General features: G+C 49.7%; 58 protein-coding genes (2 of these 58 running past the window's edge). 38 read left to right on the top strand and 20 right to left on the bottom strand.

Annotated elements, in window-relative coordinates; all coding sequences use genetic code 11:
* Together AB9H23_RS05555 and hemA are read left to right on the top strand one after the other, a co-directional pair.
* Positions 1-31: the 3' portion of a bifunctional precorrin-2 dehydrogenase/sirohydrochlorin ferrochelatase gene (locus AB9H23_RS05555; protein ID WP_370004459.1), read on the top strand. The gene continues 581 nt to the left of window position 1, outside the view; only the last 31 of its 612 coding nucleotides appear in the window; the start codon falls outside the window, past its left edge; its stop codon occupies positions 29-31.
* The gene (gene hemA, locus AB9H23_RS05550; protein WP_370004458.1) at positions 28-1,224 is read left to right on the top strand and encodes a glutamyl-tRNA reductase; all 1,197 of its coding nucleotides are present in this window, start codon (positions 28-30) and stop codon (positions 1,222-1,224) included. The genes AB9H23_RS05555 and hemA overlap by 4 nt, the downstream gene beginning before the upstream one ends.
* A 167-nt stretch (positions 1,225-1,391) precedes the next feature.
* Here the strand turns inward: hemA and AB9H23_RS05545 are convergent, their stop codons facing one another.
* From AB9H23_RS05545 to eif1A, 8 genes are all read right to left on the bottom strand, one after another.
* A complete protein-coding gene (locus AB9H23_RS05545) occupies positions 1,392-2,507 on the bottom strand; it encodes an AAA family ATPase (protein WP_370004457.1) in 1,116 nt (371 codons plus the stop codon).
* A gap of 263 nt (positions 2,508-2,770) precedes the next feature.
* A complete protein-coding gene (locus tag AB9H23_RS05540; protein ID WP_370004456.1) occupies positions 2,771-3,598 on the bottom strand; it encodes a deoxyribonuclease IV in 828 nt (275 codons plus the stop codon).
* 41 nt (positions 3,599-3,639) lie between these two features.
* Entirely contained in the window at positions 3,640-4,653 is a 1,014-nt protein-coding gene (locus AB9H23_RS05535) for a phosphorylating glyceraldehyde-3-phosphate dehydrogenase (protein ID WP_370004455.1), read from the bottom strand.
* A 252-nt stretch (positions 4,654-4,905) separates the two neighbouring features.
* The gene (locus tag AB9H23_RS05530) at positions 4,906-5,967 is read right to left on the bottom strand and encodes a DNA topoisomerase IV subunit A (protein WP_300476961.1); all 1,062 of its coding nucleotides are present in this window, start codon (positions 5,965-5,967) and stop codon (positions 4,906-4,908) included.
* Complete coding sequence (top6B, locus tag AB9H23_RS05525; RefSeq protein WP_370004454.1) at positions 5,960-7,534, bottom strand: DNA topoisomerase VI subunit B; 1,575 nt, start codon at positions 7,532-7,534, stop codon at positions 5,960-5,962. Before top6B ends, AB9H23_RS05530 begins: the two co-directional genes overlap by 8 nt.
* 189 nt (positions 7,535-7,723) lie before the next feature.
* On the bottom strand, positions 7,724-8,290 hold the full coding sequence (locus AB9H23_RS05520) for a KH domain-containing protein (protein WP_370004453.1): 567 nt from the start codon (positions 8,288-8,290) through the stop codon (positions 7,724-7,726).
* 191 nt (positions 8,291-8,481) lie between these two features.
* Entirely contained in the window at positions 8,482-9,333 is an 852-nt protein-coding gene (locus AB9H23_RS05515) for a serine protein kinase RIO (protein ID WP_370004452.1), read from the bottom strand.
* A gap of 24 nt (positions 9,334-9,357) precedes the next feature.
* A complete protein-coding gene (gene eif1A, locus AB9H23_RS05510) occupies positions 9,358-9,657 on the bottom strand; it encodes a translation initiation factor eIF-1A (protein ID WP_013296185.1) in 300 nt (99 codons plus the stop codon).
* Positions 9,658-9,797: 140 nt separating this feature from the next.
* On the opposite strand from eif1A, the gene glp reads away from it, so the two are divergent.
* A complete protein-coding gene (gene glp / locus AB9H23_RS05505; protein ID WP_370004451.1) occupies positions 9,798-11,024 on the top strand; it encodes a gephyrin-like molybdotransferase Glp in 1,227 nt (408 codons plus the stop codon).
* Positions 11,025-11,109: 85 nt separating this feature from the next.
* Here glp and cobK read toward each other — a convergent pair whose 3' ends face one another.
* From cobK to AB9H23_RS05490, 3 genes are all read right to left on the bottom strand, one after another.
* On the bottom strand, positions 11,110-11,895 hold the full coding sequence (cobK, locus tag AB9H23_RS05500; RefSeq protein ID WP_370004450.1) for a precorrin-6A reductase: 786 nt from the start codon (positions 11,893-11,895) through the stop codon (positions 11,110-11,112).
* Between the two features lie 3 nt (positions 11,896-11,898).
* Entirely contained in the window at positions 11,899-14,397 is a 2,499-nt protein-coding gene (locus AB9H23_RS05495) for a calcium-transporting P-type ATPase, PMR1-type (RefSeq protein ID WP_370004449.1), read from the bottom strand.
* Positions 14,398-14,603: 206 nt separating this feature from the next.
* Positions 14,604-14,990: a UPF0146 family protein gene (locus AB9H23_RS05490; RefSeq protein WP_370004448.1), complete on the bottom strand. Its 387-nt coding sequence runs from the start codon at positions 14,988-14,990 to the stop codon at positions 14,604-14,606.
* A gap of 18 nt (positions 14,991-15,008) precedes the next feature.
* Between AB9H23_RS05490 and rimI the strand changes: the two genes are divergently transcribed.
* The 8 genes from rimI to AB9H23_RS05450 all read left to right on the top strand — a co-directional run bounded on the left by rimI (position 15,009) and on the right by AB9H23_RS05450 (position 24,248).
* Entirely contained in the window at positions 15,009-15,476 is a 468-nt protein-coding gene (rimI, locus tag AB9H23_RS05485) for a ribosomal protein S18-alanine N-acetyltransferase (protein ID WP_370004446.1), read from the top strand.
* 39 nt (positions 15,477-15,515) lie between these two features.
* Complete coding sequence (gene carA, locus AB9H23_RS05480; protein WP_370004445.1) at positions 15,516-16,598, top strand: glutamine-hydrolyzing carbamoyl-phosphate synthase small subunit; 1,083 nt, start codon at positions 15,516-15,518, stop codon at positions 16,596-16,598.
* Positions 16,599-16,621: 23 nt separating this feature from the next.
* Positions 16,622-19,801 carry a carbamoyl-phosphate synthase large subunit gene (carB, locus tag AB9H23_RS05475; RefSeq protein WP_370004444.1) on the top strand — a complete coding sequence of 1,060 codons (3,180 nt, stop codon included), beginning with the start codon at positions 16,622-16,624 and terminating at the stop codon, positions 19,799-19,801.
* Positions 19,802-19,868: 67 nt separating this feature from the next.
* Positions 19,869-21,197 (top strand): PKD domain-containing protein, encoded by a 1,329-nt coding sequence (locus AB9H23_RS05470; protein WP_370004443.1) that lies wholly within the window; start codon positions 19,869-19,871, stop codon positions 21,195-21,197.
* Positions 21,198-21,320: 123 nt separating this feature from the next.
* Positions 21,321-22,469 (top strand): amidohydrolase family protein, encoded by a 1,149-nt coding sequence (locus AB9H23_RS05465; protein ID WP_370004442.1) that lies wholly within the window; start codon positions 21,321-21,323, stop codon positions 22,467-22,469.
* 4 nt (positions 22,470-22,473) lie between these two features.
* The gene (locus AB9H23_RS05460) at positions 22,474-22,905 is read left to right on the top strand and encodes a universal stress protein (protein WP_013296175.1); all 432 of its coding nucleotides are present in this window, start codon (positions 22,474-22,476) and stop codon (positions 22,903-22,905) included.
* Positions 22,906-22,945: 40 nt separating this feature from the next.
* Positions 22,946-23,791: a CBS domain-containing protein gene (locus AB9H23_RS05455; protein WP_321210988.1), complete on the top strand. Its 846-nt coding sequence runs from the start codon at positions 22,946-22,948 to the stop codon at positions 23,789-23,791.
* Complete coding sequence (locus tag AB9H23_RS05450; RefSeq protein WP_370004441.1) at positions 23,784-24,248, top strand: hypothetical protein; 465 nt, start codon at positions 23,784-23,786, stop codon at positions 24,246-24,248. The genes AB9H23_RS05455 and AB9H23_RS05450 overlap by 8 nt, the downstream gene beginning before the upstream one ends.
* A 73-nt stretch (positions 24,249-24,321) precedes the next feature.
* Here AB9H23_RS05450 and larE read toward each other — a convergent pair whose 3' ends face one another.
* The 6 genes from larE to ercA form a co-directional block, all read right to left on the bottom strand.
* Positions 24,322-25,434: an ATP-dependent sacrificial sulfur transferase LarE gene (gene larE, locus AB9H23_RS05445; RefSeq protein WP_370004440.1), complete on the bottom strand. Its 1,113-nt coding sequence runs from the start codon at positions 25,432-25,434 to the stop codon at positions 24,322-24,324.
* Positions 25,397-26,080, bottom strand: coding sequence for a TfuA-related McrA-glycine thioamidation protein (locus AB9H23_RS05440; protein WP_370004439.1), 684 nt, complete (start codon positions 26,078-26,080; stop codon positions 25,397-25,399). The genes larE and AB9H23_RS05440 overlap by 38 nt, the downstream gene beginning before the upstream one ends.
* A 60-nt stretch (positions 26,081-26,140) precedes the next feature.
* Positions 26,141-27,328: a YcaO-related McrA-glycine thioamidation protein gene (locus AB9H23_RS05435; RefSeq protein WP_370004438.1), complete on the bottom strand. Its 1,188-nt coding sequence runs from the start codon at positions 27,326-27,328 to the stop codon at positions 26,141-26,143.
* A 9-nt stretch (positions 27,329-27,337) separates the two neighbouring features.
* Positions 27,338-27,913 carry a site-2 protease family protein gene (locus tag AB9H23_RS05430; RefSeq protein WP_370004437.1) on the bottom strand — a complete coding sequence of 192 codons (576 nt, stop codon included), beginning with the start codon at positions 27,911-27,913 and terminating at the stop codon, positions 27,338-27,340.
* 135 nt (positions 27,914-28,048) lie between these two features.
* Entirely contained in the window at positions 28,049-29,206 is a 1,158-nt protein-coding gene (locus AB9H23_RS05425; RefSeq protein WP_370004436.1) for a sensor histidine kinase, read from the bottom strand.
* A complete protein-coding gene (ercA, locus tag AB9H23_RS05420) occupies positions 29,169-30,311 on the bottom strand; it encodes an alcohol dehydrogenase-like regulatory protein ErcA (protein WP_370004435.1) in 1,143 nt (380 codons plus the stop codon). Before ercA ends, AB9H23_RS05425 begins: the two co-directional genes overlap by 38 nt.
* Positions 30,312-30,423: 112 nt before the next feature.
* On the opposite strand from ercA, the gene AB9H23_RS05415 reads away from it, so the two are divergent.
* From AB9H23_RS05415 to AB9H23_RS05380, 8 genes are all read left to right on the top strand, one after another.
* Positions 30,424-30,906 (top strand): HIT family protein, encoded by a 483-nt coding sequence (locus AB9H23_RS05415; RefSeq protein WP_370004434.1) that lies wholly within the window; start codon positions 30,424-30,426, stop codon positions 30,904-30,906.
* Positions 30,893-31,876, top strand: a complete 984-nt coding sequence (locus tag AB9H23_RS05410) for a M24 family metallopeptidase (protein WP_370004433.1) — start codon at positions 30,893-30,895, stop codon at positions 31,874-31,876. The genes AB9H23_RS05415 and AB9H23_RS05410 overlap by 14 nt, the downstream gene beginning before the upstream one ends.
* Positions 31,877-31,980: 104 nt before the next feature.
* Positions 31,981-32,922 carry a type II secretion system F family protein gene (locus AB9H23_RS05405; protein ID WP_370004432.1) on the top strand — a complete coding sequence of 314 codons (942 nt, stop codon included), beginning with the start codon at positions 31,981-31,983 and terminating at the stop codon, positions 32,920-32,922.
* Positions 32,923-32,934: 12 nt separating this feature from the next.
* On the top strand, positions 32,935-33,129 hold the full coding sequence (locus tag AB9H23_RS05400) for a class III signal peptide-containing protein (protein ID WP_160323037.1): 195 nt from the start codon (positions 32,935-32,937) through the stop codon (positions 33,127-33,129).
* A gap of 14 nt (positions 33,130-33,143) precedes the next feature.
* Entirely contained in the window at positions 33,144-34,556 is a 1,413-nt protein-coding gene (locus AB9H23_RS05395; RefSeq protein ID WP_370004431.1) for a lactaldehyde dehydrogenase, read from the top strand.
* A 434-nt stretch (positions 34,557-34,990) separates the two neighbouring features.
* A complete protein-coding gene (locus tag AB9H23_RS05390) occupies positions 34,991-36,145 on the top strand; it encodes a chitobiase/beta-hexosaminidase C-terminal domain-containing protein (protein WP_370005956.1) in 1,155 nt (384 codons plus the stop codon).
* 91 nt (positions 36,146-36,236) lie between these two features.
* Positions 36,237-36,701: a radical SAM protein gene (locus AB9H23_RS05385; RefSeq protein ID WP_370004430.1), complete on the top strand. Its 465-nt coding sequence runs from the start codon at positions 36,237-36,239 to the stop codon at positions 36,699-36,701.
* A 108-nt stretch (positions 36,702-36,809) separates the two neighbouring features.
* The gene (locus AB9H23_RS05380) at positions 36,810-37,157 is read left to right on the top strand and encodes a hypothetical protein (RefSeq protein ID WP_370004429.1); all 348 of its coding nucleotides are present in this window, start codon (positions 36,810-36,812) and stop codon (positions 37,155-37,157) included.
* Here the strand turns inward: AB9H23_RS05380 and AB9H23_RS05375 are convergent.
* A complete protein-coding gene (locus tag AB9H23_RS05375) occupies positions 37,114-37,836 on the bottom strand; it encodes a tRNA-binding protein (RefSeq protein WP_370004428.1) in 723 nt (240 codons plus the stop codon). The two genes, AB9H23_RS05380 and AB9H23_RS05375, sit on opposite strands and share 44 nt — an antisense overlap.
* A gap of 168 nt (positions 37,837-38,004) precedes the next feature.
* On the opposite strand from AB9H23_RS05375, the gene AB9H23_RS05370 reads away from it, so the two are divergent.
* Genes AB9H23_RS05370 through AB9H23_RS05355 form a run of 4 tightly spaced genes read left to right on the top strand, consistent with a single transcriptional unit; the run spans position 38,005 to position 40,304 of the window.
* Positions 38,005-38,334: a PRC-barrel domain-containing protein gene (locus AB9H23_RS05370; protein ID WP_147671630.1), complete on the top strand. Its 330-nt coding sequence runs from the start codon at positions 38,005-38,007 to the stop codon at positions 38,332-38,334.
* Between the two features lie 18 nt (positions 38,335-38,352).
* A complete protein-coding gene (locus AB9H23_RS05365) occupies positions 38,353-39,117 on the top strand; it encodes an aspartate dehydrogenase (protein ID WP_370004427.1) in 765 nt (254 codons plus the stop codon).
* A gap of 7 nt (positions 39,118-39,124) precedes the next feature.
* Positions 39,125-39,877 (top strand): tRNA(His) guanylyltransferase Thg1 family protein, encoded by a 753-nt coding sequence (locus AB9H23_RS05360; protein ID WP_370004426.1) that lies wholly within the window; start codon positions 39,125-39,127, stop codon positions 39,875-39,877.
* Between the two features lie 4 nt (positions 39,878-39,881).
* On the top strand, positions 39,882-40,304 hold the full coding sequence (locus AB9H23_RS05355; protein WP_370004425.1) for a Mov34/MPN/PAD-1 family protein: 423 nt from the start codon (positions 39,882-39,884) through the stop codon (positions 40,302-40,304).
* Positions 40,305-40,452: 148 nt separating this feature from the next.
* Here AB9H23_RS05355 and serA read toward each other — a convergent pair whose 3' ends face one another.
* Entirely contained in the window at positions 40,453-42,021 is a 1,569-nt protein-coding gene (gene serA / locus AB9H23_RS05350; RefSeq protein ID WP_370005954.1) for a phosphoglycerate dehydrogenase, read from the bottom strand.
* Between the two features lie 46 nt (positions 42,022-42,067).
* On the opposite strand from serA, the gene AB9H23_RS05345 reads away from it, so the two are divergent.
* Both AB9H23_RS05345 and AB9H23_RS05340 read left to right on the top strand, forming a co-directional pair.
* Complete coding sequence (locus AB9H23_RS05345) at positions 42,068-42,868, top strand: hypothetical protein (RefSeq protein ID WP_370004424.1); 801 nt, start codon at positions 42,068-42,070, stop codon at positions 42,866-42,868.
* A gap of 163 nt (positions 42,869-43,031) precedes the next feature.
* Positions 43,032-43,499, top strand: a complete 468-nt coding sequence (locus AB9H23_RS05340; RefSeq protein ID WP_370004423.1) for a hypothetical protein — start codon at positions 43,032-43,034, stop codon at positions 43,497-43,499.
* A 20-nt stretch (positions 43,500-43,519) separates the two neighbouring features.
* Here the strand turns inward: AB9H23_RS05340 and AB9H23_RS05335 are convergent, their stop codons facing one another.
* Positions 43,520-44,455 carry a transcriptional regulator gene (locus AB9H23_RS05335; protein ID WP_370004422.1) on the bottom strand — a complete coding sequence of 312 codons (936 nt, stop codon included), beginning with the start codon at positions 44,453-44,455 and terminating at the stop codon, positions 43,520-43,522.
* A 20-nt stretch (positions 44,456-44,475) separates the two neighbouring features.
* Here AB9H23_RS05335 and AB9H23_RS05330 point away from each other — a divergent pair, with 20 nt between their 5' ends.
* From AB9H23_RS05330 to AB9H23_RS05270, 13 genes are all read left to right on the top strand, one after another.
* Positions 44,476-45,765 (top strand): DUF1743 domain-containing protein, encoded by a 1,290-nt coding sequence (locus AB9H23_RS05330; protein ID WP_370004421.1) that lies wholly within the window; start codon positions 44,476-44,478, stop codon positions 45,763-45,765.
* Between the two features lie 142 nt (positions 45,766-45,907).
* Complete coding sequence (locus AB9H23_RS05325; protein WP_370004419.1) at positions 45,908-47,203, top strand: MmgE/PrpD family protein; 1,296 nt, start codon at positions 45,908-45,910, stop codon at positions 47,201-47,203.
* Between the two features lie 106 nt (positions 47,204-47,309).
* Complete coding sequence (locus tag AB9H23_RS05320) at positions 47,310-48,209, top strand: peptidase (protein WP_370004418.1); 900 nt, start codon at positions 47,310-47,312, stop codon at positions 48,207-48,209.
* A 1-nt stretch (position 48,210) separates the two neighbouring features.
* Positions 48,211-49,053, top strand: a complete 843-nt coding sequence (locus AB9H23_RS05315) for a fumarate hydratase (protein ID WP_370004416.1) — start codon at positions 48,211-48,213, stop codon at positions 49,051-49,053.
* A gap of 17 nt (positions 49,054-49,070) precedes the next feature.
* On the top strand, positions 49,071-49,913 hold the full coding sequence (locus AB9H23_RS05310; protein WP_370004415.1) for a citryl-CoA lyase: 843 nt from the start codon (positions 49,071-49,073) through the stop codon (positions 49,911-49,913).
* A 222-nt stretch (positions 49,914-50,135) separates the two neighbouring features.
* Entirely contained in the window at positions 50,136-50,450 is a 315-nt protein-coding gene (gene ahaH / locus AB9H23_RS05305; RefSeq protein WP_237780012.1) for an ATP synthase archaeal subunit H, read from the top strand.
* Between the two features lie 10 nt (positions 50,451-50,460).
* Complete coding sequence (locus AB9H23_RS05300) at positions 50,461-52,428, top strand: V-type ATP synthase subunit I (protein WP_370004414.1); 1,968 nt, start codon at positions 50,461-50,463, stop codon at positions 52,426-52,428.
* A 5-nt stretch (positions 52,429-52,433) separates the two neighbouring features.
* Positions 52,434-52,922: an ATP synthase subunit K gene (locus tag AB9H23_RS05295; protein ID WP_013296144.1), complete on the top strand. Its 489-nt coding sequence runs from the start codon at positions 52,434-52,436 to the stop codon at positions 52,920-52,922.
* Between the two features lie 4 nt (positions 52,923-52,926).
* Positions 52,927-53,547, top strand: a complete 621-nt coding sequence (locus tag AB9H23_RS05290) for a V-type proton ATPase subunit E (protein ID WP_321210959.1) — start codon at positions 52,927-52,929, stop codon at positions 53,545-53,547.
* Positions 53,548-53,562: 15 nt separating this feature from the next.
* A complete protein-coding gene (locus tag AB9H23_RS05285; RefSeq protein ID WP_147671647.1) occupies positions 53,563-54,720 on the top strand; it encodes a V-type ATP synthase subunit C in 1,158 nt (385 codons plus the stop codon).
* On the top strand, positions 54,717-55,037 hold the full coding sequence (locus AB9H23_RS05280; RefSeq protein ID WP_147671648.1) for a V-type ATP synthase subunit F: 321 nt from the start codon (positions 54,717-54,719) through the stop codon (positions 55,035-55,037). Before AB9H23_RS05285 ends, AB9H23_RS05280 begins: the two co-directional genes overlap by 4 nt.
* Positions 55,034-56,788, top strand: a complete 1,755-nt coding sequence (locus tag AB9H23_RS05275) for an ATP synthase subunit A (RefSeq protein ID WP_321210958.1) — start codon at positions 55,034-55,036, stop codon at positions 56,786-56,788. The genes AB9H23_RS05280 and AB9H23_RS05275 overlap by 4 nt, the downstream gene beginning before the upstream one ends.
* Positions 56,789-56,790: 2 nt before the next feature.
* A protein-coding gene (locus tag AB9H23_RS05270; protein WP_147671650.1) for an ATP synthase subunit B crosses the window boundary here: on the top strand, positions 56,791-57,671 show its 5' portion. It continues 511 nt past the right edge of the window; the window shows 881 of its 1,392 coding nt (coding positions 1-881); the start codon lies at positions 56,791-56,793; its stop codon lies beyond the right edge, outside the window.

The following is a 57,671-nucleotide window of genomic DNA, read 5'->3' as shown; positions in this document are numbered from 1 at the left end:
CATAATCATGGATAGGGGGGGCTTCAGGTGATTCTTAACATAAGACTCGACCACAAGACCTCTGATGTGAAGACAATGGAGACGGCATCAGGCAGAATAGAGGAGATTGTGGGTGAACTTGAGGCCCTTGAAGCCGTGACCGAGAAGGTGCCCCTCATGACCTGCAACAGGGTCGAGTACTACCTTCATGTCACAGGGGTCCCACCTGAATTTGATTTTAATGGATTTACAGTTGAAAAAGATGAGGATGCCCTTCTACACCTTCTGAGACTGGCTTCAGGTCTTGAATCAATGATAATCGGGGAGGACCAGATACTTGGACAGATAAAGGCTGCAAGGTTACAGGCCCTACGTGAGGGTACCTGCGGGCCCCTTCTTGATATGGTGTTCACCAAGGCGGTCCATGTGGGACAGACCGTGAGGCGGAAGACGAAGATAAACAGGGGTTCTGTCTCAATAGGATCAGCGGCTGTTGATCTTGCAGAGTCAATACACGGGGACCTCAAATGCAAGAAGGTCCTTGTTATAGGGGCAGGTAAAATGGGGACACTGGTTGCCCGCGCCCTCGCCGAAAAACACCTCAAGGCAATAATGGTTGCAAACAGAACATATGAGAGGGCCTACCAGCTTGCATGCGAACTCGGTGGTGATGCAATACACTTCGACAGGCTCAACAGGGCCCTCAGGGATGCAGATGTTGTTATAAGTGCCACAGGCTCACCCCACTATATACTCACCCGTGAGCGTGTCATGGAGGCGGTGCCCCCTGAGAGGAGGTCCAGCATTGTGATGGTGGACATAGCCAACCCAAGGGATATAGAGGAATCCGTGAGGGAACTTGGAGTCAGGCTATTCACAATCGATGACCTCAGGGGCGTGGCCGAGGAGAACCGAAAGAGGAGGGAGGCCGAGGCAAGGGAGGCCGAGGGGATAGTGAGGGCTGAACTTGAACTCCTCCTGAGGGCAATGAAGCACAGGGAGGTGGAGCCACTTCTTGCTGAGATAAGGGGGAGCATGGAGTCCCTCCGGCAGAGGGAGGCAGGTAAGGCAATTAAGAAAATTGAAAACAGCAAGGACCCTGAGAGGGTTGTTGAGGGCCTCACAAGGTCAATAGTTGATAAGATATTCCATGATATTGCACTGAAAATCAGGGATGCTGCAGAGAGGGATGATAAAGAGTTCTTGAGGATGTGTTCTGAGCTCTTTGATTGTGAGGAATCTTAGGTTTTTTTGGATTTTCTGATCTCTTCATGTAGAGAATTTGGTTTTTGTACTCATGGAGTCCTTTAACCAGGAAAAGACTGTAGAGAATTGGGTTTTGTGCTCATGGAGTTCTTTAACCACTAAAAAAATTAAAGTTTAAACGGATTTTATAAAATTAAAAAATTGATCTAGGCGAACATGTGCCTGGGTTCGCCCTTCAGTTCACGCTCCTTAAGAGCATATTCTATGTGTTCACGCTCCACCTTTGGACTTTCATCTGCCAGTGCCCTGTGGAGGGCTGTTTTAAGCACCCTCTCCTTTATGTCCCTTCCTGACATTCCCTTTGTCAGTTTAACAAGTTTGTCCAGGGAGAAATCCACATCCAGGGGCATGGTCTCAATGTATTTCTCAAGCATCATCCGCCTCTCATCATCCCCAGGTAACCTGAACTCTATTTCCTCCTCAAAACGGCTTCTTATTGCATTATCAAGAAGTTCAGGGTTATTGGTGGCGCCTATGGTTACAACACCCCAGTTCTGATTTATACCATCCATCTCTGTCAGGAGTGCGTTAACCACCTCTGAGACGTCCCCACGGAGGGACTGGAATCTCCGGTCGAGGCCAATTGCGTCCATCTCATCTATGAATATAACTGATGGGGCAGTTTTTGATGCCAGTTCATAGAGTTCATGTATCTGCCTTGCACCGTCACCCACATGCTCACCTATGAGGCTTGTGGCCTTTATAAGGTAGAGGGGTACCCTGAGTTCATTTGCAAGGGACTTTGCAAGCATTGTCTTACCTGTACCCGGGCTTCCATGGAAGAGGACGTTCCTGGGCGCCCAGTCCCTGAATCTGTCCGGGTCCTCAAGGTACCTCATGATTATCCTGCACTTTATCTTGGCGTCCTCCTGACCGATAACATCGTCCATGGTGATATCACTTTTCACCTCATGGAACTCCTCCCTCTCGTTCTCCAGCAGTATAATGGAGGTGTTCCTGGTTATCTTTGAACCGTCAGGGTGGGCCCTTATTATTTTGAATGCATAGTCAGGGAGCAGTTTCTGGTCAAATAGATAGGAACCCTCAGTTGCACTGAAACCCTCCCACTGGTCCCTTGCATAGATCTCAAAGAGTTCCTTGTTAACGGCGTCTATCCTTGGGGACTCCATCAGGTTGCATACGAAGGGGTATCCAACCGGCTGGAGAACAACAAGTTTTGCCTCCCTTTCAGGATCAGAGGCCTTCACAGGGAACTTTTTATCTGTTAGCTGGGGGTCATAGACTATGTTATTGAATTTCACCACATCACCTGTTCTTCAGAAACAAGTTCTGATACTGTGATATACTCAAGAAATAAACTCATCATAGGTAAATTGTGCATCGGGGTGTATAAAGTTTTAGGTACACTCCGAGGGATCTGTATTTTCAGTACACTCAATGCAGTTAATTCAAGAAACATCGGAGCATCCGTGTAGATTTTTTGGTCAACTTCATGCAGCCCATATAAAAAACTGGATTTGTAGATTTTGAGACATTCCCCACACCTTATTTCTCTGGACCAGCGTCACCTGCTGAGGTACCCCTCAAGTAGGGTCTTTATCCTCCTTGCATCCTCATCCTTTCTGGGTGTCTCGGAGATTATGGTGGCATCCCATCCACCATCAACCAGCACCTCAAGGAGGGGCTCAACAGGAGGGCCAAAGCCTTCGGATAGGGTATGGTGCTTTCTCTCTCCTGCATCTGTGTACTCTATCCCTGTGAAGTGGCAGTGGAGGTGCTCCACTCCTAATCTTCCCTCAATCTCCTCAAGTATCCTCCTGTAATCACCGGCGCCCCCTATGCACCCACCACCCCTTGCATGTATGTGTGCAAAGTCCACTGTGGGCATGACGTTATCAAATTCCTCTGAGAATCTTATAATCTCCTCTAGACTTCCCACCTGTGACCTCTTACCGGTGGTCTCAGGTGCAAGGGTGAAGTCCCTGATACCGGCACTTTCAAGTCTTGAGATGAGTTCCCCAAGGGACTTCCTGCAGAGCTCAAACGCCCTTCTCCTCCCCAGGTCACCGTAAAAGCCGGGGTGGAATACAATACGGTAGGCACCCATCCACTCCCCTGCAACCGCACAGTCAAAGAGCCGGTCAATTGATTTCTCTATGGTCTCCTCCTTGGTTGATGAAAGGTTTATATAGTAGGGGCCGTGCATTGAGACAAGTATATCATTCTTCCTGGAATTTTCACCAATCTTAAGGGCGTTTTCCTTCTTCAACCTGAGGCCATAGGTTGCCTGGTACTCATAGGCGTCAAGTCCCATGGCCCTGATCTTTCTGAAAACACTGACTGTACTGCCACGGTAACCCACGGGGTTCCCTGCAGGACCAACCCTTATCAAAAAAACACCCGGTTAAAGGGTTAAATAGAAAAAATTGGTTTTTAGAGTATGCCCATGGCCCTGTTGGTCTTCATTATGGACTTCATGTTGTCCTCTTCAAGTTCAAGGAGGGCCCTTATTGCATCCACACTCTCTGGGACGGCATCGGATTCCTGGTGGACCGCCTGCATGTAGAAGAGTTCCCCTTCAACCACGTTTATGGACTCCTCCCAGACGGGTATCTCGAAGAGGTCATTCCGTGACCTTCCAAGTTCCTTGGCGTACTCCATTATCTCTGCGGTTGATGCAAGGCCCTCTGAGGCCTTCACAAGCATTACCCTGGTTGTCTCGTCTAGCTTCGCCTTTATCTCATCGGCGTCCACAGGGTTCTCCAGTTCCACCATTATGTTGTGCTGGTGCATCAGTGTTGTGGGGACAAGGAGTGCAACGGTGTGGATATTAACGCCCTTCATGACGGTTTTGAGGTCAGGTCCGTGGTGTGATGGGACCGTTGGGGGGTTAGGTACAATGGCGTTTATTGGACCCTTTTTCACCTGTACAGGGTCGCCACCCCTTCTTACCATCACTGCCCTCACCTTCTTTATTCCACAGAGGTCATCTATTGGTTTCAGGGTCCTGCAGAGGCCGGTGGTGTTGCAGGAAACAACCCTTGTGTAGTCGGCCCCCAGTGACTCCGCGTAGTTTGTGAAGGAGTTGAATGAGAGTCCAATGGCGTCGTGCTTTTCACCACCCTGGAATATGGCCTTTATCCCCTTTTCACGGTACAGTTCAAGGTTCTTGGCACCGATGCCCTCGGGTGTTGCATCAACCACGATGTCTGCTTCCTCCAGCATGTCCTCCACGGTACCGCTAACAGGGATTCCAGCATCATCAAAGAGCTTTTCGCGTTCAGGGATGCTTACATAGAGGTCATAGCCCTTTTCAATTGCAACCCTCGCCTCAAAATCAGGTTTTGTTTTGCTGACACCAACGACCTTCATGTCGTCCTGGGCAGCCACAGCGTCGGCGACTCTCTTTCCTATTGTCCCATACCCGTTAATGGCTACAGATATCATTAAAGAAACCTCCTATCCCCTGAAAACTTCTGTTCCCAGAGGAACCTCTTAAGTTTAAAGGTGTAATCTGATATTATTTCTCATTGATTATTTTATATAGTTATCTCTGTGGGGTGAGGGGGACTTTAGGTTTATAGTTATCTCTGAATGAGTTACTCTGGGTGGATAACCATTAAAAACCAGTTGAGTTTAAGACATGAGGAATTCTCTTATTCTAAAAAATAAATAAAAACAAAAGTTATGGAGACAGTTTTACTGGTTCTCCACGGCTTCAAGTTTCTCTGGAAGATACGTGTCAACCACGTACTCAAGACCATATTTCGAGAAGGACTGCTGTTCTGCCTTCTTACCGATCTTCAGCATCTTCTTTATTTCGGTCTTCCAGAACTCATCCCTGTACCTTGGATCGTTCAGGAGTTCCTTGAGCCTCACCACATCGATGTCCTTGAGGGGATCTGTGGGGAGGTCATAGTTTATTATGTCACTTGCCGTAACCCCCAGGAACTTTGCATCCGGGGTTGCAAGCTGGTGGTTCACATGGGCGAGCTTCGCACTCCCTGAGATTATGACCATGGCGATGTGGAATCCCCATGGGTCTCCGTCGTTACAGATGTACACTGGAAGGTCCAGTTCCTCGTTGACCCTCTTTATGAACCTCCTGGTTGCCCTTGCGGCCTGACCCTTAAGCCCAACGATGAGGGCGTCGAACTTCTTGTAGGCCTTCTCCTGCACGAGACGGTGGAACATACCCATTGTCTCTACCGCAATGACACGTTCAACATCGTGATCCACGAATTCAACCTCATCTATGGTGGGTGATATGTTGTAACCTGATTTGCCAGATCTGAGGGCGTTTATCTCTATATCACCCTCACGGACCGTCAGGGCACCGTAGACAGATGCGCCGTCCTCCTCTGGCATGAGACCCAGCTCCTCCCTGGTCATTCCCAGGGTAACCTCAAGGTCCTCTCCAACGATGTTGGATTCCTGCTGGTCTGCAAAGTCCACCTCCCATCCCTCTGAGATGTAGTAGAGCTCCCTGAGGGTGGCGGTTTTCTCCCTTGCCACCAGGTCCTTGCAGAAGTTGGCGGTGTATAGCATCTGACCTATCTTCTTTATCTGCTTCACATTACCCATTGAACGTGTACCGTAGCGGTCACCCAGGATGTAGTGCCTCTTCTCTTCATCATAGATTATGTTGGATGTACCCCTTGATGGAACCTTTATCCTGGGGATCTTCCCACGGCTCACATCGTCGAGTATGACGTCTCCAAGACTTTTAAGTTTGTTAATGGCTATTTCCCTTCTATTCATCTAGTGATTCCCCCAGAATTTCAAGTTTTGCCCTTCTTGTAACTGTGTCCAGGAGTTCCCTGTAATCAGGTGCCTCCCTCTCTGCCAGGAGAGCCGCCTGCTTTATGATCACCGGAACGTATGTTTCAAATACCTTGGCCCTCTCAGCCTCCTCCTTGGCGGCCTTCTTCTTCCTGAGGTACTTGTAGAGTTTTCTTGCAGCTATCATGGTGGCCTGCCTGATCTCATGGAGTATTTCAGGTTCAGGTGCCACGCTCTGCTTACCTGTTGAGAGGTAAGGGACGTTGGTTGATACGATATTCACGAATATGGTGAGCGGCGTATTTTCAAGGTCCCTTATGCCGTAGCGCCTCCAGTCAAGGCTCTTAACACCCTCGGTTATTGCGCAGCTGCCTGCGTCAAAGGTAAGGGGGACCCTGTTGGCGAACCTCATTATCTCGGCCTTCCTCTGGTCACCAACCATTCTACCGGAGTTTCCACCGTAGGCTATACCGGCCTCAACCACAAAGGCTATACCACCACGGTAGGTTTTGGGTTTCCTTGTCACGGTGGCGGTGAACTCTGGCTGGAGTATCTCCCTCATACCCTTCTCAATCTGCTCCTCTCCAATGGGTATGAGGCCTGAGGTTGGTGGTGACATGAACTTCATCTTCTTGAATGCCTCAACTATGCTCTCGGCCTCCTCCCACTTCATGTCCTTGGGGCGCTTGTTGAGGTCTATGCCGGTGAGTTCTTCGAGTTCCTTGATCTTCTTGGAGGACATCCTTGAGAGGTTGCTTGTAAGCATGCTCCTGAAGCGTCTCTTGTCGGTGTGCTTTGCCATGAATATGAGGTCATCGGCTGTGACACCCCATGGGTGGGGGAGGACCTCCTTTGGCATTGGTGGGATGACGTCTGATGCCCTGTTGAATACGTAGCGGTTCCCTGTGGGGTCATTGAATATTATCTTTGCATGGGGGTTGGCTATCATTGTCCTCCTTATGTACTCGTAGGCCCCCTGCTCTGAGAGCGAGTAGGAGACGTCCTTGAAGTGGAGCTCTATGCAGACCCCTGTGTCCTCAACCTCCACATCCTCCTTTTCGAGTATGAGGCCCTGGTTTTTCTTAACGTCCATCTTGAGGGTCATCTTGACCCCCTTGAGTTCGCCGTTTTCCCTGGTCCCTGATATGACCTTTATGGGCTTACCTGTGGTCATCTGGGATAATAGCACGCAACCACTGCATCCAAGTCCCTGCTGCCCCCTGGACTGGATGTTCCTGAATTTGGACCCGGCGAACATGGTACAGAATACCTTTGGAATGTACTTTTCAGGTATCCCGGGGCCGTTGTCCTGGTGTCTTAGGATGTAGTGGTCCTTACCAATTCTCTTGAGATCTATTTTGATCTCAGGGAGTATACCTGCCTCCTCTGCGGCGTCAAAACTGTTTGTTATGAGTTCATGAAAAACTATCGTCAGTGACCTTATTTTCCCTGTAAAACCCAGCATCTGCTTGTTTTTCCTGAAGAATTCTGAGGGAGTGAGTTCCTGGAATCCTTCGTCAAAGAGATCCAAAGCTTGCCTAGCCAAAAGTTCGCCTCCTTAAATAATTTTTCACAGGATAATACACATGGGATCCCATGTTCATATACACATATGTGTAACTTATAGCATATAAACTTATACCCCTAGATGTAACTATTACAGAAAGCATAGGTTGGGCGATACATGTGAAATAATTGAAATTCGCCCTCACAAAAAACAGGTTTATGGTGGAGTTTACATGAATTTAACGCCTTCCTGAAACTCCTTCATTTTCATTTCCTGTTTCTTCTTTTCAAGAAATGCGTACACAGACTTGTGCCTGGCGCCATTAAGTATCATTTCAACGGCTTCCCTTGCAACAGAGAGTTTTTCAAATTCACCTATCAATGCAACGGTTTTTCCATAGACCGATATATCCACACCGGTCATATCATGGATTATGCGTCTGGTTATACCACCCCTACCTATTACACGACCTTTCTGCCTTGCTATGGCCTTTTTGGATTTACCGACATAGTCGGTTATCTTGATGATGTCAAGGGCAACATCGTCATCCAGGAGCCGGAGGGCAACCTCCGGGTTGAAGCCACGTCCTATGGCCCTAACTATGTTCCTTGCCTTCCATGGTGACAGGGGGTCGTCGAGTTCATCCTGGGGTATGAGTGTAACTGCACCGGTTTCGCTGTCAATTTCAAGGTCTGTCTGGGTGAGGCGCTCAATCTGTGACTTGACCTCACCATTTTTACCTATCAGAACTCCAACCCTTTCTCGGGGTATTTTGAGATATTCCTCGGTGGGCATCTGATTCACCTCAATGAATAAATAAGGATAAACGTTTATAAAACCTACAATAACTTCCTGTAAAGTATCCAGTGGAGTTTCCATTTCTGCTCTGTTATCTGGGATGGATCCTTCTTTTCAGGTTCCAGGTAATGTTTTAAGGTTTTCTTTTTTAATTCTTTCTGTCAGGTTGTGGTTTTTTCCGCAGTTCTTTAATTCTTTTCCTGGTTGTTGGTTTTTGCAGGGGGCTCAGGTTCTTTTTTAATTTTTTTCCTTATATCATCCTCACTTACACTGACCCCCAGCCTTTTAAAGTCACGGACCACGTTCTTTATATCCCTTTCAAGGAGTTCCATGGCCAGTGGGTGGTCAAGGACCATTGCCTGGGATACATCGATTATAACTGGTTCTCCTGAATGGTTCAGTATGTTGAAGAAGGATAGATCCCCATGCACAAGCCTTGCACCAGTGTAAAGGCGGTGCATGTACTCAACTATCAACTCAAGGACCCTCGCAGGGTCATCAGGTGGAACCTCCCTCATGGTGGGAGCCGGTTCACCGTCATCGCCGATGAACTCCATTATGAGTATGTTGTCCCTTGCAACCACGGGTTCTGGCACACGGACACCCGCTTCAAGGGCCCTTTTCAGATTCCTGAACTCCTTGTTAACCCAGGCCTGGACAAGCTGGCGTCTGTTGGTTGTCCTCACCCTGAATCTCGGGTCGCCCTGTATGTAGTACTGCATCTTCTTGAAGTCAGATGTGGCGACACGGTAGATCTTGACAGCAACAAATTCGTCGTTATCGGTTATACCCTTGAAGACATTCGCCTCCTTACCTGTGCTCACAGCACCATTGAGCACCGCAAGGTAACCTGAGTTGGCAAGCTTGTAGAGTGTTTTGAGGGTAAGCTCATCAAAGACCTCACTTCCCACCCTTCGGTCCTCAACACCCTTCAACCTCTTGACGGCCTCCATCCGTCCAAGATCAGAGTCTACCCTATCCACAGCCCCTGATTTAAGTGCCCTGAGTTCAGGGGCCTGCCCTGTTTCTTCAGGATCCATTAAAATCAACTTCTCTCGGGACAATCAGAGTTTGAGGTAGCCCTTCCTCTCAAGCCAGTTGGACTCTGTACGGGTGTACCTCCACACTATATCGGCCTTCTCCTCGCTCTGGAACTCCCATGGCTTCACAAGTACAACGTCACCCTCACGGATCCATATCCTCTTCTTCATCTTGCCCGGGATCCTGCCGAGCCTTATATGGCCATCGGCACACCTCACCTTGAGCTTCCCGTGCCCCATTATCTGCTCAACAACTCCAGGTATCTCGCCCTTCCTGGGCGTCCTCACACGCCTAACTTCCTGTGTCTGATGTCCTCTACTCAAATACTCTCCTCCTCTTTTTTTCGTTGATTAACTTTGATTCTAATGCGATTACACATTCAGCAATCAAAGAAATAGACAGTATAATTTATTACCGGTGCAGATATAAATAAATTGCTTAGACTGCTTTTCATGGTGATCCAATGGGAGTCGAATTTCTTGATATAATCGATCTGGACGATGCAAGGAGGATAATGGCCGATCTCTTCAGGAAACTTTACAGTGGAGGTTCCGAAACCGTTAATATTGATGATGCACTTGGGAGGGTACTTGCAGAGGATGTTAAAAGCCCCATCGACCTGCCACCATTTGACAGGGCATCCCGGGATGGGTATGCGGTGGTGGCCTCAGATACCTTCGGGGCAAGCGATGAGAAACCGGTGAGGCTCAGGTGTATCGAGACGGTTGAGGCAGGCTCTTTGCCATCAGGGAGAGTTGAAAGCGGTTCATGCACCAGGATAAGTACGGGGGCACCGGTACCTGAGGGTGCCGATGCAGTTGTCATGGTTGAGTACACTGAGGTTAGTGGTGAGGACGTCTACATCCATAGGCCGGCATACCCCTCGCAGCATATCGCGGCGGCTGGATCTGATATTGAGGCGGGGAGTGTACTTGTGGGGGGAGGAAGGGTACTCTCACCCGACAAGATCGCGGCGCTTTCAGCTGCAGGTGTCACCTCGGTGAAGGTTGTATCGAGACCATCGGCACATGTCATATCAACGGGTAATGAACTCACTGAGCCCTCAGGGAGACTTGAACCTGCAAAGATATTTGATTCAAATTCTCTGGGAATATCTGCGGCCCTCAGGGATGCCGGCTGCAGTGTCAGCCGTGGGGGTATAATTAGGGATGATTACGATGAACTCAGAAGTGCCCTCATTGAGGGGCTGGGTAAAGCGGACCTCGTTATAACCTCAGGCGGCACCTCTGCAGGGGCGGGCGATGTCCTGGCGGATGTGCTTGAGGATCTTGGTGAGGTGGTCATTCACGGCATCTCCATGAAGCCGGGTAAGCCCACCATAGTGGGAGTGGTTGACGGTAAGATGGTGGTTGGGCTCCCTGGTTTCCCGGTTGCAGCCCTTCTGGTTTTCAGATCAATCGTAGAACCATTCCTCAGGGAACTTTCGGGAATAAAAGCCCCTGAAGGCTCTGTGAAGACACTTAAACTTGCCGAGAGATTCCACTCATCAAGGGGCAGGGTCCAGTATGCCCTCGTGAGGGTTGATGGCCAGTATGCAAGGCCCATATTCAGGGATTCCGGTGCAATAGCAGCCCTTGCAGGGGCCGATGGATACATTGAGGTGCCAAAGAACGTTGAGATACTCAATGAGGGAGAGGAGGTTGAGGTTGTCCTCTTTGAGAACCGGTGAACTTATTCTTTAAAGATTTAAAAGCAGTTATCAGTTTCTATTCTAAATTTTTTTAGCGCATGTTCTTTAAGATTAAAAGCAGTTATCAGTTTCTTTTTCTATTCAGGATATCTGTGACATATTCCACAAGTTCATTAATGTCATGGAATACCGTCTCGCCTTTCAGGTCAACCCTTGGCCTCTCAACGAGGATGATGGGTATTCCAAGCTCTGATGCAGCGGCAACCTTCTCACGGAGACCCCCTGTCTCACCACTGTCCTTGGTGATAACCGCACCTGCACGGTATTCCTTCATGAGCACCCTGTTCATCTCTGGGGAGAATGTGCCCTGCATTGCGATGATCTGTTCGGGGGGCACCCCGAGCCTGTGGCATGCCTCAATTGATGAGGTCTGTGGCAGGACCCGGACGGCAACCCTCTCTGGACCCAGTGAATCAAGAACCTCAGGTAGTGTTGAGATCCCTGCAAGGTGCATCGCCACCTCACCCTCCCTGAGGAGTGATGAGGCCACCTCCCCAGCCTCCCTGAATGAGTCAACCCTTATGGCGCCCTCAATATCCAGCCGTGGTCTTTCGAACCTCAGGTAGGTTATGCCTGTATCCTGGCATGCCAGGAGCGCATTTTCAGTGGCCCTTGCCGCGAAGGGGTGGGTGGCGTCTATGAGGAGTTCAGCGCCGATTTCATCTATCAGTCCGCTCAACCCGGACCTGTCAAGGGGCCCTCTGACTGTTCTTAATGCCCCTGAACTTTCAGCGAGCTCAGCACCGTATTCGGTGGTTGCTGTGGCTGTTATATCAATTCGAGGATCCCTTGAGAGTTTTTCTATGATTCTCCGGGCATCCCTGGTCCCTGCCATCACAATAACATTCATAGGTCATTCCCGCCCGTCAGCAAGCCTCATGATGGCCTCCGCAATCAGTATGAGGGAAGCCACTGCGATTATGAGGATCCAGTCTGTAACCGTGAGGGGGACGGTCCTGAACACACCCTCCAGGGGTGCAAGGTAGACCACAAGGATCTGCAGCAGGAGAGAGGCTGCAACAGCAACAAGGAGAGTCCTGTTGGAAAACCCGGTCCTTGACTTGCAGTTGAATACGTTGAATATCTGGAACATCACAAAGACCGTGAATGCAACTGTCATCGCCCGCTCAACACCGTTCCCTGAGGAGAGCATGTACATGTAGAGCCCCAGCGTCCCTGCTGCCATGACAGCACCTGCAATTACTATACGCAGCAGGTTCCTCCTTGGCATTATATCCTCCCTCTCCGGTTTTCTGAGCATTATATCGGATTCAGGGGGCTCAACACCAAGGGACTGTGCAGGGGGACCGTCCATTATTATGTTTATCCAGAGTATCTGTATCGGGTTGAATGGCACAGGAAGGTTGATGAGCGAGGCCGATACGATTGTGAGGATGGCCCCGACGTTTGTTGAAAGCTGGAACTTAACGAAGCGCCTTATGTTATCGAAGATGGTCCGCCCCTCCCTCACCGCCTTAACTATCGTTGCGAAGTTATCATCCTGGAGCACCATGTCAGAGGATTCCCTTGCCACGTCCGTCCCGCTGCCCATGGCAACACCTATAGCGGCCTTCTTGAGGGCGGGGGCGTCGTTTACACCATCACCGGTCATGGCAACCACGTGGCCCCGCCTCTGGAGGGCCTCAACTATTCTGACCTTCTGTTCAGGGAAAACACGGGCATAGACCCTCACGTCCTCCGCCATCTCCTCGAATTCATCATCAGAGAGATCATCGAGTTCCCTTCCTGTGAGGGCCAGACCATCATCCATGAGCCCCAGTTCACGTGCTATGGCAACCGCAGTGTCCCTGTGGTCGCCTGTGATCATAACAACCTTTATACCCGCCTTCCTGCATGTCTCTATGGCATCTGCAGCCTCCTTTCGTGGAGGGTCCATCATACCGACGAGGCCAGCGAACACAAGGTCCCTCTCCTCATCCTCGCCATCAGGCAGTTTCCGGTATGCAAGGGCCAGAACACGGAGGGCCCTTGATGTCATATCGTTGAGTCTGGACATCCATTTAGCCAGTTCATCATCATCCATTGCCCTCAGGGAGCCGTTATAATCCACGTAACTGCATCTGCCGAGTATTATCTCAGGGGCCCCCTTGATGAGGAGGTATCGCCCGTCAGCCAGCTGGTTTATGGTGGTCATCCTCTTCCTTTTACTGTCAAGGGGTATCTCCATGAGACGGGGGTATTTCTCCTCAAGCTCCTTCCTGCTGTATCCATTTTCATCCGCAAAGCTCAGCATGGCTGCATCGGTTGGGTCACCTATGACCCTATCATCTGAGATTGTGGCGTTGTTGCAGAGTGCTGATACAAGGAGTGCCATCTCTGGTGAGGTGAGCTCTGATTCCCTCACCGTCATACGGTTATGGGTGAGTGTACCCGTCTTGTCGGTGCAGATAACTGAACATGAACCCAGGGTTTCAACTGCAAGGAGCCTCCTTACAATGGCATTGCTCCGGGCCATCCTCTGCATACCCAGTGCAAGGGTTAGTGTCAGTATGGCGGGAAGGCCCTCAGGTACTGAGGCAACTGCAAGTGAAACAGCGGTCATGAAGGTGTCAACCAGTGGAAGTCCGCGGAGGAACTGTATGGCGAATACCATGGCACATACAACCACCGCTATGAGCCCAAGGCTTTTTCCAAGGGAGGCTATCTTCTCCTGCAGAGGTGTCTTACCCTCATCCTCCTGTATCATCTCGGCTATCCTGCCTATTGAGGTATCCATACCCACCGCTATTACGGCACCCTTACCGCGACCTGATACAACGTCAGAGTCCATGAATGCGATAACATCCCTTTCATCCTCAGGGTCTTCATGTGTCTTCTGGACGGGTATGGATTCTCCTGTGAGGGTGGATTCGTCTATGCGGAGGTCATAGGCTTCTATGAGTCTGATGTCTGCAGGTACATTGTCTCCCTCCTCTATGATTACAATATCTCCTATTGTGAGCTCAGAGGCGGGTATTTTCTGGGTCATACCATCCCTTATAACCGTGGCCTCAGTTGATACCAGGCCCTTGAGTTTCTCCATTGCTTTTTCGGCCCTGTATTCCTGTATGAAGCCAACTGTGGCATTCACAACCACCACGAAGAGTATGACTGCAGAATCGAGCACATCACCCACAAAGTAGGATGCCACAGCCGCAAGTATGAGTAGTATGATGAGTATATCCATGAACTGGGCAAGGAACATTCTGAGGGGACCTGCCTTTTTCTCCTCAACCAGTTCGTTTTTACCATAAGTTTCAAGTCTTCTGGCTGCTTCATCTGAATTTAAACCATTTTCTGACGTTTTAAGTTCCTTCAAGACTTCCTTTACACTCATCGTGGCCCATTTCATTTTTAACACTTTTCAATTTATTTTGGTAATTTTCTTGAGATCTAGGATCATGATATTTTTTGAATTGGATTACCCAGTGACATTCATTATCCAGTTTATAAAGTATATATTATTAATGAAGTGGTGTGATTGTGGTGGGATCACCTATGAATCATATATCATCTCAGGTAAGCCGCTTTTGAGGACATCATAAAAAATCAGATGGTTTATGGACTGTACTCGTAGAAAAAGCTTTTTCTGTAATTTACAAGTTTCATGGGTTTTTCTGTGGCTATATTTTCCCCAGTGAGTGGTTTTATGATCAGCCGGGCACCAGCTGCGTCCGCTACCATCATAAGGGGGTTGTGGAGTTCAGATGGGGGTCTTATGGAGTATATTGTGGCGGCATCCCTGTAGATATCCATATCCGGTGATGTGATGTCATCGTAAATTATGTCCCCACGGGAAGGTTTAATATCTGTTAGAACCAAATCAACTTTTGAATGTTTCATGATATAATCTGAAACATACAGGAATCTACCGGCACCAACCTCAACAACACGGTCGGATGGCTGCGAACTCCTGATTATGTAAAGTGCAAGATCTTTCCACATTGTACCACGGAGATAGAGATGATAGTAAGGGAATTCAGACCACAGGACCTTAAAACGGTTCTGAAGATTGAGAGGGAATCATTTGCTGATCCCTACCCGGCACACCTCCTGAGGGATATATACAACCTTGGAGCAGGTTTCCTCGTGGCCCAGGAGGACGGCAGGGTCGTTGGATTCATAATATTCTGGATCCGATTTGAGGATGAAGGTCATATTATCTCACTTGCAGTTGATAAAGATTACCGCCGTCAGGGTGTTGGGGCTGAACTTGTGAGGACAGCCATAGGTATATTTGAAAAATTTCATATTAAAAATATTAAACTGGAGGTAAGGGCAAAGAATAGAGGGGCCATAAATTTCTACAGGGCCCTTGGCTTCAGTGAGGAGAAGGTTATAGCAAACTACTATGAGGATGGAGAGGACGCTGTGGTTATGAGGATGGATTTCCACTCTGAAGGAGATTCTCCTTATGGTCATGAATATTAATTAATCTAATCAGTCAGAAGTCATGATCACGGTGGTGAAATGTTTAGGGAAGCAAAATTAGCCTTGGAAGATGGTACGATAATAAAAGGAGAGGCATTTGGATTTGAAACAGTGAAGACGGGGGAAGTTGTATTTGCAACCGGGATGACGGGTTATGTTGAATCACTCACAGACCCCTCATACAAGGGCCAGATACTCATGCCAACCTACCCCCTGCAGGGTAACTATGGAATATCTGAGAAATGGTACCAGTCAGATGGTATAAAGGCCGAGGGCCTGATAGTGAGGGAGGAATGCCAGAAACCCTCACATCAGCTATCAGAAAAGACACTCTCAGAGTTCCTGGAGGAATATGAAATCCCTGGCATAGCGGGTGTTGACACGAGGGCTCTCACCATAAAGATAAGGGAGAGGGGTACCATGAAGGGTGCCCTTGCAACAGAGGAGATTGATGATGATGAACTCCTTGAACTGGCAGTGAATCAACCGGACATAACCGAGATTGACCTTGTGGACCAGGTATGTGTTACCGAACCGGTCACCATGAATGAGGACGCAGAGAGGAGGGTTGTTATAGTTGACTGCGGAATCAAGAGAAACAGCATAAAAGCCCTCCTTGAAAGGGATGTTGGTGTTGCTGTTGTGCCATACAGAATGGAGCCAGAGGAAATAATGGAATATGACCCTGACGCGCTCCTAATATCAAGCGGACCTGGTGACCCCACAAGGGTGAAGAAGGCCATAAGCACGGTCAGAACACTATCAGAACAGCTGCCCATATTCGGGATATGTCTTGGACAGCAGATAATCGGCCTTGCATTCGGGGCCAGCATATACAAGATGAAATTCGGGCACAGAGGTATAAACCAGCCGGTGAAGGACCTAAGGACAGGTACAGTCTCAATAACATCCCAGAACCACGGGTTCACCATCGACCCGGACTCAGTAAGGGGGACGGATATTGAGATCACACAGCTAAACCTCAACGACGGGACACCTGAGGCAATAGAGCACAGGGAACTCCCGGTTTTCAGTGTCCAGTACCACCCTGAGGCAGGACCAGGACCACATGATACTGTGAACATCTTTGATCGTCTTGTAAGTGTTATGAAAGAATACTAGGATAAGAGGAAGATGGGGATAAAATGCCGCGGGATGAAAGCATCAACAAGGTACTTATCATAGGATCTGGCCCTATACAGATAGGGCAGGCTGCTGAATTTGATTATTCAGGTTCTCAGGCATGCAAATCACTGAGGGAGGAGGGGATTGAGACAGTACTCGTGAACTCAAACCCTGCCACCATCCAGACCGACATGGAAATGGCTGACAGGGTCTATGTGGAGCCCCTCACACCTGAGATAGTTGCAAAGATAATCGAGAAGGAGAAACCCGACGCGGTACTCCCAACCATGGGGGGACAGACAGGCCTCAACGTTGCAACGGGTCTTGCAGAGATGGGCGCCCTCGAGGGTGTGAGGGTTATAGGATCCTCCATTGAGACCATAAGAAACGTTGAGGACCGTGACCTCTTTGACAGTTTCATGAAGAAACTCAACGAGCCAGTACCCGCAGCAAGAGCGGTAAATTCAGTTGAAGAGGCCCTTGAAGCTGTTGAGGAGATAGGTTATCCTGTTATAGTGAGGCCCGCGTTCACCCTTGGGGGTACAGGTGGCGGGGTGGCCCACAACCGCGATGAACTCATTGAGATAGCCACCAGGGGCCTTGAGATGAGTTTCATCAACCAGGTCCTCATAGACCAGTCTGTACTTGGCTGGAAGGAATTCGAGTATGAGGTCATGAGGGACCGCAACGACACCTGCATAATCGTCTGTAACATGGAGAACATCGACCCCATGGGCATACACACCGGGGAGAGCGTGGTGGTTGCACCGGCCCAGACCCTCAGTGACGAGGACAATCAGAGGCTGAGGGATGCGGCAATAAAGATCATAAGGGCCCTCGGGATTGAGGGGGGCTGCAACATACAGTTCGCTGTCCACCCGCAGACCGGCGAGTACAAGGTCATAGAGGTGAACCCGAGGGTGAGCAGGAGCAGTGCACTTGCATCAAAGGCCACAGGTTACCCCATAGCCAAGATCGCCGCCAAGATCGCCGTTGGGATGACCCTCGATGAGATAGAGAATGACATAACAAAGGAGACACCGGCATCCTTTGAGCCATCCATCGACTACATTGTGACAAAGATTCCAAGGTGGCCCTTTGATAAGTTCAGGGGGATAAGCAGGGAGATAGGGGTTCAGATGAAATCCACAGGGGAGGTCATGGCCATAGGAAGAACCCTTGAGGAATCCCTTAACAAGGCCATAAGATCCCTTGATATAGGCGCTGATGGCTTCATGGAGATACCCTACACAAGGAAGGACCTTGAGAACCCCACTGACCTTAGACTGTTCCAGATCTACACAGCCCTTAAGGACGGTATGGGTATAGAGGAGATACATGAACTTACGAGGATAGACCCTTTTTTCCTGGAGAAGATCTTGAACATAGTGAACTTTGAGTCATCCCTCAACAGAGAATCCCTGAGGGATCCCAGGGTCCTCCTCAAGGCAAAGAGGATGGGGTTTTCAGATTCAAGGCTGGCATCAATAACAGGGCTTGCAGAATCAGAAATAAGGTCCCTGAGGCTCAAGAATAATATAAAACCTGTCTACAAGATGGTTGATACTTGCGCAGCCGAATTTGAGGCGAAAACACCCTACTACTATGGCTGCTATGACCTTGAGGATGAGGTTGAGGTCTCAGACAGGAAGAAGGTCCTCATCATAGGTTCAGGTCCAATAAGGATAGGTCAGGGTATAGAATTCGATTACTGCTGTGTACATGCTGCAATGGCCCTCACTGAGGATGGTTATGAGACCATAATGGTCAACAACAACCCTGAAACCGTGAGTACAGATTATGACATATCTGATAAGCTCTACTTTGAACCCCTCACACTGGAGGACGTCCTTGCTGTGATAGATAAGGAGAAACCTGAGGGCGTCGTGGTACAGTTTGGGGGCCAGACATCCATAAACCTTGCCGTACCCCTGGCAGAGGAGGGTGTCAGGATACTGGGAACACCACATGAGAGCATAGACAGGGTTGAGGACCGTGAAAGGTTCACCCGTGTCCTGGATAGGCTGGGGATACCACAGGCACCCTACGGAATCGCCAAGTCCTTTGAGGATGCAAGGGAGGTGGCTGAACGCATAGGCTACCCTGTACTTGTACGGCCATCATATGTCCTCGGTGGAAGGGCAATGGAGATAGTCTACGATGAGAGGGAACTTGAGGAGTACATGAAGGAGGCTGTGAGGGTATCCCCCGAACATCCCATCCTGGTGGATAAGTTCCTTGAGGATGCAATAGAGGTTGACGTGGACGCACTCTCCGATGGAACCGACGTATACATTGGGGGGATAATGGAGCACATAGAGGAGGCAGGGGTCCATTCAGGGGACTCGGCATGTGTGATACCACCCCAGAGCATCCCAAAGGAGATAATTGAAACCATAAAGGAGTACACAAGGAAACTGGCCCTTGAACTTGATGTTGTGGGCTTAATAAACATTCAGTACGCGGTGAAACCCGACTCTGACCCGTCAGTTTACATACTCGAGGCGAACCCCCGGGCCAGCCGCACCGTTCCATTCGTCAGCAAGGCCACCGGTGTTCCACTTGCCAAGATTGCTGCAAGGCTGATGATGGGGGCAAAACTCAGGGACCTTGGACTAACAGAGGAGAAGGAGATAGACCATGTGGCGGTGAAGGAGTCAGTGTTCCCCTTCATAAAACTGCCAGGGGCAGACTCTGTGCTGGGCCCTGAGATGAAATCCACCGGCGAGGCAATGGGTATCGATGAGAACTTCGGGATAGCCTACTACAAGTCCCAGCTATCTGCCAGCATGGACCTCCTCACAGAGGGCAAGGTATTCATAAGCGTCAGGGACCAGGATAAGGACAAGATAGCCGACATCGTTAAGAAGGCCAGCGACCTGGGCTTCAAGATCATGGCAACCCGTGGGACAGCAAGGGCGGTCAGTGACATAGCAGATATAGAGGTTGTGAGGAAGGTGAGCCAGGGGTCACCAAACATAAGGGACTCCATACTCAATGGTGAAGTTGGTCTCATAATCAACACACCATCAGGGAAGCAGTCAGCCGACGATGGCTATCTAATAAGGAGAATGGCCGTAGAACTTGGAATACCCTATGTTACGACACTCGCCGGGGCAAGGGCGGCCCTTAATGCCATTGAGGCTGTTCGACTTGGGAGGATAACCGTGAAGTCCCTTGACGAATACCATGGGATGTGATACATGGCACCAATTTTCTTTTAAATTTTAAACTATTGTGATATTATAGAATGTATCGGTGAAGGACATGAGATATGGAAAACTCATGCTCGCTGCATTCATAATATTATCACTCACTGCATTACCCCTATCAGAGGCCCACATACTCATAGTTGCAGACAGCCTCTCAGATAGCAGCTGCATGTATGATGAGGCAAAGAAGGTTGCAACAACCCTCAAGAACAGGGGCTACCAGGTAGTTGAACTCTACAAGGGAAATGCAACCGTTAAGAATATACTCAAGGGTATGTACGGCGCAGATGCTGTGATATATGCGGGCCATGGCGGATACATGTCAGGGAACTATGACTGCCGTGGGGGATATGCCAGCCCCCCATTCTCACTGGTTGCAAGTGACGGCTACATATGGGGTGCAGGGGATATGGTGCAGGTCAATGGACAGACCTTTTACCTGCCCTTCAAGGAAGGAATACCCGTAATATTACTACACGCATGCTTCTCAACCGGATGGGTTGAGGATTATGAGGTTAAAAACCCCATAGAGACCATCTACCACTTCTCAAGGATGTTCACAGGTTCAGGCGCCAACTACTATGCCACAGCATGGGATGGTGCAGAGATAATATACGACTTCCTGAACGGCTCCAGGAACTTCTATGATGCCAACCAGCAGAACTTTGAGGTTATAAATAAGAGCACAGTTTACAATGGCACAACCATCTGGCGCAACGACCATGGATATGCAGCCTTTGTGGGGGACTGGAATGGCACCTTCCCAAAAGCCAGCGATACAACACCATATGATGATGCCGCCGCAGAGGAGTGGTACAGAAACAAGGTCAAACCCAACTTCACAGGAAGCAAACCAGTGGCAGACTTCACATACACCTACTGTGGTTCAGAATCACTTCGAACGTTCACCTTCAGGTCAATGGCATATGACCCTGATAACGACACAGTAACACTCAAGTGGAACTTCGGCGACGGCTCAACAGCAGCATGTGAAGAGGTCACCCACACCTATGCAAGGGAGGGCTACTACACAGTTTCACTGACAGCAACGGATAGCAATGGATTAATCTCAGTTAAGAAGAAGACAATCACGGTTGGAAACCCAAAACCCGACCTTGTGGTAACGGGAACAAGAAAATCTGGAAGCACACTCTACATATACGTTAAGAACCAGGGGACAGCTGCAGCCAGAAACTTCTACACAAGGGTGTGGTATGGCAGCTATTCAACAAGGAACTATAAACAGGTGTACACGGGCACACTGAACCCTGGCGCGACGGTCACACTAAAGACCTACTACAGGTACTCACGGGGCACGGTTAAGACAGACTACTACGGCAAGGTCTCTGAGAAATCAGAAACAAACAACATCAGGAAATTCTGAAAAATTATTCCATTAATTCTTTCTTCATGAACTCACAGCAGACGTCTGAATTTAAACTTCATTTTTTTTTATTCTTATCCTTACTTACAAATAATAAAATAGGGCAAAAACCAATAATCAAATATGCTTGTTGTTGAAAACGGGACTGTCCTCCGCGGTGCAAGTCTGAGACCCGAAAGGACAAACCTCCTCATTGAGGATGGCATCATAGTCGAGATAACCCCTGATAGGATCCCGGGAAGCAACAGGATTGATGCATCAGGCCTCATGGTTGCACCTGCCCTTGTGAACTCCCACGTGCACCTTGGAGACTCAGTTGCAATGGACGTTGGTGATGGGAGGCCACTTGAGGATATAGTGAGACCCCCAAATGGCCTGAAACACAGGATACTTGAATCATCACCACAGTGGAAACTCAAGGCAGCCATGAAGGATGTGATGGCTGACATGATGGCACATGGCACAGGATCATTCATTGACTACAGGGAGGGTGGTGTTAAGGGTGTTGAACTCCTCACTGAAGCAATGGCTGATCTCCCCCTGAGGGGAATGATACTCGGGAGGGACCCTGCGGTTTTTGACCCTGAAGCATCAAATGCTGAGATCAGGCGCGCTGTGAGGAGGATCCTTGAGTTATCTGATGGGTTTGCACCAAGTGGCATGGGAGAGATAACCGATGAGGCAGCCCGCATAATCGTTGATGAATGTGAAAGGATGGGTAAGATTGCATCGATTCACGTTGCAGAGCACCCCGAATCCCAGAGGCGATCACTTGAAGAGACAGGCCGGAGTGAGGTTGAAAGGGCTCTGGAAGCCGGATTTAAGCTTCTGGTGCACCTCACAAATCCAGTCAAGGATGACCTTGAAACTGTAAGGGAAAGCGGGGCCTCGGTTGTGCTGTGCCCCAGATCCAACGGGGCGCTCTCAGCAGGCATACCCCCAGTCAAGAGGATGCATGAGATGGGCATAAATCTCCTTCTTGGCACAGACAACGTCATGTTCAACTCGCCGGACCTCCTCAGGGAGATGGAGTACACCCTGAAGGTTACAAGGGGATCCACAGGTGAGTACTTCCCACCACTTGAGGTGCTGAGGATGGCAACCGTTAACTCATTGGGGATAACAGGTGGGGGTGTTATTGAGGAAGGATTTCCCGCGGACCTCATGATCACCGAGAAATTATCCGCTGACCCCTACCTCTCCATCATAAACCGTACTGAATCGAAAAATATAATATACTTAATAATAAAAGGTAAACTAGTTAAGAGGTGAGGCTATGTACAGTAAAATCCTGCTCCCAACCGACGGCTCAAAACATGCCAACAAGGCAGCTGAACATGCTATATGGATTGCCAGGGAAAGTGGAGCCGAGATAATTGCATTGACAGTTATGGAGACATCATCCCTTGTGGGTCTCCCGGCAGACGACCTTATAATAAGGCTGAGGGAGATGCTCGAGGAGGAGGCATCAAGGTCCCTTGAAGCCGTTAAGAAGCTTGTTGAGGAATCAGGGGCAGGTGTTAAACTGACACTCAGGACCGATGAGGGTTCACCTGCAGAGGCCATACTAAGGACAGTGGAGAAGGAGGGCGTGGATCTCGTGGTCATGGGAACCTCAGGCAAACACGGCCTTGACAGATTCCTGCTGGGCAGCGTGGCAGAAAAGGTGGTAAGGTCAGCAGGCTGCCCGGTCCTTGTTGTTCACTGAAAAACCATTTTTTTTAACCGACTCGCTTCTGGTGTTGGTCATGCTTGTAAAGGAGATAATGTCAGAGAAAATACACTATGTAACTGTTCCAGGAAACAGGTCAACAGCCCTTGAACTCATGAGAAAGGAGAATGTATCAGGGCTTCCAGTAGTTAAGAAGGGGACAGAGGAACTTGTGGGGATAATAACAAGATCAGACCTTGTTGAGAATCCGGATGAGGAGCAGATAGCGCTGATAATGACGAGGAATCCTGTCACAGTCGCCCCAGACGATGACGTCAGGGTGGCTGCAGAGAGGATGCTTGAGAGGAACATCCGGAGGGTCCCTGTTGTGGACCAGGACAGGCTTGTGGGTATAGTGACAAGCTATGACCTGGTTGCAGGTGCAATTGCAGAGATGGAAATCGATGAACCCGTGGAGAATTACATGACAAGGAACATCCCCACAACATGGGATAGAACACCCCTCAGTGTGGCATTTGAGATAATGAGGTACTTTGGGCTGAAGGTCCTCCTGGCCCTCAACAACAGCGGTGAACTCTCAGGGGTCCTCACAGAGACCGACTTCATAAATGAGAGCGAGGTTGTCTCTGAAAGTACCGTTCATAATACATCTGTGGGTACAGAGGGTGACAGGTGGTCCTGGGACAGCAAAAACGTACTCTACGTTATAAAAAACCAGCTCAAATTCCCTGACAAGGAGGTCAGGGATGTTGCGACCACAGATATAGTCACCGCAACCACCTCAACCACGGTCACCTCCTGCGCAAGGAAGATGAAGAGGAGGAACATTGAACAGATACCCATCATAGACTATGAGGGAAACCTCACCGGGCTTGCAAGGGCCAATGACCTTATAAATGCTCTGATTGATTCAAATGAGTGACCAGAGGATAACACTGAAGGCCTCAAAGGGCCTTCTGAGGGTGGCGGCTAAGAACCATGGTGAGGTCTCAATAAGGGACATCGAGATCAAGATGCTACTCGGCTACTGCTGGTGGTATGACCTGCCGGTTATTGAGACACTGCTGGATGTACTTGAGATGACACTGAAGAGGGCCATCTCTGAGGTACTCCCCCATGATGAGCTACTGCTTGATTACACGGTGAGGACAAATGACATCCCTGATGACTCCAGTGAGGTTGAGATATTTTTCAATGGGATAAGTGCCGATGGGATTGAGTTCAGCACCCCCTCTGGACTTGTTTTAAGGGGTGATGATTCAAGGGGCCTCCTTCAGAAGATCACCTCCTTCAGAAGGAGGTTAATGAGAATGTTCAGAGGGTCCTGTGACAGGACAATCCAATGCAACTATAATCTGAGGCCCCACATTACCCTGTGACTGGACAATCGTGTTTCTCATCAGGTCAGCGGCCTTATATTCACAGGATATTGGATGACTTATCACTGGTCCACTATCTTCCTGATTGGGAGTGGTTCTGTGTCTGCATGTCCTCACGCTCCCTTATGATGTGTGGCAGCACCTCAAGGAGCACCTCCTCAGCATCTTCCCTGTCCCTCACCCTTCTTGCCACTATCTTCCCGTTCCTGAAGATGGTCACGTTACTATCACCCACCTCAACCATGACAACACCCATCTTCTCTGAGCATCGGGGATTCCTCTCCTCCAGTTTTTCACATGTTTCTTTTACATTGATGTGGTAGGGCAGCTTAACCTCGAACATTATCCTTGATTCAGCATCCCTGCAGGGCCTGTAGAGTACAATGTCATCCTCACCCTTCCTGTAGCCTGTGAGGTCCAGGAACACCCTCTTAAACCCGACGGCCCTCAACTCATTCTCTATATGCCTCAGATTTGCTGCATTGAGGAGCCTCTCAGGTTCATCAACCTCTATTATTGCAGAGTCCCCCTCATGCCTGACCCTCACGGTACCCTCACCGTAGAGCCCCCTGACGAGGGTTTCAGCATATGAGACCCTGTTTATCCGTTCAGGCGTTATATCCTGATCCTTTATCCTTGTTGCAAGGCATGTGGTATTCTCTGAGTATTCAAGGTTCCTTTTTTTGAGATATTCAAGGACGTCACTTCGTGTAATCCCCGCATCGAGTAGAGGGGTCTCTATACCCAGCAGATGGTTAACCAGGGTGCCAGGACGGTCCTCAAACATGTCACTTGCGGTTGTGCCATCAAGGACCGCCTCAAAACCCCTCTTCCTGGCCTCATGGAGTATTGAACTGTATATGATGTTCTTGCATACAAGGCACCTCTCTGTGGTGTTACTCACAAATTCCTGGTTTTCAAGGAGCGGCCTGTTTATTATAAAGTGCTCCACCCCAAGGGATCTGGCGATTGATGAGGCATTTTCTATGAAGCCACGGGGCATAACACCTGTGTCAACTGTGAATGCAGCAACTTCATCAGCGGAATCCCCTGCAATATCAAGCAGTGCTGTGCTATCAGCCCCACCTGAGAATCCGACAGCAACCTTTCTGCCCTTAAGGGCATCCTTCACCTTTTTTATCTTTGATTCAAGATCCATGAGTTTCACATCCATGATACTGATCATCAGAGCTTACCAGTCTTTTAATGTATTTTATAACCTTAAGGGCATCCTCCCTTTTTATATCCCTACCTTCAGATTCAAGGAATGACATGAGGGTTGCCTTTCTGTTTTCAGGTATTTCTGCGTCATGCAGAATTCTCTGGTAGTTCCTGAGGGGATAAAATAGGTTCTTAGCGATTTTCATGAGTTCTCTGAAGTCATCTTCACTTATGATGCCCCTTTCAAGGGCCCTTTTAAAGTTAAAATGAATGCTCACAAGGGAATCAGAGAGGGCCTCAAGGGTTTCAGGGTTGAAGGCAACTGCAACGTCATCATCAGATTCCAGATCACCATTCAGGTAGGCCCTGAATATACGGCCTACTCCCACCATCCCCAGGTCATGGAGTTCGGAAGCCCTTAGCGCCCCCATACTTGCCCCCCCAACAACGGTAACACCCATTCTGAGGGCTTCAATGATTTCACGGTGCCCCACTGCCGGGCTCTGATGGAATACACCGTCAATTATCCCTATTATGTCTGGCCTCTCAGAGAGAGCTTCAAGGACATCACCCCGCCTCACAGGGGGTCTGTAATCTGCCCTGAGGATATCTGATGCATCACTGTGGGAAAGTGATGGCCCTGTAAATATTATGATCTTTCTTCCATGCATATGGATTATCTAGTGCCTCGGGTCACTTAATCATTTCATCTGTGGGACCTTATGATATTTTCACATGGAGGACCTTATGCGTCCCCCCACCCTTTCAGGGTCAACAGAGAAAACCTCAAGTCCAGGCACAATGACCCTTACAACGGGAACACCAACATCACGGGTTAGATCCACGTAGAGTGTCTGCTTCAGGCCCGCCCTCTCCAGTTTATCCAGGGTAATCTCAAGGTCCCTCTGGAATGACCTTGTTGAGAGGTCCTCCATATCCTCAAGTACAATGGTATCATCGGGCTCAGAGAACCAGTGCCTGTTTAGCCTCTTCATCCTCTCATAGCCGGCCCTCCTCATGAACTCCGCCCTTACGGTGTCCTCCCTGGTGCCGTGTATCTGGGTGGCCCGGCTCTGGGCAACCTCTGTGAGGGCCCTTATAACTGCAATTTCAGGGTCAAGGTGGGTCCCCACGCCCATGGTGAGGAGTGCAGGGTCCCTGAGCACAACATCATCGGCAACCGCAGCAACCGTTGCAACGCCGGTGTCAGCGGTGAGATCCACCAGTGTTATCTCAACCCCCGCCCTCTGGAACCTTTCAAGGAGACACGTTATTATCCTGTTATCTGTCCCCGAACAATCAATTTCTATTCGGGGACCCCTTTTCGCCTCAAAGAGGCTCCAGGCGTCCCTCTCTATCACCTCCATGAGGCCGTGGAATATGGCCTCCTCCAGGACGTTCCCGGATGCAAGGCCATTGGTGTTGGACCTGAAGAGACTCACACAGCCCTCGGGAGGATTGTAAGGGTGAAAAACCGCATTTGCAGGCACGTGAATCTTGTCCTGGCTTTTTATATCCTCTGCAATTATCCACTCAACTTCAGAGTCTGTATCAGCGTTTTGTGGAAGAATAAGTGCTTCAGGGTCCAGGCGTTTATCCATCTCAGATGGATGGGCCATCAGTGTTTCGTCCAGGGGACTTCTCTCGGCAGAGTACCTTTCAAAGGCCTCCATCATTGCAGAGGCCCTTGCCTGTTTCCTTGTGGCGCCCTTACCTGCGTATATGCTAACAGCACCCTCCTCCGCTGTCGGCCTTATGGCTGAGAATACAGGTATACCTATACGGTCGAGGTGCGTTATCTCGGTTATCCTTGTGACACCTATGGCCCTGAGTTTTTCCCTGAAGGCCCTGAGTGTTTCTGAGGGCTTCATGGCCCGGTGGGTGCATCCAACATACTTAACAGGAATATCCCGGAACATCTCGATCACTTAGAACATGCTGCTGAATGTGAGTGCGAATGCAGATGCGGCTGCAATGAGCCATATGAGGGGGTTCCATCTGAAAACCTTGGCACCATCAAGTACGGCGATGGGTATGAGGTTAAAGAGGGCAAGGAAGCTGTTAACTGCGTATCCAAGCACAGCAACATCGCGAAGTGGAGATGGGAGTACAGATGAGGCCATGAGAAATATTAGAGCCAGCATTATGTTGGTGAGGGGTCCTGCAATGGATATCTTCCCGTTAACGTCCCTTTCAATGTAGTTTCCATGAATGTAAACGGCCCCCGGGGCTGCGAATACGAATCCAAAGTAGGAGGTCACAAGCGCCAGTATGAGGCCCTCGAGCCACAGCCTGTATTCGGCCCAGAATCCATACCTTATTGCCATTAACTTATGGGCGATCTCATGGAGGACAAATCCAAGCCCCACAGTAACGAGGGTTGCAGGAAGCAGAATCAGCGCGACCTGCAGGTTTCTACCTGAGAACACATAGGAAAATACCCCGGCGATAACAACCATTGAGATCAGGATATCCCTTACCTCTCCCTTACTGAATCTGACCATGTTTATATTAACATGGGACACGTCTTATAATGCTTTCCATTGCTGGATTGAAAGTGACTTTCTATTAAATGGAAGATTTAAGAGCAATCCATCGATGTTATTGACTGAAAAAATTAAAATTCTCTTTTTAGAGAATTATTTATCAGAATCCACTGACATCCTGTCGGTATAGGCGGGTTCCATAAATTCTATCTGGAAAAATCCGCCGTCCGCCCCTGAAAAGGTGAGAGTTCCGTCAAGCTGTTCTGTGAGGATTTCAACAAGTTTGAAGCCAAGGGACTTGCTATTTCTGAGATCCTCCTCATTGAACCCCACACCGTCGTCTTTCACCTCAAGAATACAGGCAGAGTCCCTCCTTTTGAATCTAACCGCGATACTCCCCCTATTCCTTCCTCTGAAGGCGTGCTTGAGTGCATTGGTTACCAGTTCACTCAGTATGAGGCCCAATGGAATTGAGGTCTCAAGACTCACCTTTATATCATCGGCTTCAAGCGAGAATTCTATATCCTTTCCATGGGAATATGACCTATGGAGGTTCTTGAGGAGTCTGGAGGCGTACAATCCAAAGTCTATGGAGCTAAAATCACCTGAACGGTATAGCTGCTCATGTATGAGGCCCATGGACCTTATCCTGTCCTGGCTTTCCTCAATGATATTCCTGCAAGTGGGGTCCTTGATGCTGTGGCTCTGGAGGCTCAGGAGACTTGAAATTATCTGGAGGTTGTTCTTGACCCTGTGGTGTATCTCACTTAGAAGGACCTCCTTCTCCCTCAGTGACCTCCTGAGTTCCGCCTCCATCTTCAGCCTCTCGGTTATATCCCTGGCCACCAGGACAGCGTACCTTTCACCATCAAAATCAACCATATCTACCTTTATCTCAACAGGTATCATTTCACGGTTCCTTTTTATAAGGTGCCCCTCCATTGTTATTCTTTCATCTTTGCCCTCAAGGATACCTTTGAAGAGGGAATGCATGTCCTCAGGCAGAAGATCATAGATACTGTGGCCAGGTATATCCCGGGTTGAATACCCCAGCCTTGTGCAGGCTGAGCGGTTGGCGTCTGTAAGTTCACCTCCAGGTGTTTTAACCAGGAATATGGCGTCATCTGTACAGTCAAGGAGTTTCCTGAACCTCCTGAGTTCTGCGAGTGACTCCTGAAGACGGGGATAGTAACTCTTCCTTATGGATTTTTCACCGAACCCTATTATCTTCTCCCTGAGGGTTTCCCAGTCCCTATCAGACATTTCACCATCCTCAAGCCCCATGGAGGGCCCTCCTGAATATCTCCTCAACTTCACTCTGTTCTGGCCGGACCGGGTTTGTAACTATGCAGGGATCCTCCATCGAGGTCTCTGCAAGGCGGGGTATGTCCTCCTCAGCAACACCAAGGTCCCCAAGTGTCATATCCATTCCCAGGGTCTCCCGAAATTCCCTTATGTGTGCCTTGAGTTCCTCCAGCCCCGAACCACTGAGTCCCATGGATTTTGCGATCTTGAGGTACCTCTCCCTTGCGGCTTTGAAGTTGAATTCAATAACGTATTCAAGGAGAAGGGCATTTGCCTCACCATGGGGTATGTCCAGCATCCCACCGAGGCTGTGGGCCATGGCATGCACAAGTCCCAGACTGGCGTTGGAGAATGCAAGACCCGCTTCAAGGCTTGCAAGCATCATATCCTCACGGTAATCCATGTTATCGGGTTCAAGCACCGCCCGGGGTAGGGCCTGGTTTATGATGCCTATTGAGTCGAGGGCGTTGAGGTCGGTCAGGTGGAAACTTGCATTGGATACGTATGCTTCAATGGCATGTGCCAGGGCATCCATACCTGTTGCAGCTGTCAGCTCCCTATCCATGGTCAGGGTGGTTTCCGGGTCTATGAGGGATGCATCGGGTACCATTGTCTTGCTTATGATTGCCATCTTAACCCTTCTATGGGGGTCCATGATTATCGCAAACTGTGATACGTCTGCACCTGTGCCGGCGGTTGTCGGAATGCATATTATGGGAACCGAGGGTACTGGGATGCGGTCAACGCCCTCAAATTCAAGGACGTTCATCCTGTTGGATACAACAGCACCCATGGCCTTTGCACAGTCAATGGGGCTTCCGCCGCCCAGCGCAACTATCATGTTGCACTCCTCTGCATCAAAGACCTCAGCACCCTCCATGACCTCATGGTCACGGGGGTTTGGTGTTATATCATTGAATATGACATACTCAAGTCCCTCATCATTGAGGCTACATGTAACGTCATCCACGAGACCGGTCTTCATTATACCATGGTCTGTTACAAGGAGAACCCTTCTGGCCCCGAGGTTTGAGGCGTATCTTCCCGCCAGGAACCTGGCCCCGTTTCCAAAAACAAATTCGGCTGTCACAAATTTTCGAAGCTCCCCCATCTTAACCACCTGTGCAGTTACCGGGCATGGGCTGCATATACATATAAATTAGGTTTAATGATTAATATAAACCTTGAGTATTACCCTGTACATAGATTTTAGCGGTGATCATGTGAAGGTCTGTGAGTACTGTGGGGTTGACGGTTATTATGGTCGTGAAATTGCCGGCACAGACAAATGGATTGTTTACCTTGCACCGAGCCAGCGCTACCTTGCAACCTGTGTGGTGGCCCTCAGAAGGAAATGCAGGGACCTCTCTGAACTAAACAACGATGAGTGGGTTGACTTCGCATTGGTGGTGAGGGTACTTGAATCTGCTGTGGGCGACCTTTTTGGACCGGATCTCTTCAACTGGAGCTGCTTTAAAAATTCGGCTTTCAGGTCTGAAAACCCGGACCCCGAGGTTCACTGGCACTTCATCCCCCGCTACAGCAGACCCGTGAAATTCGGGGGTGAGGTCTTCAGGGACCCTGACTTCGGTCACATACCTCTGCCCATTGATTTCAGGGCACCCGATGAGGTTGTGGATGAACTCGAGCTGGTCATGAAAAGGGCTGTTATGGAAAGACTGGGTGATGCACTTGGAAAGGATTGAAAGGGCACTTGAAGCCATCTCTGGTAAAGCTGAGAGGGCACTCATAACAAAAAGGGAGAATATATACTATCTCACAGGATTCATGCCAACGGTCACAGCCTTCCTGTTTCTGAGTGATGAACCGGTCCTCTTTGTAAATGAGATGGACCTTGAGTCAGCAGAAGGGTGTGAGATTAATGTTGAAGCCTTCAGGAGGGTATCCGATGTCTCTGATAGGGTTGAACTAAGGGACATAGGGGTTGAACCATCTCTACCAGTGGGTCTAATTGAGAGAATCGGCGTCGGGAGGGACTTTCAGGTGATGGATCCAATCGCAGATCTCAGGATGGTTAAGGACAGGGAGGAAATAAGAAGGATAAAGGCAGCCCTTAAAATTGCCGAGGAATCATTTAAGAAAATTGAATTCAGAGGAAGCGAATCTGAGGTAGCCGCCAGACTGGACTACCTTATGCGTCTTGGAGGTTCAGAGGGGGTCTCATTCGACACCATTGTAACATCGGCCTCAAGGTCAAGCATACCCCATGCGGTACCCACATCTAACGATTTAGGCTCTCCCTTACTGGTTGACTGGGGCGCTGTTCACTGCGGCTACCACTCTGACACCACAAGGACACTGGTGGAGAGTGAACGTGAACATGAGATCCTTGAAGTGGTAATTGAAGCCAAAAAGGAGGGTTTGAAGGTGGCTAAACCCGGCGTGAGGGCATGTGAAGTTGACAGTGCAGTTAGGGGGGTTATAGAGGAATATGGATTCGCTGATAACTTTATACACTCAAGTGGCCATGGTGTTGGACTTGAGGTCCATGAGAGGCCCTCACTTTCAGCCGACGATAAAACGGTTCTCACTGAGGGAATGGTCCTCACCATTGAACCCGGGATATATCTTCCCGGAGAATTTGGTGTGAGGGTGGAGGACATGTTCGTTGTGGGTGCTGGAGTAATGAACAGCCTACCTGATCACCTGAGTTAGGTGTTAATGAAGATAAATGAATTAAAAAGTGGGTCGTCATGAATAATAGTATAAATAATAGCCCGTAAATAATTAGTAACAGCAAGAGTTCAAGTGGTGTGCAGATGGCAGTATTACCGGCAGCATTGAAACCTGTGAGCGAGGCCCTGGAGAGCATATTACCCGATAAACTGCTCCTCAGGGTGCAGGAGACACTCATAAGGACAGGACTTTATGTGAAGGCATCTGAGATAATAACCCTGGCATTTCTAGCAGGGGCACTCTTTGCTGTTCTTGGATCAGTTGTAGCTGCAGTAGCAGGTCTGAATGTTATCCTTGCAGTCATTGTTGGATTTTTCATACCATCTATTCTTCTTGGGGCATACATCTTTGTCATGATGGAGAGGCGTGTTGACGCCATTGAGCAGTCAACCCCTGACTTCCTCAGACAGATAGCATCACTGCTGAGGGCAGGGGTGGGCCTTGAATCGGCACTGGAGGATGTATCCAAACAGGGGGAGGGGCCACTCTACGATGAACTCAAGAGGGCGGTTATTGAGATAAAAATTGGGCGGACATTCGATGACGCCATCCTCTCCATGAGTGAAAGGCTCAAATCCCAGAACCTTGACAGGACCTTCAGGATGATCCTTGAGGGTAGGAGGGCAGGTGGGAGCCTTTCGGATGTAATTGAGACGGTTGCAGAGGATCTCAGGGCGGTTCTGGCGCTCAAGAGGGAGAGGAAGGCCAATGTTATGATGTCGGTGATGTTCCTTATTGTCGCCGCCATAATCGCGGCGCCATTCGCCCTTGGTATGATAATGGTCTACTCAGGGTTCATGGAGTCTGTGGGGAAACCCAACCCAATCCTTGGGGCAGCCCAGATCGCAGCTTCAGGTTACATCATAATACACTCCATAATCGCAGGGTTACTCATCGGCATCATAATGTATGGGAGCGCAAGGAAGGGTGTTAAGTTCTCTGTGCCACTCTCAATCGTGGCCTACTCGATATTCTATGTTATAGGAAAATTTGGACTGAGCCTTGTTGGAAGCATGGCACCATAGGAGGTTAAGGTTTTGTCTGGGGGTTTAATTGCTGATGATTCAGGTCAGGGGTCAGCTGAGCTGATACTTGTGTTTGGTGGTATAATAGTCATTGTGACCTTTGCAGTGGTGTGGTACCGCAACTATGTGAGGTCATCTGAGACTGCAATGAACTCTGATGTTCAGAATGTCACCAACTCAATTAAGGGGCTCAAGAACAAGTTCTAATTTAGGGTGGTCATATGGATATGATCATTGGTGGTGAGCACGTTGGGGGAGATAACCGTTTCAGTGTCAGGAACCCCTTCAACGGCGAGGAGGTTGATACTGTACCCCTTGCAGGTAGGGATGATGTTTTAAGGGCTCTTGAGGCGGCCCACCATGCAAAGGGTGCCATGTCTGATCTTTCTGCCAGGCGCATCTCTGAGGGCCTCCATGATGTTGCTGATGAGCTCAGGGCAGAGATGGATGAACTTGCCAGACTCATAACCCTGGAGTCAGGTAAACCCATAAGGTTCTCACGTGATGAGGTTAAAAGGTCAGTTGAAACCGCACGTCTATGTGCAGAGGAGGCAAGGAGGCTCTACGGTGAATCAATACCCATGGATGCAGGTATCGGGGGGAAGGGACTTATTGGATTCACTGTAAGGCTTCCCCTTGGTGTTGTGGCTGCAATAACCCCATTTAACTATCCACTCAATCTCGCCATCCACAAGGTTGGACCTGCACTGGCAGCAGGTAACACCACGGTTCTGAAACCTTCACTTGAAGCGCCCCTCTCCGCACTTAGACTCTGTGAGATACTGAATGAACACTTCCCGGCGGGGGCTGTTAATGCTGTAACAGGGAGGGGCCGGGAGGTGGGAGATCTTATAATAGATAGCCCCCTCGTGGATAAGATAACATTCACAGGCAGTGTGGAGGTTGGAAGATACATATCAGGCAGGGCCTCAATGAAGAAGGTAACACTTGAACTGGGGGGCAACGATCCCCTAATTGTCATGGATGACGCAGACATTGACTCTGCAGTTGAGGCCGCGGTTAGGGGTTCCTATCTCTACTCTGGACAGGTCTGCATCGCGGTTAAGAGGATGGTGGTCCATAAAGATGTGGCCGACGAATTTGCAGATAAACTTGTGGAAAAGACCCGCAGGTTAAGGTCCGGGGATCCACTTGACCCTGAGACGGATATAGGCCCACTTATAAATGAAGAGGCGGCCATTGAGGTTGAAAGGCGAATTGAGGGCGCCGTTGAGGATGGTGCAGAGCTCCTCCATGGAGGGTCAAGGAATGGCAACTTTGTTGAGCCCACCGTCCTTGACCATGTGCGTCCTGAGATGGAGGTTGTTGCAGAGGAAACCTTTGGGCCGGTGTCTCCGATTATAAGGTTTGATGATGCTGATGAGGCCATAAGTATTGCCAATGGGACATGCTATGCACTTCAGGCAGGGGTTTTCACTGAGAACATAGGAACCGCCCTCAGGATGGCATCTGAGATCGAGGCTGGCACAGTTCTTGTGAACAAACAATCCACCTTCAGGGTGGACCATATGCCATTTGGCGGTTTCAAGTGCAGTGGAATGGGTAAGGAGGGCGTTAAGTACGCAATAGAGGATATGACGAGGACCAAACTTGTGATTTTAAACAGTAGATGATTATAGGCCCCTCCACAATTTAACATTAAGTGATTAACCGGTTGATTATTGCTATTATTAATGGAATAATGATTATAACTGCTATATCTGAAAAATGGCATTTCTTATTTTTCTAATTTTAATAAAAAACATTGTTGGCCAGTTTTTTAATAATAAAAGAGAATGGTTTGTTGAATCAATTGTATTAATGATTTTAATTAAAGATGAATGGGGCCATATTTTAATTTACTGTTAATTATATGGTCTGATTATAAATTTTTAAATTAACTTAATCATAATAAAATTAGCATAATAATATTTTTATCAATCAATAAATTTAAAATTTACTATTTTATATATTTAAAAAAAAACTTTTATATTAATTACACATATACATATTTTTACAGCTGTATGGAGGTGAAAAATTGAAAAGTGAATATAAAGTGTTGTCATTGATGCTCCTGGTTGCAATTGCAGCGGGCATCTCAGGGGCATCGGCGACAGGAGGAATACCCGAGAATGCCGTGAACCTGACGATGCAGCAGAATGCATCTGACCCAGCACAGATAATTGTGGATGTGAACTACAGTGATGACCTTCAGGATGTTGACCAGGATATAGCTGTCGATGCAAAACTTGAACTCTTAAGCGGCAACATAACAGGCGCAAAGATAAAATGGTACTACACAGGTAACCTAAGCGGCCCCTTTGCAAACTACACTGTCCTTGAAGAGGACAGCGTTGTCTGGCTCAGTTCATTCACAAATGCACCGGTACGGCAGGGACAGGCAAAGCTGTACATGGAGGATGGTAAAAGTTACAGGTGGCTCTTTGTCATTGAAAATGCGACGGGTAAGGTATTCACGGTGAGGGCAAATTCAACAGCCTTCAAGATGGTCAACGGCAGTCCAGCAAATGAAACTGTACTCAATTCAACCCAGCTCACAGTGGACCTGCGACCACACTTCACCCTGGAAAACCTGACGGTCACACCAGTATCTGGCAATGCACCCCTGAATGTGACTGTCACGGTTAAGGTCACAAACACCGGTGTTGCAGACGACTTCACAGCAGAACTCATGGTAAACGGTGAGGTGAAGGATACAGAAACTGTGAACGTCAAAACAGGTGAAACAGTCACTGTAACATTCACATACACGCTGCCAGCGGGGCTCTACAATGTTACAGTCAATGATCTGGCACCTGTGAGTGTCACATCAATCCCTGCAGCACCTGCAGCATCACCTGCTCCAGGCATCTACAGGAACAATGTAACTGTGACCCTTACAGGTCCAGAAGGTTCAGTGATATACTACACTCTTAACGGATCAAATCCAACTATTAACAGCACAAGATACACAGCACCAGTCCTTCTCACAAAATCAGCGACACTCAAATTCATAGCCGTTGTTAACGGAGCATCCTCTGCGGTTTCATCAGCCAGTTACACTGTCATGAAACCGGTAACCCTCAGCTACTACGTGAAGGTGAAGGTCAAAAAGTGGTACAGAAAATGGTACAGGTACATGGGCAAATGGAGATACAAGTGGAGGTACTACTGGACCTACAGGTACGTTAAGAGGACCAGCAGCTACTGGCAGATAACCTGATACCTTTATTTTTTACATTTTTTTGGAAATGTATTAACAGAGTTACATATACTTATCTTATGGACGAACTCAGGAAATGCAGGCTATGCGAATGGAGGTGCGGGGCAAACCGTTCCCAGGTGAGAGGGGGGTCTGTGGGGCTGCTGAGACTGAAATCGCCTATAACTCAATTACAGATGTCCTGAAAAGTTACTCGGTAACCCTTCTGTCATGCCCATTCCGGTGTGCCTACTGCAATGCCTACAGGATATCACAGTACCCTGACTCAGGGTGGGTTTACAGGGGTTATGTGAAACCTGAGGATCTGGCATTGGAGGCGCTAAGGGAACTTGAAGCACATGGCATATCAAATCTGAGCTTCACTGGCGGTGAACCCACACTACACACACTCTACATCGAAAGGATGCTGCATGAAATAAGGGTGAAGGCGATGCTGATGCCATTAGTGGCAACAAATGGATTCCAGACACCTGAGACTTTAAAGCGCATCATAAGGTTCACCTCACTCTTCAGTTTTGAGATAAAGGCCTTTCAGATGAACTCCACAGAAACCTGACAGGGGCCCCAGCGGGTCCCGTGCTCCGAAACGCAGCCTACCTTGCAGAGAAATTCCCTGAAAAGATAAGGGTCTTCAGGACGGTCGTGATACCCGGCATAAACCACCATGAGTATATGTGAGATAGCATCATTCATTGCAGAAATAAATCCCGAGATTCCCTACCGCCTAATAGGTTTCAGACCGAACTTCATCCTCTACTACCACAGGGGACCTGACAGGAAACTGATGGAGAAGCTAGTGGATGAGTGCAGGGCAGAGGGCCTTGAAAGGGTTGATTATTCAGGCTACTACCCCTTATCAGAATTAAATCTTGAGGATCGTCTGAGAAAAGCAGGGTGCAGTCTCCCAAGGGACTGTGGAAGCTGCCGCAATGAAGTGTGCAGGGCGATTCTCAGGGAGCATGGAGGGGTTAACCAGCCAGGAAATCCTCTACGAGGTTCCTTGTCTCGTTGAGGGCCTCAAGGGGTATCCCCCTTGGCATTTCCCCGGGTTTTCCTTCAACGTCCCTCAGAACACCGTCGGCACCAAGGAACATGCCCTCACTCACAACACCCATGAAGTTCTGGGGCGGCAAAAGGGCCACGGCCACCCTATCCTTCTCCCTTACATGAGGGTCATTTGTGACCACCTTTATGGATCTCCCACCCACATTAACATTGCAGATCTGAAGTTTATCCGCGGAAGGGTGCCCCCCAACACTCATAACCTCACCTGCAACTATATCGACTGCAATAACAGGGTCTGATATCTTCCCAAGCATCAGCCGGCCCCTGAGGTTTCCAAGGGTGTTCATGAAGAACTTCACCTTTGCTATGTTCTCCTCGACCCTCTCTCTCTCATCTTTTGAGGCCTCATCTAGGAACTTACGGCTCCACTCTTCACCCCCCAGGGCATCAGTTATCTCCTTAAGTTTTTCCTCAATACTCTTCACCTCTGAACTTGCTGCAAGGTCCTCAGGTTCAAGGTATGAATATATGAGGCTCTGCAGCGTCCTCTCAATCTCAGTTGCCGCTTTAATGGCAGGTTTCTTCTTCCACTGGCCCCTGAAACCACCTGCCTCAAGGGCCCTCCTGAAGAGGTCAACCGCCTTAACTGCAACCATGAGCCTGTAATCCTTACTGGTGTCCCACATTTCAATCACAATCCAGAATCATTTTTTAATTCCAGTAACAGCCTTTTTCTTCCTGCCACTGCAGTAATCTGTTATTTTCCTATAACTATTTAAGCTATAAACAATAATATTAACCAACAGTAGGGTTATGCAGCAGCACTACATGTTTAACTGTCCGGTGGTGGAAAAATGGTTGAATTATCCAGTCTATATGGACTTGAAATATACACCTCAAGGGGTAAGTACGTTGGAAGGGTTCAGGACGTTGTCCTCAACATCAAGAAGGGACGTGTCTCAACACTGAAGGTCCGTCCAATGAGACACGATAAGAAGAATGTGGGTATAAAGGATGTCCTCAAGACCAGCATAAGGATAGTCCCTGAATCAGATGAGATAAGACCCATACAGGAGGAGGGCATCATCGACATAAACTATGAACGTGTCCAGGCGGTCGGCGATATACTCATAATATCCCCTGATGTTTCAGTGGAGAAAAAGGTAAACCCCATTGAATCCTGATTTTTTCTGTGTGATGACATGATCGTGGGTATAGTGGGCTGCGGCGCAATAGCCAACCTTATAACGGGTTTCGTTAGGGACGGTAGGGTACCCGTTGAACTGGGATTCTTCTATGACAGGGACCTTGAGAGGGCAGAGAACCTGGCATCAATGGTTGACGGGACCGCGGTCCTTGATGTTGCGGATATGCTCCCCCATGTTGACCTTGTGGTGGAGGCCGCATCACCTGAGGCTGTAAGGGAACTGGTCCCCGGGATACTTGAGGCCGGTAGGGATGTCGTCGTTATGAGCGTTGGAGCCCTCATGGACCCTGATTTGAGGAGCCTGCTTGAGAAGAAGGCCTCAGAGAATAATGCCGAGATACATGTACCCTCAGGGGCCATAGTGGGCCTCGACGGCCTGAAGGCTGCATCCATGGGCAGTATAGATTCGGTAAAACTTGTTACAAGGAAACCACCACGGTCCCTGGGCATCAGCATGGATGAGAAGAAGGTCCTCTACACAGGGAAGGCATCAGAGGCCGTTAAGAGGTTTCCACTCAACATAAATGTGGCAGCAGCCCTCAGTCTCGCCTGCGGACGGGATATTGATGTTGAGATAATAGCGGACCCGGCAGTTGACCGTAACGTCCATGAGGTTACCGTTAAGGGGGACTTCGGGGAGTTCAAGACGATAACCGAGAATGTCAGGTGCTCCATAAATCCCAAGACAAGTGTGATGGCTGCCTATTCCGCCATAAAACTCCTCAAATCCCTAAGTGAGAACATGCACATTGGAACCTGATGTTATGATGCGGGAACATGAAATCTACTCAAACCTCAGGGTGCCGCCGTCCTCCAGCATAGTACTGAGGCTTGATGGGAGGGGCTTTCACAGGCTAACAGAAAGGGCAGGGTTTAGGAGGCCCTATGATGATGTCTTCCGTGACCTCATGGTTTCAGCGTGCCTTGACCTCATGAATGAGTTCAGCCCATCATTCATATACACGTTCTCTGATGAGATCAATGTACTCCTTGATTCTGTTCCATTCTCAGGAAGGGTTGAGAAGCTTGACTCGGTTTTCCCGGCTTTTGCATCGTCATCATTCACAGTTGGGGCCATAAAAAGGGGTTTATCACTTGATAAACCTGTTTCATTTGACTGCAGGGTTATACCGCTGGATAGAGACATGGTCTGGGAGTACTTCAGGTCAAGGCAGGATGAGGCCTGGAGGAACTGCCTCAACAGCTATGCATACTGGACACTGAGGGATGAAATGGATAGAGATGATGCAGCGAGAACCCTTAATGGGATGAAATCGGATTCCCTACATGAAATGCTCTTTGAGAGGGGTTTGAACATCTCAGAGGTCCCTGCATGGCAGCGGAGGGGTATCGGGGTCTACCGGGCTCCGGTGAAGGTGAGGGGCTACAATCCCATCACTGAGAGGGAGGTCTCTGCGGTGAGGCTGAGGGTGAAGGTTGACATGGAACTTCCACTCTTCACATACGAATTTTTTGCGGGTCTGCGTTTTAAGGAACACATGGGATCAGAGAGTGCCTGATAGAATGGGTTTAATTGATAGGATCCTTGATTTTATGGGTGTAAAACCGGTAAGGATGGTGCTGGTTGATTCCGATGTCATTGAGGAGGCCCTGGAAATCGCAAGAAGATCACATCCCCATGAATTTGTGGCGCTCCTTGAGGGAAAACAGGAGGGTGACGCCCTTCACATCACCGGCCTTATATTCCTGCCATCAAGGACCTCTGATGAGGGGGCTGTTATGGATGTCCTGATGCTCCCACCATTTACAGGTACTGTGGGGTCGGTGCACTCCCATCCTGGCCCCAGCAATTTACCATCAGGTGCTGATATGCAGTTCTTCTCAAAAAATGGTCTTTTCCACATGATAATAGCACACCCCTACACTGTGAAAACGGTTGCAGCCTATACGAGGCAGGGTGTGCCTGTGGGGTTTGAGATTGTTTAAAAAGGGATGTTTTGTTTTGGTATTATTGGGTCTAGTTATAAATAAAAAAAGGGATTTTTAGGGGTCTAATTGTTGGTAGACTTATATTTCTATCTTCGAAGACAAACCACAAAATTCCCCATCAACACATGGTCTATTGTTGGCGGACTTATATTTCTATTGCAACAGCATCGTCCACGTTCTCAAGCTTCTTGACCTCATCTATGACCTCAACCGGGACACTCTGGTCAACCTTGAGGACCATGACAGCCTCTCCACCGATCTCCTTCCTTCCCACCTGCATGGTGGCTATGTTTATCTGGTGCTCGCCCAGCTTGGTGCCGATGGCACCTATGGTGCCGGGGAGGTCCCTGTAGCGTGCTATTATCATTGTCCCCTCTGGCTTCACATCCACCCTGTATCCATTGATACCGATTATCGTGGGCTCCTTGATATGGGTTGCCTCCACGCTGAACTCTCCCCTGTCAGAAACAGCCCTTGCCATTATTATGGACCTGTAGCCATCAGCCTCTGACCTCTTGGCCTCTGTAACCACGATACCCCTCTTCTTTGCAATTGCCGGTGCATTTATGAGGTTCACTGGCTCTGTGAGTATGGGGTTGAGGATAGCCTGCAGCATGGTCCTTGTGAGGATATCGAACTGCATATCTGCAAGTTCACCGCAGTAGGTGACATCAAGTTTCTCTATGTTACCTGGGAGGGCCTGTGTGATGATGCTTCCCAGTTTCTCTGCGATCCCTGTGTAGGGTCTCAGGGACTTGTAGGTTTCCTGGTCCAGCACTGGCATGTTAAGGACGTTCCTGGGTGAACCTCCCTGGAAGACTGTTTTTATCTCATTTGCAACTATTATTGCGGCGTCCCTCTGGGCCTCAGCTGTTGAGGCACCGATATGTGGTGTGAGGACAACGTTCTCAAGTTCAAGTAGTGGACTGCCCTCTGGGGGCTCTTCCTCGAATACGTCGAGGGCCGCCCCTGCTATTTCACCATCCTTGAGGGCCCTGTAGAGGGCTTCCTCGTCGATTATACCTCCACGGGCACAGTTAACTATGAATGCGGTTTCCTTCATCAGTTTGAATTCATCCTCTGAGATGAGGTGCCTTGTCTCTGGGGTGAGGGGTACGTGTATGGTCACAATGTCGGATTCCCTTAGGAGTGTTTCAAGGTCTGTGACGGTCACACCCATTTCCTCGGCGGCATCCCTGCTTATGTAGGGGTCATATACCAGTATGTCCATTCCGAAGGCCTTTGTCCTCACAACAACCTGTGAACCTATACGGCCCATACCTATTATACCGAGGGTTTTGCCGTTTAGCTCTATACCCATGAACCTGTTCTTCTCCCATTTACCCTCCTTGACGGATTTATCTGCAAGGGAGATCTTCCTTGCGAGGGCCAGCATGAGGCCTATTGAATGTTCGGCAACTGTTATGGATGTTGACTCCGGGGCGTTTATGACCATTATACCCCTCTCTGTGGCGGCCTTAACATCCACGTTGTCAACGCCCACACCCGCCCTTGCGATTATCTTGAGGCGGGGGGCTGCCTCTATGACTTCCCTAGTGACCTTGGTCCGGCTCCTGACAACTATGGCATCGAAGTCCTTTATGGTCTCAAGGAGCTCCTCGGGTGTTATGGTTGTGTTAACCACAACCTCCGCCACCTCTTCAAGTTCAGATATTCCCTTTTCATTGATGGAATCAGCAATAAGCACTTTCATCTCTGGCATAATTTCACCACACTTATCACAATGAAGATCTTATAGAATGATAGAGGAATCTATAGAGGTAGGGTATATTATAATTATTGGTGTCATGGAGGAAGATGTGATGTTCACTGGTTCAGTTACTGTTGATGGAGTTGAGCTTCCTGAGGCATTCCTGGGAAGCGCACCGTTCACCGCGGCACCCTACTTTGGGCACCGCTCAAGGCTATATGAGATGGACCTCAAACGGAGGCCTGAAAACATTGCAGAGGTGCTCATGGGGGCATATGATGCGGGTGTGAGGGGCTTCCAGATCATCCCTGAGGGTCCCGTGCTTGAGGCACTTGAAATGGCAGTTGATGCAGGGTGCAGTTTCAGACTCATGGGTACAGTTCGGGAGGGGCGCCTTGAGGAGGACCTCGGGGCCCTCATGGATCTTGGTGCCGGTGCCGTTCTCCTTGATGAGCACTACACGGATCTTCTACCAGCCGTTGAGGTGGCTGAGATCCTTGATGATATTGAGGTCATATCCGGCATCATAACCACAATGCCAGGGGCCACCACAAGGCGTCTCATTGATGAGGGGGTTGATAACTTCCAGCTTTACATGATACCCCTCAACAGGCTGGGTTATATGATGGATTTCCCGGTTTTCCTTGAGGAGGAAAGGGCAAAACTCAGGGATCTGCTCCTTGAACTTGGAAAGGTTGTTGTCGCCGAGAAGGTACTTGCAGCGGGGATACTCTCACCCGGGGAGGCCTTTAAATTCCTTGAGGGTGCTGACTACGTTGACATGGTCACTGTGGGCGCGGCATCTGTTCTTGAAGTGAAGGAGACATTCGGGGAACTCTTCAGGTTATGATTCTGCCTCGGGAGCAGGATCTCCCCACATCATCATATTTAATATTTTCTATAGGAATGAAATCGTAAAATAGAAGTTAATGTTTTAACATTAACATGTTAAAGGACACATTCCATTGTTCATGAATGGACTCCCATTCAGTCGGTGTATATGGGGTGTGGTTATGGATACCGCGACAAAGGTGCTTGTTGTAATCTGTTTTATTCTCATAGGAGCCCTGGGCTTTATCTCAGGGATGTTCATCAACTCACCCCACGGCGGGGATCAGTACTACAATGTGACCATCACCGGCGATACAGAAGGTGTGGGGTCCTCAGGTCCCAGCTGGCACAGGGTCATGACATTTACAGGGTCCGAATCAGATTACCGCTATGTTAACATCAGGGGCAACAGGCTACGAGTTGTTTTTTCAGCGGCTCCTCTGGTGAATTACGATGTGAACAGCATCACCGTGGATGTCCTAAGGGACGGATACACTGTTGCCACTGATACCGTGGACTGGGGAGCCACCGAGTCACCTGCAAGGAAAAAGAGGACCCTTGAGGTTGAGGGGAGCCCTGGCGAATACTGCATCGCGGTTTATGCAAGCGAAATCAGGGACTGGAAGGTCACGGTGTGGGATTACTACTGAAAGCTGATAATGGGCAGGGTTCAGCTGCAGGTCTTCCTTTCAGCTATCACCTTCAGGAAGTCCCGGCTGCTCTCCATCTCACCTATCTCCCAGCTCTTGATCACAGGCACACCCTCGAGGTTCTCACCTATACGGGGGTTATCAATTATAAAAACAGATTCTGAACCACTTACAAGTGACAGGTCCCTCAGAGGCACGGCCATCCTCCGGAGGGTCCTTGAATCCCTCCCCTTCTCAAGGTCCGTTATGACAGTACTCTCAAATTTCAGTTCCTTTGCAACTGCATCAAAGGGGGTCCTCCGGGTCTCGATCATCCCGAAGCCAATATCACCCAGCCTTCCCTTTGGCCTTATTTCAACTTCATCCCTCTCAGGGACACTTAAGATGTCGATTGAGAGGGTTATCCTTATGTTGAGTATCTCCTCGAGTTTCATGGCTGTTTCAGGCGAGGCCCTTGCAAGCCCATTCTCATACTTGTAGATGGTCTTGCGGGATACATGGGCCAGGTCAGCAAGGTCCTTGAGTGAGAGGTTGTATTCCTCACGGACCTCCCTCAGGGTTCTCCCGTCTATCTGCACATAGTAACCGCCACGGTCAGCTATAACCTCAGGGTACTCCCCATCAACCACCATGGTCCTGAAGGTCTCAGGGGCAACGACAGGGATACCGTGCCTCTCATAGACAACATCCTCCTCAAGGTACTCTGTCTTTGACCTTATACCGACGAGGAGTGGTGATGCCAGGAACGTGTGTGCAAGGGTTTTTATCTCATGGGCCTGCAAACTATTTATACCATCAATGTTCACAAGGACCTTAAGCAGAAGTAGAAGGAGCTTCCTCCTGGCCATGAGGTCAAAGCAGCTCCTCTCATATATGTGGGATGTTTCAAATCCGTTGCTGGTAAGAAGTTCATGTATCTCCCTTAATACATCTTCCCTTTTAACAGATTTATCCAACTGGATCACCGGGTGATTTAATGTACAGAATTCATGTGGGTATAGATGATACCGATTCCCCCGATGGGATGTGCACAACCTATATATCATGCTTTATAATCCATGAACTTAAAAGTTGCGGTTTCACCACTGAGGGTTACCCGCGGCTCATAAGACTTAACCCCTTCGCACCCCACAAGACCCGGGGTAACGGTGCAGTGGCATTCACCGTGAGGGCCGAATCAGAGGATGAAATGGATGATATCAGGGATATCGTCATTCGCAGTGTTGAGGAACTTGCAGAGCTTGATAATGAGGGGACAAACCCTGGGGTTGTCTTCTATACCGGTGAGATCACAGATTCCATGAGGGAATTTGCCATATCAGCCATAAGGAAAATACTCAAAATTGAAGATGCCATGAGGGTTGCAGAGGAGGTGGGGGCAGAGGTTCATGGATTCAAAAGGGGGAGGGGGGTCATTGGGGCTCTTGCAGCCATCGGCTGCCCCCTTGAGGACAGTACATATGAACTTCTCACCTACAGGGTCCCTGAAAACTACGGAAAACCCCGCCAGATAGACCCGGAATCCGTGAGGATCATGGACACTGAAACAGGCAGTGAGACCTTTGATAACATTGATGGTGACTACATTGCAATAGAACCGCATACACCATGCCCAATACTCTATGGTATACGCGGCGAATCCCCTGAGGTCCTTCTGAGGGCCATGGAGATGGTTCATGTCTCTGAGGAGATAGAGAGGTTCTGCATCTTCGAGACAAACCAGCACACCGATCAGCACATCCAGGATGCAGACAGCATAGCTGAGATGGAAAAATTCGGCTGCTACCGCATCAGTGGCGAGGTGCTTGACAGGCCAAGGGTGATTGAGGGTGGCCACGTGTTCTTCACCCTTGGCGACGACTCCGGTGAAATCGAATGCGGTGCCTATGAGCCAACAAAGGACTTCAGGAAGGTCATCCTTGAGCTCATACCCGGGGACAGGGTCACCGTTTATGGGGGTATCGGGGCCCAGGGGACACTGAACATTGAAAAGATACACCTTGAGAGGGCTGCCGAGCTCTACGTTGAGGAAAACCCCCTCTGCACCTGTGGCAGGCGCATGAAATCCGCAGGCCGGAATAAGGGGTTCAAGTGTCCCTCATGCGGGCGGAGGGTAAGAAATTCCAGAAAGGTTAAGAGGGTACTTGAGAGGCCACTGAGGGAGGGCTACTATGAGGTCCCCACCTGCGCCAGAAGGCACCTCTCAAAGCAGCTTGTGAGGATGGGAATCTCTGGCGGCTCTTACCCATCTGGCAGGGTTAGGTAGAGAATGGGATTGATGGAGGTCTTTAGCCATCTGGTTAGGTAGGGGATGGAAATTTCTGGCGGCTGTTATTCCTCTGAATTAATAAAAAATGGGAACCTTTATAACAATCACTGTTATATTTAAAGGCAACATAGTAGCATCAATGATGACAGGAAAGCTTGCAGAATTTGTATCATCACTCTCATACAGGGACATCCCTCCTGAGATCATTGAAAGGGCAAAGATATGCTTCCTGGACTTTCTGGGCGTCTCACTCAGGGGTTCAGGGGAGAGGAGCGGCCTTGCGGCACTCAGGGCACTGGGCACCGGCGAGGGAAATTCGACGGTCATAGGCCATGGAAGGGGCTCTGATGAAAGGGCGACTCTTCTCAATGGCATATTTGCCCATAACCTTGACCTTGATGACGGCCATAGGGGGGCCCAGCTGCATCCCGGTGCATGCGTGATCCCCGCGGCACTCGCAGCTGCAGAGGTCCTCGATGCAGAGTTCAGGGAGTTCATAGCAGGGGTTGTGGCAGGTTATGAGGTGGCCATCTTCATGGGCCTCCTCGCAAACCCCGGCCACAGGAAGAGGGGTTTCCACACCACGGGTACCTGTGGCACATTCGGGGCCGCCGCAGCCGCAGCCAGCTTAATGGGCCTTGACTGTGAGGAGACAGTCAATGCACTGGGACTTGCAGGGACCCAGGCAGCAGGGCTCCTTGAATCAGACCATGCCGGGTCAATGGGCAAGCACCTGCACGCCGGGAGGGCGGCCCAGTCAGGACTCATATCTGCAAAGCTTGCGCTGGAGGGTTTCACAGGGGCAGAGTCCATAATTGAGGGAAAGGAGGGGTTCCTCAATGCAATGTGCCAGCCCCCATCAGAGGTACCTGAAACCGGCGTCTTCCACATAGGAGATGTTTACCTCAAGAGGTACCCTGTCTGCAGGCACCTTCACTCCACCCTTGACTGCGCCCTTGAAATACTTGGAATGACCAGATTCTCTGCATCAGAGATAGATGAGGTCCTCGTGGAGACCTATGAGATTGCCGCAGAACACGACAGCTATTCCCCGAAAACGGTTGAGGCGATGAGGCAGAGCCTGCCTGTTTCACTGGCCATAATCCTCGAGAAAGGGGATCTCAGGGTTGAGGACCTTGAAGTGACCCCTGATGTCGGGGAGACCGCATCAAAGATCAGAATAATGGTGGATCCAGAGATGCAGGAAATGAAGAACAGGAGACCCGCACGTGTCACAGTGAAACTCAAGGATGGCAGTGTCCACACAGCCTTCAGAGAACTCCCATCAGGGGAACCAGAGGACCCCTACACCTGGGAAGACATCCTTGAGAAGTTCAAACTCCTGAACCCTGATTACAGAACAGATAAACTGGGGATCCTGAGGGAGGCATGGTCAGAGAATATCTCAGAGGTAATCTCTGAGGTACTTGATTGATAAAATAGACCGAGCTCCTGGTTGACACTGGCTTGGTTGAGACATGCTCAGAAAACTCATCTGGGCTACTGATTAAAGGGTATAATTAAAACTGGAGGTGAAAAGTTTGGAAAAAACCCGCAGATACCTTGATAGAATCGGAATAGGAGTCCCCGAAGGTGAATCAGAGAAGAGATTCAGTGACGGCGGACAGTACCGCTTTGAGGTCCCAGGGATACAGAGGCCAGGGGCCATGAGGGCCCTCCTGGATGCCATGGAAGAACATGACGTCAGGGTCCACAGGGTAACCCAGACAAAGGGTATAATGCTCCTCACCGACGGTGAGATTGAGGAGATGGCTGAACTGGCCCGTGAAGCCGGCATAGAACTCTTCCTTAGTGTGGGTCCCAGGGCAACCTATGATACAAGCGCATCTGCAAGGACCCCTGAGGGTTCAAGGATAGGTTACAGGCTCAGGGGATACGACAACCTGGTGTATGCGGTTGAGGATGTGCGGAGGGCCGCTGAACTCGGTGTAAGGGGTATAGTGGTCTACGACGAGGGACTCCTCTGGGTTCTCGGGAGGATGCGAGGCGACGGTGAACTGCCGGCGGACCTCCACTTCAAGGTCTCAGCCCACTGCGGGCACGGTAACCCTGCATCAGCACGGCTCCTTCAGTATATAGGCGCCGATTCCCTCAACCCTGTGAGGGACCTCCAGATACCCATGCTTGCAGCAATAAGGGAGGCCATTGACATTTCAATCGATGTCCACACAGAGAACCCCAAGTCATCCGGTGGATTCATAAGGCACTACGAGGTCCCTGATATCATAAGGTACGCATCCCCTGTTTACCTCAAAACAGGAGGATCTGTGGCGGGACACCATGGATGGGACACCACAGAGTCACAGGCCCGTGAGAGGATAAGGCAGGTTGTGCTTGTGAGGGACATGATAGAGCGTTACTACCCTGAAGCCGTGTTCTCATCCGGGAAGGACCTCGCGGTACCTGTGGGGGGAAGGTAGATTGGATATAGCGGCACGGGTGAGGGATGCCCTTGTAAGGGCAGGTACAACCACACCACCGGATGTTATGCGGGCATATAAGCGGGCCCTTGAGAGGGAAGAGGATGAAAAGGCCGCATGGATCCTTGAACTTCTAATTAAAAATGCCAGAATAGCCGAAGAAAGCGGCAGACCCCTCTGTGATGACACAGGAATACCCCACGTCATCGTTGAGGTGGGTGAAGATGCCTTCCTCCCTGGTTGCTTCTTTAACCTCATAAGGAGGGGGATTGCTGAAGGCCTCCTTAAACTTCCAGGAAGACCCATGGCTGTGCGGGGCGATGAGATTGAGAGGATAGAGCAGAGCCGGGGCCTCTACAGTGATCCGTCAAAACTTCCCCCAGCACCCTTCCTTGTTGACTCAGTCCCGGGAGACGAGGTCAGAATCCATGTTCTCCTCCTTGGAGGTGGCCCTGAGATAAGGGCAAGGACCAGAAGGGTTTTTCACAGACACAGCTATAGAAAAGTATTTGAGGAAGTTCTGACATGGATGAAAACAGAGGTCCCTTTACTTGGATGCACCCCGTGCATACCGGTTATAGGTATTGGGAGAACTCATTTTGAGGCCACGAGCCTTATGCTCAGGGCAATGGCCACTGGAAGCCTTGATGAGCAGTCTGAAATTGAGGATTACATTACAGAATCCCTTAACAGTACCGGAACAGGACCCCTGGGTCTTGGGGGATCCACAACAGCCCTTGGTTCCCTGGTGAATGTGGGGCCTCAGAGGGCCAGCGGCGTCAGAATAGTTTCAATGAGGCTGGCATGCTGTGTGGAGCCGAGAAGGGCGACAATAAAACTGTAGATCTCTGAGGTGAATGAATGGCTATAGGAAAGGATTCACTTGAAAATGTATTCAGGATGGGTTCCCCGAAGTGGAGGACTTCCATTACGAGGGTTGAGCCTAATCGGATTGTTACCAGGGGTTATTCTCAGGAGGATTTGATTGGTGGTGTTTCTTTTTCTGAGATGGTTTACCTGTTGATTCGGGGTGAGCTTCCTCCTGGTAATGTTGCAAGGATGCTGGAGGCTGTACTGGTGTCTTTCTGTGATCATGGTGTGACTCCTCCCAGTACGCAGGCTGCCCGTATGATTGCCTCTGCTGGTTCTCCTGTGCATGCCTGTATTGCCGGTGGTCTTCTGGCCTTTGGTAAGAATCATGCGGGGGCTATTGAGAGGTCCATGAAGCTTTTCCAGGAGACTGTTTCAGGGTGTGAGTCTGAGGATGAGATTCCTGAGGCTGCTGTGAGGCTGGTGGATGATCATCTGCGGAGGAACAGGAAGGTCCCGGGTTTCGGGCACAGGTATCATAATGCGGATCCCCGGGCTGTGCGTCTCCTGGACCTTGCAGAGGAGTATGACTGTGTCGGCCCACACACAAGGCTTGCGATTGAGGTTCAGAACATACTCCTTGAGCGTAAGGGTGTGAGGATGAACGTTGATGGTGCCAACGCCGGAATACTCTCAGATATGGGTTTTGACTGGCGCACAGGTGCCGGGGTGTTCATGATAGGACGGCTCCCAGGACTCATATCCCACGTATACGAGGAAAAGGTGCGTGAACCAGCCTTCAGAAAATTCTTCGACATCGAAGAAATACACTACGACGGCGAGGAGGAGAAGAACCTCTCTGCCGGCGCAGACCTTGAACCAATGCCTGAGTAGCAGAAACCTTCAGGCAGCATAAAATCATTTTATAGCAAATAATAACCTTTACAATACCCTTAAATTCATTTAAGTCTCATAATATGATTCACTGAACCAAGGGAGGGATTCAAAAGGCTTTGTTCACCGAATAGGTTTAGTTGAGTATCATAAACTCTGGAATAAAATAGTAAAAGATAAATATACCGCGAAATAGACCTTTGCATTAATAGGGTGATTTACATGACAACCATATCGGAAGCTATCACTACCATAAAGAAGGCTGAAAATGACGCTGACAGGTTAATTCAGGAGGCCAGAGAAAAATCATCCCAGCTAATCGATGACGCCAGAACCAGGTCCAGTGAACTCCTTGAAAAGGCTGAAAGGGAGGCCAGTGAGAAGGGCGATGAGCTCATAATGGAGGCAGAGGAAAGGGCCAGAAAGGAAGCCATCAGCATTTCAGGGAAGGCAAAACGTGAAGTGGAGACAATGAAATCAGCGGCAATGGGCAGGGTCCCTGAGGCCGCCAGCATTATCGTGAAAAGTATCTTGTAGCGTGAGTAACATGTTTCTACCGGCAAGGATGCGAAAACTCAAGATCATAACCCTGGACCAGTACTCGGATTCAGTGGTTCGGTCCTTGCATGAGGAGGGAATAACCCAGATCGATGACATCTCCGAGCGCATCCAGCAGGATGCAGAGTGGCGCCAGATCCTCAAACCATCGAGGGCGACACCATACACAGGAAGGGTGTCATCCCTCCTCATGAAGACAAGCGGTATCCTGGACTTCCTTGGCTCAGTGGCAGCCCAGGAGAAGGGCCTCAAGGATACCCTGAAGGAGTTCATCAACCCCCCCGTCTTTGATAAAAGGGAGGTTGAGGAACTGGACACAGAATCACTCCTGGAAAGGGCCGAGGAACTCCTGGGAAAGGTCGAATCAGAGACCAGGGTTATGGAGGAAAAATTGAATGAGCTTGATTCAGAAAAAGCAAGCCTCGAATCAAGCCTGACAGTTGCAGAGAAACTGAAAGAATTTGATATTGATTTTGCCGATCTCCATGCTTCAGAGTACATAACCGGAATCGCCGGGAGAATACCCTCTGAAAACCTGGATGAAATCCGGGAAAAACTCTCAGAGATCACAGATGAACTGATACTCTTCGATGCAGAGGGGGAAACCAAGGCAGAGCGCGTTTTAATAATAATAACCCTCAGGAAACATGGGGACAGTGTGGCCTCACTCCTCAGGCGAATGGAATTTGAGAGGTTCGAGATCAGCGAACTCAGCGGAAGACCCTCAGAGGTCATATCCTCCTCAGAGATACGCATTGCGGAAATTGAGGGGGAAAGAAGTGAGATCATCTCAAAGCTGAGGGAGATAAACAGTGAATGGGAGGACGAACTCCTTGTCCTCAAGGAACAGCTTGAAATCGAGAAGGAGCGAAACGAGGTTTTCTCACTCTTCGGCGAAACCGAGAAGACAGTGATGCTGGAGGCATGGGTGCCCCTCAAGGAGGCCGATAGGGCCATTGAGGTTGTTGAGGAGTCATCCGAGGGTCACTGCGTCACCGAACTCGAGGAACCGAATCCCGAGGAGGTTCCGGTGCTTCTGGACAACCCCAGATTCGCCAAACCCTACGAGAACTTCGTGGAGATGTACTCACCACTGAAGTACAACGAGATCGACCCGACGATATTCATGGCCTTTGTGTTCCCGTTCTTCTTCGGGTTCTGTCTCACAGATGCAGGGTACGGTATACTGGATGCACTCATAGGACTCATACTCTACCGGGGCCTTGGTAAGGTCAACGGGTTCATGAGGGACTTCGGTATAATCATGATGTCTTGCGGAGTATGGGCCTTCATCCTCGGGATGGTCACCAATGGATTCATAGGGGACTTCTTCCCACGGTTCCTGAACATTCAGCTGCCAACGGTCATACCGGCCATAGACGCATTTGTGAACCCCCAGAACATACTCATAATGGCACTCACGGTTGGTGTGCTGCACATCAACTTCGGTTTAATCCTGGGGGCAAGGAACAACATAAGGCTCGGGAACATGAGGGAGGCCCTCGGGTCACAGATAGTCTGGCTGATACTTGAACTGGGTATCATCCTCTACATCTTCGGAGGAATGTTCCTGGGGGCGCCAGTGATAATCCTGGCAGCTGCAATGCTGCTCTACTACAACGGCCTCTTTGGCCTCATGGATGTATCAGGGTTCCTGGGTACACTCCTATCATATGCCAGGCTCCTGGCCCTCTGTCTATCAACAGGGGGTATAGCGATGACCGTTAACATCCTCACAGGACTGAGCTATGAGATGATACCGGTCATTGGAGTGGTTCTGGCCCCGATAATATTCGTGTTCGGGCACCTTGCCAACAACGCCTTCCAGAGCCTTGGTGCCTTCATAAACTCACTTCGTCTGCATTATGTGGAATTCTTTGCCCAGTTCTATCTGGGTGGAAAAAACAAATTCAACGCATTTCGTGCTGAAAGAAACTTCACTAAGATAAGGAGGTAAATAGAATGGTTGAAATAGCATTAGGTACTGCTTTAGCAGCAATAGGTGCTGGAGTTGCAGTAGGATTCGCAGGTCTTGGATCAGGATTAGGTCAGGGTATAGCAGCCGCAGGAAGTGTGGGTGCAGTTGCAGAGGACTCCGACATGTTTGCGAGGGGTATCATATTCTCAGCCCTGCCAGAGACACAAGCCATCTACGGTTTCCTGATCGCCATACTTCTCCTGGTGTTCTCAGGACTCCTTGGAGGAGGAAAGGGCCTGGATGTAACAGCCGGACTTGTGGCTGTGGGTGCAGGTGCAGCCATAGGATTCGCAGGTCTCGGTTCAGGTATGGGTCAGGGTATAACATCAGCATCATCAGTGGGTGCAGTTGTTGAGGACCCTGACATGTTTGCGAGGGGTATTATATTCTCAGCCCTTTCAGAGACACAGGCTATTTACGGTTTCCTGATTGCCATACTCCTCATGGTCTTCGGCGGAATACTAGGAGGCTAATTAGATGAGCTCCGGAGCCGAAAAAATTGTCTCCAGTATAATGTCAGAGGCTCAGGCAAAGGCAGACGCCATCATTCAGGAAGCTGAAAAGGAAGCCGCCGGTATACTAGAGGAAGGTGAGAAAAGGGCCAGAATGGCCAGCGAACGCATCCTGGAGTCAGCCAGGAAACAGGCCGATATGAGGTACCAGCAGATAATCTCAGAGGCCAAGATGAACGCAAGGCGTGCAGAGCTGGAGGCAAGGGAAGAGGTAATACAGGAGGCCTTCAGAAAGGCCGAGGAGGAACTTGAAAAGCTGGCATCCGCATCCTCAGATGAATACGTCAGTGCCCTGAAGGCAATGATAAAGGAGGCCGCGGTTGAGATAGGAGGGGGAGAACTCACCGTCAGCATGAAGGAGGGTGATGACTCCCTTGACCTTGGCCTTGATAAAATCGCAGCTGAAGTGGAAGCCGAGACAGGTAAAAAAACAACCCTGGAGGTTGGAGACAGTATCAGGACCATTGGAGGAGCAGTGGTAAGGACAAAGGATGGACTGGTTGAGGTTAACAATACAGTAGAGGCCAGGATGTCCCGCTTCAAAAAGGCTCTACGTTCAGAGGTGGCCAGGGTTCTTTTCCAATGAAAGGGGAGATAACAGATGGCTGACAGCATCACAACAATTGTAACAGCGCTTGGATTCCCTTCAATAGAATCTTTTATAGGCGTACTCCTCCTTGGAGGGGCAATTATAGGTGCTATTGTTGTAATAGCAACTATAAGGCCTATATTAGATTTATTCCCCTTTGCATACCCCAACGCCAGAGTCAGGGCACGTATCGGGAGACTGATAAACGAGAAACAGCTCTCAGAGATCCTTGAGACAGAGTCAATGGAGGAGTTCAAAAACTACCTCAGAGGACTCCCTGACTATGCAGGCTACGTTGACCGCTTCCCAATTGAGAAGGCACTTGAAAGTCAGCTTGCAGAGACCTATGAGACAGTATCAAAGATAGCGCCCGCATCCATAAGGGATCCTTTCAGGGCAAACCTCAGGAAGTGGGATATAAGGAACATAAAGAGCCTCATAACAGCAAAGGACGCTGGTCTAAGTGCTGAGGAGACAGTGAACCTGATAGTACCTGCAGGGGAGATCTACGAGGTCATAGAGGGACTGGTGGATGCCTCAAGTGTTCAGGAGGTCGTAACAGGCCTTGAGGGGACAGAATATGCGGAGGTACTGGAGGACGCACTCTCCCAGTACCAGGAAACAGGTATGCTGCTCCCAATCGAGGCGGCCCTTGACAGGAAATTCCTGGAGGACCTCATAAGGTCAGTTGGAAGCCCCTCAGATGACAACACGAAGATTCTGCACAGCTACTTCGGTACACAGGTGGACGTGGCCAACCTCAGGATGATACTCCGTGCAAAGGCAGACGGCCTCAGCTACGATGACATAAGCCCATACATAGTACCCCAGGGCTACCAGCTGAGGGAGTGGAAGCTCAAGGACCTCATGGAGGCAGAGGACGTCAGTGGAGTTATAAGCGGCCTTGAGGGGACAGACTACGGGCAGATCCTGTCAGAGGCACTATCAGAGTACACATCAACAGGTTCAGTGGCGGTCTTCGAGCGCGTCCTTGAGGACAACCTCAACAGGATGGCCAGGAACTTCGCACTCAAGAAGCCCTTCGGGGTGGGACCAATGATAGGATTCCTCAGCAGGAAGGAAACCGAGGTGCGAAACCTCAAGGTCATAGCAAGAAGCAAGAGGGAGCCCGGGTTCCCTGAATCAATGGTTAAGGAGATGTTGGTATGAGTTCAAATATTGCAGTGGTCGGTGACAGGGACACCGTGACAGGGTTCAGACTCGGAGGCGTCAGGGAAGGTTACGTCGTGGAGACACCTGACGAGGCAGAGGAAACCATAAGGAACCTTATAGGCGAAGGCTTCTCCATAATAATCGTCACAGAAAAGATTGGGGATGAACTGAGGGAATTTATTGAGGAAACCACAAGTTCAAGCGCACTGCCAATGATAATAGAGATACCTGATAAAACAGGGCCCTCAGAACGTGAAACCGATCCACTGAGGGACCTTATTAAAAGAGTTATTGGGGTTGAGATGGTAAAATGACACAGGAAGGAAGGATTATAAAAATAGCGGGTCCTGTTATCATCGCCGAGGGGATGAGAGGATCCCAGATGTACGAAATGGTCAAGGTGGGTGAAGACAAGCTCATAGGAGAAATCATTGAACTTGAGGGTGACACAGCAACCATCCAGGTCTACGAGGAAACAGCAGGTATAAAACCTGGGGAGACCGTTGAGAGAACAGGCGGCCCTCTATCAGTGGAACTCGGACCTGGAATACTGGGTTCAATCTTCGATGGGATACAGAGGCCCCTCGAGGACATCAAGGCACTCACCGGAGACTACATCGAAAGGGGAGTGGATGTACCATCACTCCCAAAGGATAAAAAGTGGACCTTCAAGCCAGTGGCCCAGGAGGGTCAGATGGTTAAGGGTGGGGACATAATCGGTGAGGTGGAGGAGACATCCTCAATAACCCACAGGATAATGATCCCACCAAACGTTGAGGGTAAACTCACAAAGATAGTGCCCCAGGGCGAATACACGGTCCTTGATGATATAGCAGAGGTGGAAACCGATAAGGGCACCGTTAAGGTGCAGATGCTCCAGAAGTGGCCTGTGAGGAAGGGCCGGCCATACAAGAAGAAACTTGACCCGGACGTGCCACTCATAACAGGTCAGAGGGCACAGGACACATTCTTCTCAGTCGCCAAGGGTGGTACAGCCGCAATACCAGGGCCATTTGGGTCAGGTAAAACCGTTACCCAGCAGCAGCTTGCAAAATGGGCCGACGCAGACATAATCGTCTACGTTGGATGCGGTGAAAGGGGTAACGAGATGACAGAGGTCCTTAAGGAATTCCCTGAACTGGAGGACCCAAAGACAGGTAACCCCCTCATGGACAGGACTGTTCTCATAGCAAACACATCAAACATGCCTGTGGCTGCAAGGGAGGCCTGTGTGTACACGGGTATAACCATAGCAGAGTACTTCAGGGACATGGGATACGATGTTGCGCTCATGGCTGACTCCACCTCAAGGTGGGCAGAGGCCATGAGGGAGATCTCAGGAAGGCTCGAGGAGATGCCCGGTGAAGAGGGATACCCGGCGTACCTGGCATCCAGGCTCGCACAGTTCTATGAGCGTGCAGGAAGGGTTACAACCGTGGGTTCAGAGGACAAGGTTGCATCCGTGTCAGTCGTTGGTGCGGTTTCACCACCAGGTGGTGACCTCTCAGAGCCTGTCACACAGAACACACTCAGGATCTGTAAGGTTTTCTGGGCACTTGACGCATCCCTTGCAGACAAGCGTCACTTCCCATCCATTGACTGGCTCCAGAGCTACTCACTCTACGTTGACAGCGTCGAGGAATGGTGGGCCAAAAACGTTGACCCTGAATGGAGGGCCACAAGGGACGAGGCAATGGCGCTCCTCCAGAAGGAGGCAGAACTCCAGGAGATCGTCCAGCTCGTGGGACCCGACGCACTTCCAGACAGGGAGAGGATAACCCTTGAGACAACAAGGATGATAAGGGAGGACTTCCTCCAGCAGAACGCCTACCATGAGGTTGACACATACTGCTCACCATCAAAGCAGTTCGAGATGCTAAGGACAATCATAATGTTCCACAAGAATGCAACAGCAGCACTTGAGAAGGGTGCGCCAGCAGCGGACATCATAGCCCTCCCGGTCAAGGAGGACATAGGGCGTATGAAGTACATACCCGAAGATGAATTCCCGGCAAGAATCAAGGAGATCCAGGAGAGGATCGTCAAGGAATGTGGTGAGGTGTGAAGATGAACGTTAACATCAAAACCCGAGAATACACCACCGTCACAGAGGTTTCAGGGCCTCTGATGATTGTTGAGGGTGTTGAAGGGGTTGCCTACAGTGAGATAGTGGAGATTGAAACACCCACAGGTGAGAAGAGAAGGGGACAGGTCCTTGAGGTAAAGGAGGACCTGGCGGTCGTCCAGGTCTTTGAGGGTACAAGTGACCTCAACACAGAGACCACAAAGATAAGGTTCACAGGTGAAACAGCCAAGATCGGCGTATCCCTTGACATGATGGGTCGTATATTCGACGGTACAGGGAAACCAATAGACGGCGGCCCTGAAATCATCCCTGAGAAGGAACTCGACATCAACGGTAGCCCAATGAACCCCGCTGCAAGGGAGTTCCCTGCGGAGTTCATACAGACAGGTATATCCACAATCGACGGGATGAACACCCTTGTGAGGGGTCAGAAACTCCCGATATTCTCAGGTTCAGGGCTTCCACACAACGAACTGGCCGCACAGATCGCAAGGCAGGCAAAGGTGCTTGCAGAGGAGAGCGAATTTGCGGTTATCTTCGCTGCCATGGGTATCACCCACGAAGAGGCAAACTACTTCATGAGGGACTTCGAGAGGACAGGAGCCCTTGAAAGGGTTACAGTGTTCATGAACCTGGCAGACGACCCTGCCATTGAGCGTATCATCACCCCGAGGATGGCGCTGACAACCGCAGAGTACTTCGCCTTTGAACACGACATGCACGTGCTCGTTATCCTCACTGACCTTACAAACTACTGCGAGGCCCTCAGGGAGATATCGGCTGCAAGGGAGGAGGTCCCGGGTCGAAGGGGTTACCCGGGTTACATGTACACCGACCTTGCAAGCCTCTATGAGAGGGCAGG

The organism is Methanothermobacter sp. KEPCO 2, from assembly GCF_041228365.1.
GTDB lineage: Archaea > Methanobacteriota > Methanobacteria > Methanobacteriales > Methanothermobacteraceae > Methanothermobacter > Methanothermobacter marburgensis.
The sequence above is the reverse complement of the archived record's forward strand: the minus strand, read 5'-3'. Positions and strand labels throughout refer to the sequence as shown.

Excerpts from the sequence above, each read along its gene's own strand:
- cobK (WP_370004450.1), bottom strand. The coding sequence starts at position 11,895 with ATGAATGTTATTGTGATGGCAGGGACCAGGGATGCCCGGAGAATCATA.
- AB9H23_RS05310 (WP_370004415.1), top strand. The coding sequence starts at position 49,071 with ATGGCTATAGGAAAGGATTCACTTGAAAATGTATTCAGGATGGGTTCC.
- AB9H23_RS05490 (WP_370004448.1), bottom strand. The coding sequence starts at position 14,990 with ATGTGGAAAGATCTTGCACTTTACATAATCAGGAGTTCGCAGCCATCC.
- AB9H23_RS05340 (WP_370004423.1), top strand. The coding sequence starts at position 43,032 with ATGGATACCGCGACAAAGGTGCTTGTTGTAATCTGTTTTATTCTCATA.
- carA (WP_370004445.1), top strand. The coding sequence starts at position 15,516 with ATGTTTAGGGAAGCAAAATTAGCCTTGGAAGATGGTACGATAATAAAA.
- AB9H23_RS05465 (WP_370004442.1), top strand. The coding sequence starts at position 21,321 with ATGCTTGTTGTTGAAAACGGGACTGTCCTCCGCGGTGCAAGTCTGAGA.
- AB9H23_RS05535 (WP_370004455.1), bottom strand. The coding sequence starts at position 4,653 with ATGATATCTGTAGCCATTAACGGGTATGGGACAATAGGAAAGAGAGTC.
- AB9H23_RS05395 (WP_370004431.1), top strand. The coding sequence starts at position 33,144 with ATGGATATGATCATTGGTGGTGAGCACGTTGGGGGAGATAACCGTTTC.
- AB9H23_RS05495 (WP_370004449.1), bottom strand. The coding sequence starts at position 14,397 with ATGAAATGGGCCACGATGAGTGTAAAGGAAGTCTTGAAGGAACTTAAA.
- rimI (WP_370004446.1), top strand. The coding sequence starts at position 15,009 with ATGATAGTAAGGGAATTCAGACCACAGGACCTTAAAACGGTTCTGAAG.
- ahaH (WP_237780012.1), top strand. The coding sequence starts at position 50,136 with ATGACAACCATATCGGAAGCTATCACTACCATAAAGAAGGCTGAAAAT.
- AB9H23_RS05370 (WP_147671630.1), top strand. The coding sequence starts at position 38,005 with ATGGTTGAATTATCCAGTCTATATGGACTTGAAATATACACCTCAAGG.
- AB9H23_RS05430 (WP_370004437.1), bottom strand. The coding sequence starts at position 27,913 with ATGGTCAGATTCAGTAAGGGAGAGGTAAGGGATATCCTGATCTCAATG.
- AB9H23_RS05275 (WP_321210958.1), top strand. The coding sequence starts at position 55,034 with ATGACACAGGAAGGAAGGATTATAAAAATAGCGGGTCCTGTTATCATC.
- AB9H23_RS05470 (WP_370004443.1), top strand. The coding sequence starts at position 19,869 with ATGAGATATGGAAAACTCATGCTCGCTGCATTCATAATATTATCACTC.
- AB9H23_RS05295 (WP_013296144.1), top strand. The coding sequence starts at position 52,434 with ATGGTTGAAATAGCATTAGGTACTGCTTTAGCAGCAATAGGTGCTGGA.
- AB9H23_RS05520 (WP_370004453.1), bottom strand. The coding sequence starts at position 8,290 with ATGCCCACCGAGGAATATCTCAAAATACCCCGAGAAAGGGTTGGAGTT.
- AB9H23_RS05300 (WP_370004414.1), top strand. The coding sequence starts at position 50,461 with ATGTTTCTACCGGCAAGGATGCGAAAACTCAAGATCATAACCCTGGAC.
- glp (WP_370004451.1), top strand. The coding sequence starts at position 9,798 with ATGGGAGTCGAATTTCTTGATATAATCGATCTGGACGATGCAAGGAGG.
- AB9H23_RS05530 (WP_300476961.1), bottom strand. The coding sequence starts at position 5,967 with ATGAATAGAAGGGAAATAGCCATTAACAAACTTAAAAGTCTTGGAGAC.
- AB9H23_RS05450 (WP_370004441.1), top strand. The coding sequence starts at position 23,784 with ATGAGTGACCAGAGGATAACACTGAAGGCCTCAAAGGGCCTTCTGAGG.
- AB9H23_RS05285 (WP_147671647.1), top strand. The coding sequence starts at position 53,563 with ATGGCTGACAGCATCACAACAATTGTAACAGCGCTTGGATTCCCTTCA.
- AB9H23_RS05280 (WP_147671648.1), top strand. The coding sequence starts at position 54,717 with ATGAGTTCAAATATTGCAGTGGTCGGTGACAGGGACACCGTGACAGGG.
- AB9H23_RS05355 (WP_370004425.1), top strand. The coding sequence starts at position 39,882 with ATGGGTTTAATTGATAGGATCCTTGATTTTATGGGTGTAAAACCGGTA.
- AB9H23_RS05360 (WP_370004426.1), top strand. The coding sequence starts at position 39,125 with ATGCGGGAACATGAAATCTACTCAAACCTCAGGGTGCCGCCGTCCTCC.
- AB9H23_RS05455 (WP_321210988.1), top strand. The coding sequence starts at position 22,946 with ATGCTTGTAAAGGAGATAATGTCAGAGAAAATACACTATGTAACTGTT.
- AB9H23_RS05515 (WP_370004452.1), bottom strand. The coding sequence starts at position 9,333 with ATGGATCCTGAAGAAACAGGGCAGGCCCCTGAACTCAGGGCACTTAAA.
- AB9H23_RS05290 (WP_321210959.1), top strand. The coding sequence starts at position 52,927 with ATGAGCTCCGGAGCCGAAAAAATTGTCTCCAGTATAATGTCAGAGGCT.
- AB9H23_RS05375 (WP_370004428.1), bottom strand. The coding sequence starts at position 37,836 with ATGTGGGACACCAGTAAGGATTACAGGCTCATGGTTGCAGTTAAGGCG.
- AB9H23_RS05380 (WP_370004429.1), top strand. The coding sequence starts at position 36,810 with ATGAGTATATGTGAGATAGCATCATTCATTGCAGAAATAAATCCCGAG.
- AB9H23_RS05390 (WP_370005956.1), top strand. The coding sequence starts at position 34,991 with ATGCTCCTGGTTGCAATTGCAGCGGGCATCTCAGGGGCATCGGCGACA.
- AB9H23_RS05440 (WP_370004439.1), bottom strand. The coding sequence starts at position 26,080 with ATGCATGGAAGAAAGATCATAATATTTACAGGGCCATCACTTTCCCAC.
- carB (WP_370004444.1), top strand. The coding sequence starts at position 16,622 with ATGCCGCGGGATGAAAGCATCAACAAGGTACTTATCATAGGATCTGGC.
- larE (WP_370004440.1), bottom strand. The coding sequence starts at position 25,434 with ATGATCAGTATCATGGATGTGAAACTCATGGATCTTGAATCAAAGATA.
- AB9H23_RS05325 (WP_370004419.1), top strand. The coding sequence starts at position 45,908 with ATGATGACAGGAAAGCTTGCAGAATTTGTATCATCACTCTCATACAGG.
- AB9H23_RS05365 (WP_370004427.1), top strand. The coding sequence starts at position 38,353 with ATGATCGTGGGTATAGTGGGCTGCGGCGCAATAGCCAACCTTATAACG.
- AB9H23_RS05405 (WP_370004432.1), top strand. The coding sequence starts at position 31,981 with ATGGCAGTATTACCGGCAGCATTGAAACCTGTGAGCGAGGCCCTGGAG.
- serA (WP_370005954.1), bottom strand. The coding sequence starts at position 42,021 with ATGAAAGTGCTTATTGCTGATTCCATCAATGAAAAGGGAATATCTGAA.
- AB9H23_RS05330 (WP_370004421.1), top strand. The coding sequence starts at position 44,476 with ATGTACAGAATTCATGTGGGTATAGATGATACCGATTCCCCCGATGGG.
- AB9H23_RS05435 (WP_370004438.1), bottom strand. The coding sequence starts at position 27,328 with ATGTTCCGGGATATTCCTGTTAAGTATGTTGGATGCACCCACCGGGCC.
- ercA (WP_370004435.1), bottom strand. The coding sequence starts at position 30,311 with ATGGGGGAGCTTCGAAAATTTGTGACAGCCGAATTTGTTTTTGGAAAC.
- AB9H23_RS05345 (WP_370004424.1), top strand. The coding sequence starts at position 42,068 with ATGATAGAGGAATCTATAGAGGTAGGGTATATTATAATTATTGGTGTC.
- AB9H23_RS05385 (WP_370004430.1), top strand. The coding sequence starts at position 36,237 with ATGGAGGTGCGGGGCAAACCGTTCCCAGGTGAGAGGGGGGTCTGTGGG.
- AB9H23_RS05460 (WP_013296175.1), top strand. The coding sequence starts at position 22,474 with ATGTACAGTAAAATCCTGCTCCCAACCGACGGCTCAAAACATGCCAAC.